This is a genomic window from Deinococcus sp., from assembly GCF_030523985.1.
In the GTDB taxonomy this organism is placed as follows: Bacteria; Deinococcota; Deinococci; order Deinococcales; family Deinococcaceae; genus Deinococcus.
This window is the reverse complement of the sequence record NZ_JAUNHK010000003.1, coordinates 1-44,051: the sequence shown is the minus strand read 5'-3', so window position 1 is coordinate 44,051 and position 44,051 is coordinate 1. Positions and strand designations below refer to the sequence as shown.

Genomic DNA, 44,051 nt, shown 5'->3' with positions numbered 1-44,051 from the left:
ACTCTCGGCCCAACTCGAAACGGAGCGGGGGCCAGTGCTGCTGTAGCGACTGGCCCCCACAGAACGTTGTTGGTAAGCAGAACTCAGACGCGAATCGTCACGCGGGCGTGGTCTTCTTCGAGGTGAACGGTGTCGATAAAGCGCACCACGCGGGTGGCGTAGCCCATGACCAGCGTGTGCGTCCGTGCCCCTCCCGCGAAGCGCCGCACGCCGCTGAGCAGTTCGCCGTAGGTGATGCCCGTCGCGCTGAAGACGATTTGACCGCCGGGCGCGAGGTCGTCGGTCTTGTAGATGCGGTGCTCGTCCACGCCCATCTGAGCGAAGCGCTCACGCATGGCGTCGTCCTCGGCAACGAAGCGGCCCTGAATTTCGGCCCCCAGGCATTTGCACGCCGCCGCCGACAGCACGCCTTCGGGGGCGCCGCCCGACCCCATCAGCGCGTGAACGCCCGTGCCGCGCAGACCGACCGCCAGGCCCGCAATCACGTCGCCGTCGCCAATCAGCTTGACCCGTGCGCCCGTGGCCCGCACCTGCCGAATCAGGTCGGCGTGGCGCTCGCGGTCGAGAATGGTAATCATCAGGTCTTCGATGTCGCGCTCCAGACTCTGGGCAATCACGTTCAGGTTGGCCTCGACCGGCCAGTTCAGATTGACTTTTCCGGCGGCAGGCGGCGGCACGATCAGCTTTTCCATGTAGCAGTCGGGCGCGTGCATCAGGCCACCTTTGTCGCTCAGCGCAATCACGGCGATGCCGTTGGGCAGGCCCTTGGCGGTCACGGTGGTGCCCTCCACAGGGTCGACGGCGATGTCCACCTCGTGCCGTCCGCTGCCGACCTTTTCCCCGATGTAGAGCATGGGGGCTTCGTCCATTTCGCCTTCGCCGATCACGACGGTGCCGCTGATGTCGAGCGAGTTGAGCAGTTCGCGCATGGCCTCGGTGCCCGCGCCGTCGACCGCGTTCTTGTCGCCCAGGCCCATGAAGCGGCTGGCGGCTAGGGCCGCGCCCTCGGTCACGCGGGCCGTTTCCAGCACCAGGGCGTGCTCGAACGAGGGTTGAGACGCGGAATCGGATTTACGCTTGGTCATGCCCTGAACGTAACACGCGGGCAGAAAAAATAGGCGCTGGGAGCGCTTCCAACCCGGCAACCAGGCGAGGGACGCGGGCCAGGAAAGAACGGGGTGCCGCCGCCCAGGTCAAGTCGCCATATTCGCCTCCAAAATGAGTATCCTTAGAAGTCGGATGCTAGCCACTTCATGGAGCGTGCCACGCTTCTCGCCCCCCACCACGTTCACCGCTTTACCTGCGCTGCCGTCACCTGCTTCCCTCGCCCGGAAAGCGGTGCCGGATGCCCTTGCCGTTCCGCTCTGGCTGCCCCCCTCGCCTGAGCGGACTCTGGGTGGGCGGCCATGAGTCAGGCCAGACGCCCCCCCTCGCCCCTGCTGCGTGGCCTGCGCCTGGGGCGTATCGGTGCGGCGCTCAATTATCTGTCCGAACAGGCGGGCTACCGCCCCGGCCTGCGCCGCCAGCTCCGCCAGCCGCCCTACAACACGCCCGGTCTGCCCTCACACTCGGCCATGGCGCTCATCCGCACGCGCCATCACGCCTCGGTCGCGGTGGCTACGTCACCGGCCGCGCCCGAAGCCCGCGCTCCCATCGCGGTCACGCACCAGACGATTTCGACGGCCCGCCTGAGCGCTGTGGACCTGTTCCGCGGCCTCGCCATCATGGAAGTGGTCACGCACCACACCACCACCATGACCATGCGTCACCTCGAAAAGGGCAGCGCCGCCTTCATCGGCACGGCGGCGGTCAACCAGATTCTGCACTTCGCGGTTCCGGCCTTCATCTTCCTGTCCTCGACCATCCTGACCCGCAGCCTGCTCAAGGACTTTCAGCCGGGGCGCTACTACTGGCGGCGGCTTTTGCGTGGCGGCTGGCCCTACGTGCTGTGGAGCATCCTTTACGTCATCTGGTACGTGGTCAGTGGGCGGCGGCCCCCCTCGGTGCTGACCAACCCCGAGCGCTGGGGCTTTTACCTGTTCTACGGCAAGGCCAGCTACCACCTGTACTTCATGCTGGTCGCCTTGCAGGTGTACATGATTTTGCCGCTGCTGCTGCCCATCGCCCGCAAGCGGCCTCCCATCTGGGTCGCGCTGATCGCTGGGGCTGCCCTGCAAATGGGCGCATACTTCCTCAACCGCGAGGTGCTGCGGGTGCCTTATCCGGCGAGTACGGTGCTGTGGTACGTGCTGCCCATCATCCTGGGCCTGGCCGTGGGGGCACGCCTGAGCGAGTTCTCCGAGTGGTTCCAGAAAAACAAGTTCATCCTGCTGGGCCTGCTGGTGCTGGTGTTCCCGCCCTACCTGATGGTCAGCCTCAACTATGTGCTGGGTCACGGGGTCGCGCCCATCGTTCACAACAGCCTGAGCTGGCTCTACAGTTCGCTGGTGGCGCTCTCGCTGCTGGGGCTGGCCTACCAGTGGCAGAAATCCGCTCACCCGCTGCGCATTCTGATTGCCATGCTGGGCACCGTCAGCCTTCAGGTGTACCTGATTCACCCGTTCATGCTCCAGGCGCTGGAAAAATGGTACGCCCCGGCCCCCAACGAACCCGCCTCGCTGACTTTCCTCATCTCGTTGATTTACGGCGTGGTGGTGTTGGTTCTGCCCGCCGTGCTGGGCCGCTTGCTCAGCGGGCAGCGCATCAGCCTGTTCCTGTTCGGTCGCTGAGATTCTTTAAGAAGATGGCCCCCGTTCTGGTCGAAGGGGGGCCGCTTTTTATTCTGCCGTTTCGGTATGTTCCGGCTCGCTGGGGGCCGGGGGGCGGCTCTTGCGGCGACGTTTGCGCGGGGGAGGGGGCGGAGGTGCGTTCCAGGCACTCAGTTGCTCGGCACTCGCGCCCAGGCTCAGCAGGGTAGCGCTGTCCTGAGAGGTCAGGCCCGCCGTGGGCAGCAGGTCGGGCCGCCGCGCCAGGGTGCGGGCCAGGGCCTGTTCGCGCCGCCAGTTCGCAATCGCCGCGTGGTTGCCGCCGCGCAGCACCTCCGGCACGGTCTGGCCCTGCCACTCCAGTGGGCGGGTGTACTCGGGGTAGTCGAGCAGGCCGCTGGAAAAGGAGTCGTCCCGGTGCGAAGCCTCGTCGCCCAGCACGCCGGGCCGCAACCGGGCGACGGCTTCCAGCACGCAGGCGGCAGCGGCTTCTCCGCCCATCATCACGAAGTCCCCGATGCTGAGTTCGCGGGTGACCAGTCCTTCAACCCGTGCGTCGAACCCCTCGTAGCGCCCGCACAGAAAGGCGAGGTGCCGCTTCCCCGCGAGTTCTTCGGCCACCTTCTGCGTAAACCGCTCTCCCGCCGGGCTGAACAGAATCACCTCGTCCGCCGGGGGCAAGGTCGCCAGGGCGCGGGCCGCCACGTCTACCCGAATCACCATGCCCGCGCCGCCGCCATAGGGCGTGTCGTCCACCTTGAGGTGCTTGTTCTCGGCAAAGTCGCGCAGGTTGACCAGCCGCACGTCAATCAGGCCGCGCCCCCGCGCCTTGCCCACGATGGCTTCCTGGGCAAAGGGGGCCAGCAGTTCGGGAAACAGGGTCAGGAAGGAAAAGGTCAGCACCCTTAACGTTCCTTCTCGCCCTCTTCCGGGTCGGCCATTTCAGCCTCGTCCGGGCCGATGAGTCCGGTGGGCGTGTCCGGCCCCATGCGAACCTCGCTCGGCTTGCCGCCCGCGCTGGGCAACTCCACGTAGGGCGCTTGCAGCGGCACGAACGACTGCCCGCCGCCGTAGTCCACCACCAGCAAATCCTGATGCCCGGCGTCCAGCACGTCCACCACTTCGCCCAGTCGCTCGCCTGCGGCGTTCAGCACGCTCAGGCCGCGCAGGTCGTGGTAGTAGAAACTGCCTTCTTCGAGGGGTGGCAGTTCGCTGTCGGCGGCGTAGACCTGAAGGCCGCGCAGTTCGTCGGCGGCCTCGCGGGTCGAGATGCCGGTCAGGTGCAGGACTGGACTGGGCAAAGACGGCTCGATGCGCCGCAGCCGCAGCCAGCCGCGCTTTTCGACGTACACGCGGGGCAGCGTCAGCACCTGCTGCGGGTCGCCCAGCACGTAGAGTTTGATGCCGCCCTGAACGCCGTGCGGCCCCAACAGGTGCCCCAGCCGGGTGGTGCCTGCCGGGGCGCTCATGCCTTGCGGGGGGCGTCGAGGTCGACGTTGACGCGCTCGCGGGGGTCACTGGTCGCCCGAACCAGGGTGCGGATGGCCTGAATCACGCGTCCCTGACGACCGATCAGGCGGCCTTCCTCGCCGGGAGCCACGCGCACCAGCACGGTGGGGCCGCGCCGCGTCACACGCACCAGCGAGGGCTGGTCGACCACGCACTGCGCCAGAAACAGGGCCAGGTCGGCAGGGTCACTTTTGGGGCCAGAGCTAGAAGACATGGCGGGCATTGTACCGGGCCTGCACGCCGAAATTCCTGCGAAGTGCCCGTCTGGGAAACGGGGGCCGCCCTCCCCGCCGTCCGACTTCTGGGCAACTGCTCTAGAATTCGGGGCAATGCTCAAGATTTTGCCGTGTGCCCAGGTGCGGGCCGGAGACCAGCCGTGAACCGGCCCGAGTCGCCGCCGAGCGACCACCTGACCTTCGACTGGGCTGCCCTGCGCGAGTCCACCGCCCTGCCCGGCACGGGGGGCGTGCTGCGCCAGTCTCCCGAAGACTTCCGGGTCGAAGAAGTTCCCGCCTACCTGCCGAGCGGCGAGGGCGATTTCGTGTACCTGTCGCTGGAAAAGACGGGCCACACCACCGCCCATGTGGTGCGCGAGTTGTGCGCCCAACTGGGTGTGCGTGACCGGGACGTGGGGGTGGCGGGCCTCAAGGACAGGCACGCGGTGACGACCCAGTGGCTCAGTCTGCCCGCCAAGTACGAGGCGCGATTGGGCGACTTTGCCCTGCCCGGCGTGCGCGTGCTGCAAGTCGCCCGCCACACCAACAAGCTGGGGCTGGGGCATCTGCACGGCAACCGCTTTACCGTGCGGGTACGCGGCGCGGCGGGAATGGCGGCGCAGGCGAGCGAGACGCTGGCGCATCTGGCGGCGGCGGGCGTCCCCAACTACTTCGGCCCGCAGCGCTTCGGACTGGGCGGCGTGAATGCCGAGGAAGGGCTGCGGGTGCTGCGCGGCGAGTCGAGCCTGCGCGACCCCCGCGTGCGGCGCTTTCTGACCAGCAGCGTGCAGAGCGCCGTGTTCAACGCCTTTGTCAGTCTGCGGCTGGAACGTGGCGTCTTTGACCGCCTGCTTGCGGGTGACATGGCGAAAAAACACGACACGGGCGGCGTGTTTCTGGTCGAAGATGCCGAAGTCGAAACCCCGCGTGCCCAGCGCGGCGAGGTCAGCGCCACCGGAACGCTGTTCGGGCGCAAAATCAAGCCGCTGACCGCCGAGGCCGGGGCGCTCGAAGCCGAAGCCCTGGCCCTCTTCGGTCTCACGCCGCAGGTCTTCGCGTCGCGCAAGGGGGATAGGCGGCTGGTGCGCGTCTTTCCCACCGGGATCGAGGTGCAGGCCCACGACGACGGTTATACGCTGGCCTTCACCCTGCCCAAAGGCAGTTTCGCCACCAGTGTGCTGCGCGAGGTGATGAAGACCGGGGTGGATGTCGCCACCGTGACGCCCGACAGCGAGGACGCGGAGGACGACGAATGAAGTTCCGGGCGTCCTCGCTGCTCCTCGCGCTCTTGCTGGGTGTGGCTGGCGCGGCCCCGAGTGGGCAGTTCAGCCTGCGGCTTTCCTACGGCGGGGCGCTGGTGCAGGGGCAGGTGCGGGCTGGGGGCGACGACGCCATCGTGGGCGTGTGGAGCAGCGTGGGCCGCGCCCGACTGCTGCGCTGCCAGCCCCGCTGTCAGGCCGTTTCTGCTCTGCCTGTCGCGCCTCTGCTGAGTCTGGGCAGCACCTCGGCGTACCGGGTGGTGCTGGGCGGCGAGTTCCGCGCTGGGCAGAAGGTAGGACTGACGATGCGGTTTCGCAGTGGGACGATCCTGAACACCTACGCGACCGTTCAGCGGTGATGGGCCTCTCCTCCCAGGAGCTGGCCCTGCGCCCGGCCTTTCTGACCACGGCCTATGGCCCGGTAGGGCAGCGCATCCGGCTGATTGAGCGTCCTGTCGCCCTGCCCCTCCCCGCTTGGCTGGAAGGCCGCTGGGCCATCGTGACGGCCTGGAATCCGCAGGGACAGGCGACCTCACCCGCGCTGAACCGGGAAGCCCAACTCCGGTTGCTGGAAGCGGTGCGTGCGGCGGGACTCTCTCCCCTCGCTGCCCTGAACGGCGCAGGCGAGTGGGCCGAGGACAGTTTGCTCATCCCCGGCGCGACGCTGGCGCAGGCTCGGGACTGGGGACGGCACTTCGGGCAACTGGCGGTTTTGTACGGGGTGGGGCGGCGGGCCGCGCTGGTCTGGGCGGGCGGACGGGTCGAGCGCCACTGGGCCGGGCTGGAGAAGCTCGCTGACGGCTCTCTAAGCACAGGATGAGCCATGCGGCCTATGGTGCCCGCCGACCCGAAGGCGCATGATGCCTGTAGGGGCTCAGGTTCCCAAATGTGGAGCGGCATACCTCGCCCTGACCGGCAGCGGCACACAATGAAGGTATCTGTATGCCCCTTTTCGCCTCTTTGCCTGCCCTCACATGTGGGGGAGGCGTGCGCGCATGCGCCGATACACAGGAGACAAGTTGACGGACTTCCAGACCAACCCCGCCCCCGAAGGCCAGGCCCCCGCCGCGACGGCCACCGTCACCCTGGCGGACCAGCGCGAGGCCTACGCCCTGCTCGGCCCTGGCGACGCGAACCTGCGCCGCATGCGTGAACTGACCCGGGCCAAGCTGATCGCACGGGGAGAAAAGGTCACCATTACAGGCGAAGCAGCCGACGTGGAGGGCGCACAGCGTATGGTGCGCGACGCGCTGGACGTGGTGCGTTCGGGCGGCGAACTGACCCCCGAGAGCCTGCTGCGCTCGGCCCGCCTGAGCAGCGAGGGCCGCAGCCTCGCTCAAGAGACCCAGGTCACGGGCCTGACCCTGCCACGCGGCCTGAAACCCAAGACGCCCGGTCAGAAGCTCTACCTCGACCTGATCGACAAGTCCGATATCACCTTCGGGGTCGGCCCCGCCGGGACAGGCAAGACCTACATGGCGGTGGCGATGGCGGTGCAGGCGCTCAAGAACAAGAAGGTCAAGCGCATCATCCTGACCCGTCCGGCGGTCGAGGCAGGCGAGAAGCTCGGCTTTCTGCCCGGCGACCTCCAGGCCAAGATTGATCCGTATCTGCGGCCCCTGTACGACTCCTTGCAGGACATGCTCGACCAGGAGAAGTTCGAGTCTTACCTCACCAGCGGAGTCATCGAGATTGCGCCACTGGCCTTCATGCGCGGGCGCACCCTCAACGACGCCTTCATCATCCTTGACGAAGCGCAAAACACCACCGGCGAGCAGATGAAGATGTTCCTGACCCGCATGGGCTTTTCCTCCAAAGTGGTGGTCACGGGCGACGTGACCCAGATCGACCTGCCGCGCCACATCACCAGCGGTCTGGCGATTGCCAAGCGCGTGCTGAGCCAGATCGAGGGCATCGGCTGGCACGAATTCACCGAAGTGGACGTGGTCCGTCACCCTCTGGTCGGGCGCATCATCAAGGCCTACGACATTGCCGAGCAGGCCGAGGAAGACCGCCGCGCCGCCCGTCGGGGCGACCTGGCCAGTATTCCCGAGGACGACCGCGACTGAGCGTCAGGCTTGGCCTATTCGGCTGGGAGTGCTTACCGCGCGGGCCTACACCTTCTATAAAGAAAGCTGACTCATTTATGAGAAATTCTCATGGATATGTCACTTCACTCAGCGCTTAAACTGAGGCGATGCGGTCCGCTGATTTTCGCCCCGAGGAGATGTTCAGGTGAGTAACTTCATCCCAGTCATTTTGGCAGGGGGAAGCGGCGAACGCTTCTGGCCACTGTCACGTCGGCACCGTCCCAAACAGTTTCTGACGCTGGATGAGTCGGGACGTAGCCTGCTACAGGCCACCAGTGATCGCCTCGTGCAACTCAGTGGGGGCGGAGACCGTGTGGTGGTCGTTACTGGCAACGATTACCGCTCTCAGGTGCTGGAGCAGCTGCCCGAGATGCCGATTGAAAACCTGCTGGTCGAACCTACAGCGCGCGATACGGCTGCCGCCATTCTGTACGCCGCCCTCTGGATTGCACGGGACGATCCTCAGGCCGTCATGGGTGTGTTTCCGGCGGATCACCGGGTCACGGACGCCGTGGCTTTCGAGCGCGTTATTCGGCGGGCCATTGAGGTGGCGCAGACCTCGGGGCGTCTGGTGACGGTGGGCATCACTCCAACGTTTCCGTCTACCGGCTACGGCTACATTCAGCAGGGCGAGGTGTTGCAGCCGGGTGAGTTGCCTGCGTTCTCTGTGACGCGGTTTACCGAGAAGCCTGATGCAGCGACTGCCCAGGCATTTTTGGATACCGGGCGTTATACCTGGAACAGCGGCATGTTTATCTGGAGCGTACAGAGCATCCTGGCGGCTTTCGAGTGCTATCAGCCAAGACTCTACGCGCAACTCCAGCAGGCTGTGTCGGTTGACGGCGGTGCTGCGCGGCGTGCCCGCATCGGTGAAGTCTTTCCCAAATTGGAGAAAATCAGCATCGACTACGCCATTCTCGAAAAGTCCGACCAGGTGGCGGTTATTCCTGCCGAGTTTGGTTGGGATGACCTGGGCGACTGGAACGCGCTTGAGCGGCTGCTCAAAGGCGAGGACAACAATGTGTCGGTGGGCCGCCATATCGGACTGGACACTGGTGGGGCCATTCTGTACACGACCAACGGCGATGACCTAATTGCGACTATTGGCCTCGACGATGTGGTCGTGGTGCGGGCCGAGGACGTCACCCTGGTGGTGCGCAAGGACCGGACCCAGGACATCAAAAAGGTGGTTCAGCGACTCAAGGCCCATCCCGAATTGGAGCGTTTCGCGTGACCGTCTCCCTGATTATGGGTTTCCCGATCACTTGGGCGCATGCGGAGGACGGTAACGAACCAGTCACCCTACCAATGGGTCTGGCTCTCCTGTCCAGCGAAGCCCACCAACGCCCGTGTCTGATGACCAATTTTCCCCCTCAGCAGAAGCTGTGGGCCAGCGGGCACCTGGCATGACCTCGCCGCCATCCTCTTCTCAGATGCATACGTCCATGGACAGTCGCCGTACTCATACCCTGCGCCTCTCTGAATTGCCGCAGTCGCTGTCGCTGGTGCTGGGTGACTTGCTGAGTGCTGCCCTGGCATTGCAGCTCACCTCGGTCTTTCTGGGGGCCACCGGCAGACCGGCCCTGAACTGGGGTGATGGCCTGATCTGGGTCGGGTTCTGGATTCTGTGGCGGGCATACCAGGGCCTGTATCCCGGCTATGGACGCTCGCCACAGACCGAGTTGCGCCTGCATACCGTTGGCACTTTGACTCTGCTGGGTGCCCAGATTGCGGCGGCTTTCGCGGTTCATCGGCTGATGCCCAGCGTCCCAGGTCTGTTGCTGCAATGGGGCTTGATTCTTGTTCTGGCGCTGATGGTGCGATACGGCCTGCGCGCTCTGCTGATCCGGAGCAGACAGTACGGGCGCTCTATCAGCGTTATCGGGGCCGGGCAGACTGCCGCCCTGACCATTGCCCACTTGAGGAATAACCCGGCCTACGGCCTCAATCCGGTCGCCGCCTATGACGACAACCTTGCGCTGCACGGCACCCTGCTGGAAGGTGTGCCTATCGTCGGCACGTTGGACGACGCCTTGAACGCGCCGCGCACGGCCCAGGCCCTGATCTCTATTCCAGGTGCCCGCGCCGAGGTGCAACAGCGGGTGGTCAACAGTGTCTACGCCGCCTATCCATTCACTTGGGTGGTCCCTGACCTTTTCGGAGTGCCCAACCAAGCCCTGCAACCGCACAACATCGGCAGTATCGCCAGTCTGGAGATTAAGAACAACCTTAGAAGCGTCCAGGCGCGGATGATCAAGCGCACCATAGATCTGCTGGGCGCTGGCCTGGGTGGGCTGATTATCCTGCCGGTGCTGCTGTTGATCGCTGTCGCCATCAAGCTCGACAGTCCAGGACCAGCGGTCTACCGTGCCCGTCGCCTGGGCCGTGACGGGCGTCCCTTCGACTGCCTGAAGTTCCGCAGTATGCACCGTGACGCGGAAGCCAAGCTGAGGGAAGTACTGGACTCCAATCCGGCCCTTCGGGCGGAATTCGAGGCCACCCACAAGTTGAAGGACGATCCCCGCGTGACTCGTGTAGGTACCTTTCTTCGTAAGACCAGTCTGGACGAACTGCCCCAACTGGGGAACGTGCTGAACGGCACCATGAGCTTGGTCGGGCCGCGTCCTATTGTTCAGGTCGAGGTTGAGAAGTACGGCGATATCTACGAGGTATACAAGCAGGTGCGTCCCGGTATGACGGGTTATTGGCAGGCCAACGGGCGCAGCGATACCAGTTACGATGAGCGGGTGGCGATGGACAACTTCTATGTTACAAATTGGACCCCTTGGCTTGATATCGTGATTCTGATTCAAACGGTACGAGTGGTACTCATGGGTAAAGGGGCCTATTGACTACCCTGGCTTCCAAGGTGACGGTTCTCAAGTCAACCGTTTGGTTGATGTCAGGTTATGTGATCCGACAAGCGGCGCAGGTGGTCACCTTTATCTTATTGGCGCGCCTGATTGGGGCCGAGGGATTTGGGATGTATGCGGCGGCCTTAGCTGCCGCCACGATGCTCTCGCCTTTTCTCGACCTTGGTGGTTACAGCTTGGTGGTTCGGGAGATTGAGAATGGGGAAGACGTACCGGTGGCAGTCGGCAGGGCGCTCACGATGAGCTTCTCAGTGGCCGTGCCGGTACTTGCGATCTTCATCGTTTTCAAGCTGCTGCTCCTCGGTGCGGTCCCATGGACGCTAGCACTATGCGTTTTCTTTGCTGAGGCCATCGCAAATCGGGTTATCAGCATCTCTTCGGGTGTGCACGTCGCTAAGGGCCTGGTCAAACGTAACGCTCTCATCGAGTCGTTGACCGGGATTACGCGGCTAATCCTCGTGTGTTTCTTGTCCGTCATGCATGGCGATGTCGTCACGTGGGGCGTCATCTATTTCGTACAAGCAGCCGTAGTGGCTGTCCTGATCCTACTCTGGATTTCGCGAAGCTGGGGCCGGATCATGTTCCGTCTGCCGAAGCCCTACCGTCCCCGTCTGATTGAGGGGGTACATTTCGCCTTCGGTAATGCGGCACTAACGTCCACTATGGAAGTCGACAAGCTGTTGATCACGCGTCTGGTGGGACTCCCGGAAGCGGGAATTTATGCGGCGGCGCAGCGAATCGTCATACTGACCAACGCTTTTCTGTTCTCCTTTCTTACCTCGGTTTATCCGAAGTTCTTCGAGTTCGGCAAGCACGGGCACATTCACAGTAAGAGATTTGCCCTGAAGCTACTGCCTGTCACCCTACTGTACGGGGCGATGGTGTTCGTCGCACTGTATTTTTTCGCGCCCTATCTGCCTCGGATCATCGGGAGTGACTTCGAGAATTCTGTCGTCAGTCTGCAATTTCTGTCGTTTCTGGCGGTCATTAACGCAGTGCATTATCCGCTGGCAGACGCACTTACTGGTGCAGGTTTGCAGAGCAAGCGAACGCTGCTCTACCTCCTTGCCCTCATCGTAAGCGTGATGGTTAATCTTATCTTCATACCTCAGTACGGTTGGTTTGTCGCTGTGTACGCGAATTTACTAAGCCAGATCATGCTTTCTATCTGCCTAGCGCTGTACACGGACAGACGAGCGTTCTCGTCTGAGTATCCGGGAGGTCAATGATGTTCTTTTCTTTAGTGGTTGCCACCCTCAACAGAGTGGATGAACTGGAACGCCTGCTATGCAGTCTCTCAAGCAGTAAGCACAGGGATTTCGAGATCATTCTGGTTGATCAGAACGCAGACCACCGTCTGGATGAGATCGTTCAACGTTGGTCACAGCTCTACCTTCTCAAGCATGTCCGTATAGAGAATCGCGGAGCAAATTATGCCCGCAATCAGGGGTTGCGCCTTTCCTGCGGCGAGATTATATGCTTCGCAGATGACGATTGCTGGTTTGACCCGGAGACGCTTGGAAAAGTTGAATACACTTTAAACTTTCATCAACTGGACGCTGTTTTTGGATGCGTAAGAGATAAAAGCGGTAAGCAATCTGTTGGAAAATTCCCGGAAGGGCCAGTCATGATTACAGCCCGAAATACTTGGGGCACTTCAGTTGAATCTGCTGGGTTTTTCAGGAGAGGGTTTTTCGAAGACTGTGGCCTATTTGATGAGTCAATAGGTCCTGGCCCAAATAAACGGTATGGAGCGCACGAGATCGATGATCTAATCATTAGAGCATATCAAAGGAGGAAAAAATTACTATTTGATCCATCCATCGTTGTTAGGCATGATCAAGTGACTGAGGGTGATTGGTCTAAGAGGTATTTGAGGGCTTATAAATACGGTTTAGGTATGGGTTACGTTATGGGTAAACATCGTGTAGCGACGGTCCACTTCCTCCCCTTTATTGTCAAGCCTCTGCTGATGTCCATGGTTATGCGAGTGATGAGGCAAAAGGAGCGGGCCGACTTCTACGAAGTGGTATGGAGATCTCGCCTACTGGGCCGACAGGAATATGGAAGTTAGAATCTCCAGATTCTTCAGACCCAGTTTCTTTATAGGCCTGATGTCCCTGCTGATTTGGGTTATCTACCAATCTATCTCGCCGATGACCTATCAAAAACTCTTTTGGTCACCAAAGACTGGAGATCTGCTCAGCAGCACGCTCATGCTGCTTGTCATCCTGATCACCGTGCTGTTCTGCTACATCGGCGAGAAAGTCAGCTGGCGCAGCAGGCTATCGAGCCAGAGCTCATCAGGATACGAGATTGTCGATCTGCCGCGGTGGTGGATCACCTCCGCGCTTATCATATGTTTGCTCGCCTACCTAGTTTGGTTCGGAATCGGAGCAGTCCGGGCGAACGGTTTCCTGCAGATCTATGCGTTATATCGAGCAGACGCCTTCTATGTTAAAGAAGTGATTCTCGCTCCTATTCCTGGCATCACATCGTTTACCCAACTGGGTGTCATTGCGTTGCCGCTCGCTCTGCTCAATAAGCGAATGGGGCGGCTTGAACAAACGCTTCTGGTGGCCATCTTCGTGCTGGCCCTGCTACGCAGCTTCCTGTTCAGCGAACGTCTGGCCCTGCTGGAAATTATCATCCCGGTCTTTATTGTCTCGGTAACCAAGCGTGGGTTGCATTTTGCGCAGATTTTACGAAGCTTTTCTCTCTTCGTTGTCTTCGTAATGCTGTTCTTCATCATCAATGAATCCCGGCGCTCCTTCACAGCGCGCGGCATCACAGATTTCGCCGACGTTTTTCTTCTTGGTATATATCGGTTTTTCGGCTATTACTTGACCAGTGTAAATAATTATGGGTTGGCACTGTCGAATTACGACTTTGCCTTTCCTTTTAACTTTACCTTCTCCAGCCTTTGGAGTCTTCCTGGGATGGGGAACCTCTATCAGATTCTCTTTCCCGGTAAGCAGTTCGATGCACCGGAATTGCTGGCGTTCAACCGGCTGAACCCGGAACTCAACGTCTTCACCACCGTAGGCTATTGGGTAATGGAATACAGCAGCTTGGCCACTCTGATCGTCGCTGCGCTCTATGGCTTTACTAGTGGGCTCATCTATAGCAAGGCAAAGGAATCTTCTTATTGGCTGAGCTTCTATTCAATATGGTTCATCGGAATTCTTGAATTCATGCGCATCTACTACTTGGGAAGCCCCCGGGTCTTCATTCCCTTCGTCTTTTTCGCCGTGACACTCCTTGTCGCGCGGAGCTACCTGAGGAGTTCAAGATGAAAACATATGTCAACCTACGTACTCTGTCTGGGTCGCTGACCGGGGTTCAGAGATATACGCAGGAGCTGACCAGCCGCATGTCCGGCCTACATCTTTTGGTGCCGGGCCAGAGTAAGGCGCAGGGGCACCTGTGGGAGCAGCTCGTCCTACCGAGCCAGTGCCGCGACGGGCTACTGTGGAGTCCAGCGAACACCGGTCCCCTAAGTGTCCGGAATCAGGTCGTGACCATCCACGACGTGTCAACGCTTGATCACCCCGAGTGGTTCAGCAGAAGGTTCTCGGGCTGGTATAACTTTCTGCTGCCCCGCTTGGCGCGGCAGAGCACGAAGATCATTACGGTTTCCGAGTTTTCCGGAGACCGGATCGCTGAGCGTTGTGGGGTCAGTCGAGGGAAAATTGAAGTCACGCCGCTAGGGGTGAACGATAGGTTCAGGATACGGGCTCCTGAGCCCGAGCAGAAGGCTGTCCTCTCCCGACTCGGGCTTACAGGTAGCAAGTACTTCCTTTTTGTCTCCTCGCTGGAGCCGCGCAAGAACATCAGCCGGATCGTTGATGCCTGGCGTTCCTGGGAGAATCGGCCGCCTGATCTCGAACTTGTCGTCGTCGGGGGAGAGAGCAAGATCTTCAGTCAGGGGGTCGATTCTAGTCAGGCAGCGGACCTGAAGCTGCTAGGGCGACTGTCCGACGAAGAACTCATTACCGTCTACCAGAACGCACACGCCTTCATTTACGTATCCCTGTACGAGGGTTTCGGACTGCCGATACTTGAGGCGATGGCGGCGGGCATTCCAGTTATCTCGTCGAACGCTGCTTCCCTGCCGGAGGTGGCGGCGGACTCCGCCCTAATGGTCGACCCGCTCGATACTTGTGGCATTCTGGAACACATGAAGAGGCTTTACGACGACCCCGTTTTGCATGACGAACTAGCTCGCAAGGGAGAAGAGCACAGTCGGAGGTACAGCTGGGAGAGGACGGCCCAGCTGACGCAGGACATCCTCACGGGGGTCCCTACATGAATATGCTGAATACCTTCATCAGCGATCTAAATGCTGTGGGCAGTAATCGCGTGCTCGCGGTGCTCTCCAACCGTGGGTTTCATGCCCTGGCGTTCTATCGGGTGGCCCATGAACTCCACCTTAGGAAGATTCCCCTAGTGCCGCTAGTGCTCTCCAGAATCATTCAGATTCTCTACTCAATCGATATTGATTATCGGGCCACTCTCGGACCAGGCATCGTCATAGTTCACGGTGTCGGCACCGTGATTGGCCAAGGGGCCATCCTTGAGGGCAGGACGAAGATCTACCACGGTGTCACGCTGGGGATCGCTGAACGCAAGTCCAGGGATGGCTTTCCGCATGTGCGGGAGGACGTGGTGCTCGGTGCGGGGGCCAAGGTCCTGGGGCCAGTAGTCATTGGAACAGGTGCTCGGGTCGGTGCCAACGCGGTCGTACTTACGGACGTGCCAGACTATTACAACGCCGTCGGGGTCCCCGCTCAACTCTCACCGAGGAAAAGATGAACCCAGCTTATATTCAGGACTGGCTGGCCGGTGGTTTCGCTGGCAGCGAGAAAGTGCTCGCTGAGATGCTGGCCACGCGTTCCGGACCTATCTATACCATGGTGCACCGGCCCGAGGATTTCGTGGGTACGCCTTTGGAGGCAGCCGAAGTCTACACTAGTGCCATACAGCATTGGCCCAAGGGAGTCAGCCACTACCGCACCTACCTGCCGTTTATGCCTTACCAGATTGAGCAGTTCGACCTGACGGCCTATGACACCATCGTGTCGAGCAGCCATGCGGTGGCTAAGGGCGTAATCGTGGGGGCGGGCCAGCTGCACATCAGCTATGTCCATTCGCCCATTCGTTACGCCTGGGATCTATATCAGCAATACCTGCGCGAAGCCAACCTGACCAGTGGGGTCAAGGCGACGCTGGCCAAAGTGGCGCTGCATTACATCCGGTTGTGGGACCACAGCACGGCCAACCGGGTGGACGTGTTTCTAGCCAACAGCGAGTATGTGGCCCGGCGCATCTGGCGTACCTATCGCCGCCCGGCCCGAGTGCTGTACCCGCCGGTAGATGTAGACCGTTTCGACCACACCCGCCCGCGTGAAGAGTTCTACTTCACCATGAGTCGGTTTGTGCCATACAAGAAAATCGACCTGATCGTGGAGACGTTTACCCGGTTGGGGAAGCCGCTGGTGGTTATCGGCACCGGCCCCGACTTCGACAAGGTCAAGGCACTGGCCGGGCCGAACGTGCAACTGCTAGGGCGGCAGCCGGATGAAGTAGTTGCCGATTACATGGCCCGCTGTAAGGCCTTTGTATTCGCTGCCGACGAGGATTTCGGCATTGTTCCGGTCGAGGCGCAGGCGGCGGGTGCCCCGGTCATCGCTTACGGCAAGGGCGGCACCCTGGAAACGGTAGTGGCCAACCAGACCGGTGTGTTTTTCGGGCAGCAAAACGTAGAGAGCCTGAGCCGCGCCGTGGCCCTGTTTGAAAGGAAAGCTGGAGAGTTCGACGCCACGTTCATCCGGCATCATGCTGAAAAATTCCGCCCCGAACGCTTCCGCGCCGAGTTTACGGCCATCCTGGAAGTGGCGGAGGCGGCCAAAGCGCAGGGTGAAGATCCCGAGAGGTCAGTGCTGTTGCTTCAATTTTGAATCAACGGCTATTTACATGATTCTTGGCAAACAGCAGCCCTAACAGCAGCCCCAACCCTAGGACGACACCCAGGCCAGCAAGGGGCTGTTCCCACTGCTGCCAGCGCTTTACCGGAGTAACTCGCAAGTCCTGGATATAAAACGTCGCCGTGCCGGTATGTTTCTCAATGATGGCTAAGCTGTCGTCTGTAGGCGTTCGCTCTTGCAGTGGGGAGGAAACCACGCTGAAGCGCTGTATCTCGGCCGATGGCTTCAGTGGCAGTTGCCCACTGATCAGCGTGCCACGACGGTCTGCGGTTACGATGCGGAGCACTTGTTCATCCAGGCGCAGCGTAAAGGTCTGCCAGTCTGCCGAGCTGAGCAGGCGGTAGGTCAACACTTGTGGGCCGTCAGCTTGTACGAAGGCATCAACCTGTTGACCCGTTGCCTGCTGGTAGGTTGAAGGATAAGGTGGCTGAACGGCACCGTAGATCCGGCCAGTTTGCGTCCCGGTAAAGACTTGTAATGGCGCAAATTCAAGTCGCTTAAGTGATACAGCCATATCACTGAGATCTTGCGGCGCAAACGGCTTGAGACGCGGGTCCAGGTTGCTTTTGTCAGTCAGTATTTTGAGTTCATTACGCCCAGTATGCAAATTCGCGGGCAGTATCACGTCAAAATCCTGGGATTGTCGTGCTGCCTTGAGCGTCGTTAGTGTTTGACCATTGAAAAACACGCTCAGGCGCTGCTGGGTATAGGGCAGGTTAAGGCTTAGACGAACCTCTGCCTGGACTGCCCGTGTGGCCTTTACTTCGACAGTCGTGACCTTGCCCAACGTCCAACGGCCCCAATCCTCCTGGCCACGAAAGCCACTAAGGTTTCCTAGATGCAGGCCCGGCAGATCGGGGCTGACGGTAGGCACTACGCGGCTCATGCGTTTCTCCGGGGGGCGATAAGTACCAGCCCTACGCATACCCACCACAGCTCACTGAAGTGTGGACTGGGTACAGCGATGACCACATCCACCACGTTCATAGCGGTAAAGCCGTACAGCACCGCCAGCGTAAAGGGGTCGCCCACCTGCACGCTGCGCCATAGCGCGTACCCCATCACAGCGAGCAGGCCGGTCAGGCCGATGACACCACTTTCCAGCAGCCAGTGCAGCCAAGCGTTATGAGCGATCAGCCAGACACTTGACCAGCGACTCAGCTGCTGGGGGCACTTGATTTCGTTGCGTTCCAGTGTGGGCGTGAGCTGGCAGCCGTCCTTGAAAAGGTAGGTCAGGTATGGCCCGCCCTGGTACGGGCCCACGCCGCCCAGAGGTGACGTTTGCCAGCCGCGAATCGCATCTTGCCAGACATACTCACGTCCACTGGTCTGGTCGTTGAGCAGGCGGTCAAGTGGCTTGAAGGGGACATTGAGACTGGTCGTGGCGAAGGCGGAGAGCACGACGGCGGCGGCAGGCAGCATCACCCACCAGCGGCGGCGCTGCCCCCCGAAGGCGAGGGCGGCCAGCGAACCGACGCCGAGCGCCAGCAGTGGCCCCCGGCTCCCAGCAGCGGCGAAGGTCACCAGAGACAGCAGTCCGGCAGGCCAGCGCCACCAAGCTGCTGCACCGCGCCAGAACATCACCAGCCACACCGCTACCACCGCCACCAATCCCAGAGAAACGACGTAGTAGTAAGGGTGTCCAAGTCGCTCCTGCACGCCGGTCAGCCCCTGGGTGGTCATGGTGTAGGCCCAGGCCGAAACGAAGATGACCAGCTGACCCCACAGCAGGGGGCGCAGGTAGCGGCTTTCGCGCAGATAGGTGCCGGCAGCAATCATGGCCAGGATCAGCAGGGTGCGGGCGGCGGCGAGGGCCACCGACAACAGGGGCGCGGGCGTAAATAGGGCCGCAATCAGTTGGGTGGCAGCGAAGAAAAAGAGGATCCGGCGGGCAGTGAGCGGCAGGCTCCGCAGCTTGCCCAGACACGCCAGCGCCACCAAGTACAGCGGAGGAAAGACAGGAGTCAGGGCCAGCAAGCCGCTGAGCCAACCGGGAAATGCCCGCGACGAGGCGGGCCGCGTCGAAGGGGCACTCACGGGCTGAAGTATATGTTGCCGCGTTGACCCAAGCTTCAGGTTACCCTGCTAGATTCTGAGTGGAGACAAGATGCCTATTAAATTCGGAACGGATGGCTGGCGCGACATCATTGCTGAGGACTTCACCTTCGAGAACGTGCGGACGGTAGCCAGGGCGCATGCCCAGGTGCTGCGAGCCAGCGGTGCCCGCTCGGTAGCGGTGGGGTTCGACACCCGCTTTCAGGGGCAGGCCTTCGCCCGAGTGGTTGCCGAGGTGATGGCCGCGCAGGGCTTGGACGTTTGGCTGGCGAAGGAGTACCTGCCGACGCCCGCGCTGTCCTTTGCCGTGGTGCATCATGAAGCAGGTGGAGGGGTCATGATCACTGCGTCGCACAACCCGCCGCCGTACAGTGGCTACAAGATCAAGGGTTCGTATGGCGGTAGTGCGACGCCCGCCGTGGTAACCCAGATCGAGACTGCCCTTGCCTCTCCTGAGGAGTACCGCGGGCCGCACGGAGAGATACGGGACCTTGATATCCGGCAGGCGTACTACGAGCAGCTTGACCGGCAACTTGACCTGCCCACCTTGCGCGGTTACACCGGCCGGGTTATTCACGACCCGATGGGTGGCGCGGCTTGCGGCTGGCTGACTGGCTACGCTCAGCACGCGGGGCTCCAGCTCATCCTGGAAGAACTTCATGGCCATCCCGATCCCCTGTTTCACGGCGTCAACCCGGAGCCGATAGTGCAAAACTTAGGCGAACTGGTGAGCTGCCTGACCAATGAAACGGGACAGGTATTGGGTGTTGTCACCGATGGAGACGCCGACCGGGTGGGCGCAGTTACGGCAGGTGGGCATTTTTTCAACAGCCACCAGGTTTTTGCGGTGTTGCTGCGTCATCTGCATGGGCGCGGCATCCGGGGTCGGGTCGTCAAGACTGTGTCGGGCAGCCGCGTGATTGAGCTGCTGACTCAAAAGCTGGGCCTGGAGTTGCTGGAGACGCCAGTGGGTTTCAAATACATCACCGACGCCTTCTTGGAAGGTCAGCAGGACGCAACCAAGGCGGTGCTGATGGGAGGCGAGGAATCTGGCGGTCTGTCCTCACGCGGGCATATCCCTGAGCGTGACGGGCTGCTCAACAGTCTGCTAATGATAGAGGCCATGGCTGCCAGTGGCAAAAGCCTGGATGAGCTGTTTGCTGATATCGAACGTGAAGTGGGTTTTCGACATGTCTATGACCGCGCCGATTTGCACCTAAGTCCTGCGTTTGATAAGGCGGCCCTGATGACAGCCGCGCAGACGTATGGTGAACTGGCCGGTTACGTGGTGACCGGGGTTAAGGCCTTCGACGGAGTCAAGCTGGCCCTTGAAGGCGACGCCTCAGTGATGTTCCGGGCATCAGGAACTGAGCCGGTCGTGCGCGTCTACGTGGAGGCGCAGTCCTCCGAAGCAGTGGCGACCATCCTTGGTGAGGCCGTGAGGCGTGTACGCAGCTTTGACCGCTTATGAAGGTAGGGAATCTCAGGACTTCGGCGTGAATAATACCCGCAAGAGTGCAGTTGTGATACGAGTTTGAAGTAAAGATTTCCGATCAAGCCTTGGGGAGCCAATCCAATGGAAGCTGGTCGCCCGGGACACGAGAGCCACCAGGATCATGAGCCAGGCACGGCGGGTATCGACTACCTACCGGAGTTCGGCCAAGCGGTGTTGTGGCCTGCTGGCGGGCGAATCCAGATTGATGCGACGAGGTTCGCTCTGGGGGAGGGGGTTTCCTGGACTTACGTCGTTCTGGACGTCGAAACTCGTGTGGTGCTGAACATTCATGTGGTGCGGTCGCTCTCGGCTCGCAGCGCGGTCACCGCGCTGCGAGGAGGTATTGATGAACTGAAGAAGCTGGGCATGCAAGAAGCAGTCGTGGTGATGTCCGACGGCGGCTCGGACTTCACGTCTCATGAGTTTGGAGCTGCCTGTGACGAGGTGGGAACCTGGATCAGAGCAAAAGTGTCGCAGAAGGGTGGAATGGGCATTCTGGTGCGGGTGAACCGCACGCTGAAGTACGAGTTCATTTTCCGCGGGGAACCCAAGTCAAAGGCGGAACCAGCGCACTCTGCGCTGGGTTCCGCACCTGGTATAAAGCAGGGGACGGAGAGAATCTCGTGTTTTCTGGAGTACTACCGAGCACTCTCAGGGCAGACGGCTGCTGAGCACCTCGAAGTCGCCACTCAACGCATAGCGGCCCAAGCCAGCAGGCACCAGAACCGATTCATAGGGATTAAGCGTCCAAGCCACTCCATCGACATGTAACGTGGCCTCACCGCGAAGCACGGTCAGGGCATGGAAGGTGTGGGCCGCAGTGTCCCGTTCCAGCGGAGTGCGGCCCGGGGTCAGACGTTCCAAGACGAAGTAGTCGCAACGTAGCAGCTCCTGTACGCCATCTACAGGAGAGAGGTGCTGCAGCTCGGCGGTAACAGCCTGGGACACTTCGGCGCTCTGTGACAGGTGCAGTACCCGACCAGCCGAAGCCGGGCGGTCCCAGTCATAGATGCGGTAGGTAATGTCGCTGCTCTGCTGCACCTCATAGAGAAGAATGCCTGGCCCCAAAGCGTGGATGGTGCCAGCCGGAATCATCAGCGAATCGCCGGGGCTGACTTCCCGATACACGGCGCGGTTCATCACCTGCCCGGACAGGATGTCATAGCGTAGATCCTCGGGTGAGGTGTGCGGCGCGACACCGGCAATCAAACGAGCACCCGGCGCGGCATCCAAGATGTACCAAGCCTCAGTTTTGCCCAGCTTACCTACACCTTCCAGATGGGCGGCCTGATCATCGTTTGGGTGGACTTGCAGGCTCAGCCAATCGGCGCAGTCAAGGAGCTTGATGAGCAGGGGAAATCGGTCGCCCTGCGCTGCACGGCCCAGCAACTCGGTTGGAAACTCAGCGGCGAGCTGCGCAACCGTACGGCCTTCAAAGCTTCCGCCTCTAACCACGTTCTCTTCACCAATCGCCCACAGTTCACCAATGGGTTTCGTTGTTTCAGCCAAGCGTTGACCTCCCCAGACGCGTTCGACTGGCATGGCATGTAGGTGCAAGGGTGCCCAGTTCATGCCCTGAGTCTAAATGGTATGACTTGGCTAGTGGACTAAATCAATGGTCTGTGATTAGGGGGCCGTCAGGTGCCTGGATGAAAGGTCAAGCACCGAGTTAGCGCCTTGGGCCGATCAGGATCGCGACGGGGTTCTGACTACGCAACCGCACGGTCTCCACGGTGGACTTGATCCGCATGTACGTCTGCGAACCCGCCGCGTTCTTGCTGCACTGCGAGACCTTCCTCGCCATCACCACTGTCCGCAGGCTCCGTTCCGCTGCATTGTTCGTCGGTGGAATGTCCGGGTCCTTCAGGAACCGCCACAACCGATCCAGTACGCACTGCTTCAGGAGGCCCAGTCGAACCTCACATGCTGCCAAGTCAATGGCCTAGCGTTTGAATTCGGCGGTGTAGGTCTTCCTGGTCCTTACGGGTTTGCCTCCTATGGTGAGGCTCAACTCCACCGACTCAAAACTGGCTCAATCCCATTTCCGTCATGCCCCAAGCATACCTGCTTCAGTGCTAGGGGGGGGCTAATCAGACACCATCAGTTCAACGCCTTCGGAATACACCACTTTTCTGCTGGGATGCCACCCAGCAGGCCAAGTGTCCTTTGGTGAACTCTCATTTGCGTCAGGGAGTGAGCAGCAACACTATGAGGCATGAAGCACATTCTGTTCCCTACGGTCTCCGCCGCTGATGCCTTTATCGCCGACCTGCAAGCCCGTGGTGTGGTGCAGCCCGAAGTGGGCACCATGAACATGAGCCGCCGCGTGCAGAACGCTGCTGCCGACGCGAGCAGCACGGTTTCGACCGGCGCGGTAGCGACCCCCGCCACCACCTCGCAGACCACGCAGTACGTGGACGGCGGCGGCACCGCTGAAGACGCCGGTGCTGGTGCTGTCAAGGGCACGGTGGCTGGCGCCCTGACCGGCGCTGCTGCGGGCGTGATTGGCACCGCCGCGACGGTGGCGACCGGCGGTCTGGCCCTCCCCGTCATCCTGGGCATGGCGGCCCTCGGCTCGGGCGTCGGCGCTGCAGTGGGCGCTGTCGGCGGCGCGGCTGGTGTGGACGAAACCGGTGGCACCGTGACCACCACGACCACCAGCCAGTACCCCTCCAGCTACGAAGCGGACGACGCCTACTACAACCGCGTCAGTGAGCGCGTGAATGCGGGTGGCCGCGTCGTGGCCGTGGACAACAACGTGCCTAGCGACGTGCTCGCGCAAGCCGTCACCAAGCACGGCGGCGAAATCCTCAACTCCTGAACCTGACCTGAGTGGTCGTGCTGGCTTCCCTGAGTGGAGGCCAGCAATTTTTTTTCAGGCTGCATGTCCCCGGTCGGTGGGTGTCGACAAGGGAGTAACATGCAGTGATGTCTATTGCCATTGTCACGGACTCCACAAGTGACTTACCCCATGCCCGGCTGCGGGAGCTGGGTATCGTCAATGTGCCGCTCTATGTTCTCTTTGAAGGCCAGCTCTATCAGGACGGGGTGCAGCTCTCGGCCCCGAACCTCGTCGCCAGGATTCAGGCGGGACTGAAGATGCCGACCACGTCACAGCCGAGTCCGGCCGAGTTTGCCGCCGCCTACCAAAAGGCGCTGGAAACGGCGGACGAAGTCTTGAGTCTGCATATCAGCGGGCAGCTTTCCGGCACGGTAGGCAGTGCTCGCCTCGCCGCCCAGGAATTCGGTGACCGGGTCACGGTGGTGGACAGCCAGACGGTAACGCTGGGGCTGGGCCTTCAGGTACTCCGTGCCGCCGAACTGGTGCAGGCCGGTCAGACGGTGTCCGAAATCGTCGCGACGCTGCAACGGGTTCATCAGAGCGCCGACCTTCGCTTTACGGTGGACACCCTCGACTTTCTGCGGCTCAATGGGCGCATCGGTGGGGCGTCGGCCCTGCTGGGTGGGCTGCTCAACATCAAGCCCATGCTGGTCGTGCGCGGTGGCCGGGTGGACGCAGGCGGGCGCGTGCGGGGGCGGCAAAAAGCCCTCGCCGACCTCGTGCAGCACGTGCAGCAGTACGCCGAGCAGCACGGGGGCGCCCGCATCGCTTTTCTGGCGACGGTGGGCGGAGAGACGGACCGGGCCGCCGTGCGCGAGAAACTGGCGGGCGTGCCGCTTCAGGACATGGGGGACCACAGCATCGGCGCCGTCGTGACCGTTCATGCGGGGCCGGGTGCCGTCGGTGTGGCCCTCGAGCCTCTGACGGCCTGAACCGTGCGCGGCACGATACGCATGGCGCTGGCCCTGCTGGTTCTGGGGGCAGGGGTCAACGCCTGCCGTGACCATGAGCAGCAGGAGCGGCTGGGGCGGCCACGTTCCTCGGAACAGGTGTCCAAACCCAGCGCGGTGAACACACCCTCCACCCCTGCCGCAACTCCTCAGGTGGCGGTGTCTACACCCGTGTCGGCGGCTCCGGCGGCACCCGTAACCGGGGCGGCAGGCTGCGCGGCGGCTCCGGTGGTCGCCAGGGCGCCCGCGCCGCCTTTGCCCCTCAGTGGGCGGCTGGGGCTGTGGGTGGCGGTGGTGGACCCCCAGACCTTGCGGCCCATCCGGGCGGTGGCGGCCAATCCGGACAGCGTGTTTCCTCTGGCGAGCACTTACAAGCAGGCCGTGCTGTGGGCGCTGCTGCGCGAGTTCGACGCCGGACGCGTTTCGGCCACCGAGCGTTTCGATGTGACCCCCGCCAACCAGAGCCTCGGTGACTATCCCTTCGACGGCAGCAACGTGCGTGAACTGTCGCAGCGCATGATTCAGTTCAGCGACAACACCGCCACCGACATCTTGCACCGCCGAACCGGGCTTCAGAAGGTGCAGGACGTGGCCGACGGGCTGGGCCTGTGCCGCACCCGCCTCATCCTGCCGACCAAGGCGTGGTGGGTGATGGAAACGGGGCTGTCCCCGACCTTCAACAAGTCGCCCGGCTGGGTGACGGCGACGGGCGAGGAGCGCACCCGACTGGCCCAGGCCATAGACGCCGACGCCCAGAAGCTGCGCTACGACGTATTGCAGCGCAAACTCGACGACTATTTCGACCACCGCTACAACTCTGCCGACGACCTCAAGGTGCACAACCTGAGTACGCCCTACGAGTTCGCCACCCTGCTGACCCACGAATTCCTGCGCCCCGGCCTGACGCCCCGCGCCCAGAAATGGCAACGCGAGGTGATGGCGAGCGGATTCGGGCGCTCGGCGCTTAGGGCGCAGTACGCCAAAAACATCGACTATTTCGGCGGCAAGGGCGGCAACGGTTGGCGCATTCTGACCTACAGCGGCTATTTCCAGACCAAGGCCGGACAGCGGGTGGTGTACGTCTTCATGCAGCACGGGGCCGACGAAACCTACACCATGCCCAACACCCGCCGGGCCTTCGCCTGGATCAACGCCGGAATAGACGCCGTGCTGGGGCCGCAGCAGCCCGTCGCCCCCACGCCCGCGCAGCCGACCGCAACCCCGGCAGACCGTGCCAAGGCCGAGGCTGCCCAAGGAGCCAGTCAGGGACGCTAAAGCTATGCGCCGAGCAAGGCGCTGACGGTCTGCAACCGCCTCAACGCCAGTGCCTCACCGTGAAGGGGCACTGGCGTTCAAATAGGTTTCTGAGAGGTTTCGCCCTCAGCCCTTATGGCTCCCGCCCAGCGCGTCCACGCGGCTCAACTCGGCAGCGATGGCGCGGTCGAGCTGTTCGCGGGCTTCGGCGTAGCTGCCCTGGAAGGTGGCTCCGGCAGCGGGAACGTGGCCGCCACCGCCCAGTGCTAGGGCCACGTTTTGGGCGCTGACCGGGCCGCGTGAACGCAGCGAGAACTTGACCCGGTCGCCGTAGTCCTTCGCCATGACCGCCAGTTGTGCGCCCTCGGCGTTGCGGAGCATGCTGACATAGCTTTCCACGTCGTCCCAGTTGGCCCCGGCCCGCGCCAGCATTTCGTTGTCCACGCGGGTCTGCACCACACGGCCCCCGTGCTGGAATTCCAGTTTGCCCAGCACCTCACGCAGCAGCAGGTAGTACGACGGCGGATTCTGGCGGATCTGTTCGTTCAGCCAGCCCAGCCGCGCCCCGTGACGGCGCAGGCGGGCAGCACACTCGAAGGCCTCGGCGCTGACCGAGTCGAAGGCGAAGTTGCCCGTATCGGTGCTCAGGCCCAGCATCAGCGGGGTGGCGAGGTGTTCGTCCCAGGGAATATCGAGGGCGTCGATCACGTCGGCAACCATCATGGTGGCCGCAGGCTTGCTGGGGTCGACCACACCCGCGTCGGCGCGGCGCTGGTTGGTGCCGTGGTGGTCTACGTTGACCACTGGTCCGCCAAACGTCCGCAGGTCGGCCCCCGCCACGCGCACCGGGTCGTTGTTGTCCACGTCCAGCACAGCGGCCAGCGCCCCAGCGGGCCACTCGGTCAGCGGCGCCGACAGTTCGCCCGGCTCGGGCAGGAAGCTTAGGTAGCGCGGCACGGTCATGGGCGCGATCACGGTTTTGCCCAGCCGCCTGAGTGCGCGGCTCAGGCCCAGAACGCTGCCGAGCGCGTCGCCGTCAGGATTTTCGTGTGCCAGCACGACGATGGGGCCGGAATGGGCGTGAAGGCAACGGGCAACGGCCCGGATATCGTCCCAGTATTCAGGACTGGCGGCATTTTCAGCGGTCATCTCCGGGATTATAGGTGGTCTCATTTTTGGGCCAGAGCCGCTGCGCGTCCTGAAGAGCGACTTTATCTGCACAAATGGGGCATTGAGGCGCCGATTCACCCCACAATGGGGGCATGACATTTTCCGGCAGACATGTGGCGTTCGATTGGGGCGGCGTCTTTACCATCGGCACTTTCGACGGACGCAGCACCCAGAACATGGCTGACCGCAGCGGCGTGGCGGTGGACAAGGTGCGCGAGAGCTATTTTCGCCACGTGCGCCAGCTTGAAGTCGGCGCGTGGAGCCTGCCCCAGTTCTGGGAGACGGTGCAGCAGGAAACCGGAATGACGCTGCCTTACAGCGAATTCGAGCCGCTCTATCTGGGCAGCATTGTCGACAACGAACCGATGTACGCGACCCTGGCGACCTTGCCCCGCAGCGTGCGCGTGGGCCTGCTGAGTAACAATTACCCCGTCGTCAGTGACCATCTGGGGCGTGACCCCCGCTTCGCCCGCTTCGACGCGCTGGTCTTTTCCAACGAAATCGGCCACAAGAAGCCCGCACCCGAGGCGTTTGCCGCGCTGGAGCAGAAAATGGGTATGCCCGCCGCGCAGGTGGCCTTTGTGGACGACGTGCAGGAAAACATAGACGCGGCGGGTGCCTTTGGCTTTCACGGCATCTTGTACCACCACGACGCGCACGAGCAGTTCGAGCGGCAGTTGCAGGACTGGCTTCAGGGATAACCGACCCGCTCAGGTCAGCTGGTACCGCTTGGTCGGCCTGCCGACGCTGCCGTAGCTCAGGTCGAGTTCGGCTTGCCCCAGTTCGGTGAGTTGCTCCAGATAGCGCCACGCCGTCGCCCGGTTGATGCCGAGTCGACGCCCCACGTCCTCGGCGCTCAGGGGTTCGGGGCTGGCCCGCAGCACCTCGGCCACTTTTTCCAGCGTGTGGGCCTCGACCCGTTTGGGCAGATGTTGCGTCCGCGCATGACCCAGCAGGCGGTCGAGGGCGCTCTGGGTAAATTCGCGTTCGCCGCCGCGCATGGCGTCCCGGCGGGCCTGCACCGTGTCCAGCGCGGCATAGAGGCGTTCACGGGTAAAAGGCTTAATCAGAAAGTCCGCCGCGCCGCCGCTGAGGGCCGCCTGCACGCTCGCCGCGTCCCGCGCCGCCGTGAGCAGAATCACGTCCTGCACCCAGCCCGCCGCCCGCGCCTCGGCCAGCAGGTCCAGGCCGCTTCCGTCGGGCAGATACACGTCCAGCAGCAGCAGGTCGGGGCGGTGCTGACGCAGCAGCGTGCGCCCGGCCTGAACAGTCTGCGCCGTGCCCAGCACGCAGTATTCGGGCCGCCCTTCGATGTAGCCGAGGTTGACCTGCGCCACCAGTGGGTCGTCCTCGACCATGACGAGGCTGTAGGGGGCGCTCATGGCTCCATTATCGGGGCAGAAGTGGGGTAAGCCGCGCCAAACTCCAGCGGCAGATTGACCCCGAACACCGTCCACTCGCCTTGCCGCTCGTGCCAGACCTCGCCGCCCATGGCTTGCACCAGCGCCGCCACGCCTGCCAGACCGTGCCCACGCCCGCTGCCCTTGGTGGTCTGGCCCGCCGCGAAAGGGTTCAGGTTCGCCGGGACACCGGGGCCGTTGTCGCGCACCTCGGCGCTGAGGCCGTCGGGGTCGAGACCGATGTCCACCCGCACCTCGCCTGCCCCGTCCAGCACGTCCAGCGCGTTCTCGATGTAGTTGCCCAGCGCCGTCACCAACGCGTCGGACTGCACGGGAGTCAGGGGCGGCACCTCGCTTTCGGGACTGATGCTCAGGGCCACTCGCAGCTCGTGGGCGCGGGCCACTTTCCCCGCCAGCAGCGCCGCCACGCGGGGTTCGGCAATCCCCGAAAGGGCCTGATTCAGTCCCGCTTCGGCGTCCAGTTCGTCCTGAATGACCCGCAGCGCCTCACCGCTCTGGCCCAGTTGCAGGAACCCGGCGATGATGTGCAGGCGGTTGCCGTACTCGTGCGCCCGCGCCCGCACCGCGTCCACGAAGCGGCGCGTGTCGGTCAGTTGCTCGGCGAGGCGGGTGGCTTCCTCGCGGTCGGTGAAGGCCACCAGTCGCCCGCCCCCGGCCAGCGGCGTGACGTTGACCAGCACCACCCGCCCGCCCAGCGGCAGCGGCCAGCGGCGCACTTCCTCCTGCGGCTGCCAGCGGGCCAGCTCGGGCCAGACGCTCTCCAGCGCGGCGGGCAACTGGGCCAGGTTCAGCGCGGACAGGGCGGGCGCGTTCGCCACCGTCACGGCCCCGCCCTCATCCAGCAGCATCACCGCGTCGGGCACGGTACTCAGCAGTTGACCCTGCCGCACGGTCAGCGCGGCGATGTCTGCGGGTTCCAGGTCGAGCAGGGTACGCCGCAGCCGCCGCCACAGCAGCCAAGAACTCAGCAGCGCGAGCGCCAGCACGCCCAGGGTCAGCGGCACATGCTGGCGCAGGATGGCCCGCAGCAGGCTGGTGCGGCTCGGCACGCCGAAGGCCACCACCGCCCGCCCCGCCTCGTGCTGTCCGGCAAACAGCGTCTCGCCGCGCCAGTAGTAGGGTTGGCCCTCCACGGTCTTGATGCCTTCTCCATCGGCAAAAATGGGTTGGCCCCGCTCACCGATAAACGCCTGGGCCAATTCTGGCGTCAGGGCGTCGAAAGACAGTTCGCCGCGCTCGTTCCAGCCCGCCAGCAGCGCCGCGCCCGCCTGCTCACGCCAAAGGGTCAGCCAGTCGTCCCGCGTGGCCTCGTCTGCCTGCACGTCCTGCAAGGCCAGCGGCAGGTCAGAGCCGTGCAGCACGCCCTCGGCCTGCGACTGGCGAATGTCGAAAAACTGTCCCCCCAAGTAGCGCTCGGTAAACAGCACCGTGCCGCCTCCCAGCGCCAGCATGACCAGCAGCAGGGTGCCCAGTTGCCACAGCATCAGCTCCGAGCGCAGGCTGCGGCCCCGCCGGGCAGCGGGAGGGGAAGCGGGCCGGGTCATGCGGCCATTATCGGGCGGCGTGCAGAGAGGACAGGAATTGTGTGCCTTGTGTGCCTGAAGTGCATTCTGTGCGGCAAAAACGGGAAAGTGCGGGCAGGGCCTCCGCTAGCCTGAGCGCCATGAAGAAGAACCTTCTGACCGCCTCGCTCACCGCCCTTCTCGCCAGTGTCCTGACCGCCCAGGCGGGTGGCGTAGACAGCGGTAAGGTCGACACGACCCTCGCCAGCCAGCCCCGCGCCTTCGTGAACCAGCCCGCCGTCAAGGTGCGTCTGCAAAAGACGATGGGCCTCGTCAACACCCGGTTCCTGCTCAAGAACTTCGGCACCGTGTCCACCTTGCAAAAGACGGGCGGTGTGGTCGCCGTGACCGGCTGCCGCCCCCACGACTGCGGGGACAACGGCTCGCTGGTGGCGTATGACATCAAACACGACGCCTTCAAGGTCTGGCTGACCGTTGGGGGCAAGACCCGGGTCTATGCCGACAAAGCCTTTGCGGGCGCCCTGAATGCCGACGTGAAAGCGTACGCGAACGACGCCAAGTAAATGACTGGGAACGCCGCCACTGGGAATCCCTGGTGGCGGTGTACTTTTTCGAGTGGTGTACTTCCATGTGTCAGGGGTACACCACCGTTTTGGGAGGTGGAGTGGATGCAGACTGTCCTCACTGAAAGAAGGGCGCTGGCAACGGCGAAAGGTACCTCCCCAAGGTGGGCGAGGGCGACTCATCCCTTCAAAGGAGCTACACCATGACCCCCACCCCCAAGACCCCCGCCGAAATCCTGGAAAAGACCTGGCAGACCGAAGAGCGCTGGCAAGGCGTCAAGCGCAACTACTCCGCCGAGGACGTCGTCAAGCTGCGCGGCAGCCTGCCCATCGAGCACACCCTCGCCAAGCACGGCGCCAACAAGCTGTGGCGCCTGATGAAGGAAGAGCCCTTCGTCAACGCCCTGGGCGCCCTGACCGGCAACCAGGCCATGCAGCAGGTCAAGGCGGGCCTCAAGGCCATCTACCTGAGCGGCTGGCAGGTCGCCGGTGACGCCAACAACGCGGGCCAGATGTACCCCGACCAGAGCCTCTACCCCGCGAGCAGCGTGCCCGATGTCGTCAAGCGGATCAACAACACCCTGCGCCGGGCCGACCAGATTCAGCACAGCGAAGGCAAGCATGACGTGGACTACTTCGTGCCCATCGTCGCCGACGCTGAAGCCGGATTCGGTGGCCCCCTGAACGCCTTCGAGCTGATGAAGGCCATGATCGAAGCGGGCGCGGCAGGCGTTCACTTCGAAGACCAGCTCGCCAGCGAGAAGAAGTGTGGTCACCTGGGCGGTAAGGTGCTCGTGCCCACCAGCCAGTTCATCCGCACCCTGAACGCGGCCCGCCTCGCCGCCGACGTGTCCGGCGTGCCCACCGTGCTGATCGCCCGCACCGACGCCGACGCCGCCAACCTGCTCACCAGCGACGTTGACGACAACGACAAGCCCTTCTGCACCGGCGAGCGCACCCCCGAAGGCTTCTACTACGTCAAGCCCGGCATCGACCAGGCGATTTCCCGCGCTCTGGCCTACGCTCCCTACGCCGATGTCATCTGGTGCGAAACCAGCGTGCCCAACCTGGAAGACGCCAAGAAATTTGCCGACGCCGTGCACGCCCAGTTCCCCGGCAAGCTGCTGGCCTACAACTGCTCGCCCTCCTTCAACTGGAAGAAGAACCTGGACGACGAAACGATTGCCAAGTTCCAGGTCGAGCTGGGCAAGATGGGCTACAAGTTCCAATTCATCACCCTGGCGGGCTTCCACGCGCTGAACATGAGCATGTTCGACCTCGCCTACGGCTACGCCCGCAAGCAGATGAGCGCCTTCGTGGAGCTTCAGGAGCGCGAGTTCGCCGCCCAGGAACGCGGCTTCACCGCCGTGCGCCACCAGCGCGAAGTCGGCACCGGCTACTTCGACCTCGTCTCGCAGGCGGCAGGCGGCGGTCAGAGCAGCACCACCGCTCTGGCAGGCAGCACCGAAGCCGAGCAGTTCGAGCACTAAACCTTCAGTACGGGTCATAGAGCAGGGGAGAGCCTTCCGGGGTTCTTCCCTGCTTCTTTTGGTGGACGCGCGGCAGTACAGGGCGCTCTAGCCTGAGCCATGTTCACGCTTCTGCTTTCGGCTGTTCTGGCGACGGGCAACACGGCTCTGGTTGCCCCCTCGCTGCCCGTCACTGTGGATTTCGGTGCCAGGGGCAAAGTCGCCGTGCCCAGGCCCGCCCCGCAGGCGGATTTCGAAGCCCAGCTTCGGCAAGTGCTGATGTCGCCGCGCCGGGATGCGGCCGCCGTGCAGTTCTGCTGGGACATTCCCAAATACGCTTTCTGCCGGGTGATTCTGGCCCGCCCCGGTCAGCCCATGCTGACCCTGAAAAACAGTGACGTGCGAAAACTTCTCTGGACGCCGGACGGCAAATACCTCGTCGGGACGGGGGCCAACACCGTGCGGCTCTGGAATCTGGTCGGCGGCGTGCGGGTGCATGTGCCGGGGCTGGAACCCGACCAGCTCGACGAACGCATCGTGACGCGGGACATCACCCAGCTGTGGCTGGAACAGGGCAAGCTCTGCGTGGCGATGGTTTCGGACGTGTTCAGGACTTCGGGCGGCCCTGCGCTGCGGCAACTGACCAGCACCACGCGTTACCAGTTGCCTGCGCTCAGACCGCTGCAAGTGGTGGGCTTGCCTGCTGGCGGCACCGGGGAAGCGCCCTGTTCCATGCCGCACGCCGAATCCCAGACACCGCTCTCCTGAAACGCGAACCTCCTGAAACGCAAAAGGAGCGCACCCTGACCTGGATGCGCCCCGACAAGCAAGACTTCTTTACCCTTCGCCCTGCTCCTCCAGCCGGAAACCGTGTGGCAAGAAGTCGCGCACCAGTCCGCTGATGACCTCGCCCTGGGCGTTGGTGCAGACCACGCGGGCGTCGGGGGCGAACTCGAACAGCACCTGACGGCACGAGCCGCAGGGGGTGGCGGGGGGGCTGGCCTCGGTGTACACCACGAGGTCGGTGAAGGTGCGCCCGCCCGCCGTCGCCATCGCCTGCACCGCCGACTGCTCGGCGCAGCGGGTCAGGCCGAAGCTGGAATTCTCGACATTCGCACCGAAGTACACCTGTCCGTCGGGGGTTCGCAGGGCCGCGCCCACCCGGAAGCGGCTGTAAGGCGCGTAAGCCTGCTTGAAAGCCGCTTGTGCACCTGCCAGGAGTTGCGGGTCGGGGGTCAGATTCAGGGGATTACTCATGGAAAGACTCCTGTGGGTCAGCCAGCGGGTCGGGTTCGGCAGAACGCTCGACGCGAACGCGGGTCACCCGGCGCTGGTCAGCTTCCTCGACGGTGAAGGCCCAGCCGTTCTGGTAAAAGCTCTGCCCGACCTCGGGAATGTCCCCGAAGTGGCTGGTCATGAACCCGGCCAGCGTGTCGTATTCGGCCTCGCCGTCTTCGAGGTTGCTGCCCAGCCGCTCCTCGACTTCATGCACGGTCAGGCTGGCGTCCATCAGGTAGATGCCTTCGGCAATCACGATGATGGGCTGCTCCTCTTCTTCGTCGGTTTCGTCGTAGATTTCGCCCACGATTTCCTCGATGGCGTCTTCGAGCGTGACCAGTCCCATCGTGCCGCCAAATTCGTCCACCACGATGCTCATGTGCGACTTCTTGGCACGCATCTTGGCGAGCAGGTCCTTGATTTTCATCGCTTCGGGCACGAAAAACACCGGGCGCATCACGTCGGCGATGGTGAGGTGGTCAAGTTCTTCAAGGTGGCGCAGCACGTCGCCGGTGTGCGCGATGCCCACGATGTTGTCGGCGGTGTCCTGGTACACGGGCACGCGAGAGTAGCCGTGTTCGGCATTGAGTTCGAGCAATCGGCGCAGCGGCAGGGCGCTGTCCACCGTCACCATGTCCACGCGGGGGCGCATGACCTCACGCACGGTGGTGTCGGACAGGTCGAAGACGTTGTAGACGAGTTCCTTCTCGCTGTCTTCCAGCACGCCTTCCTGACTCGACGCGCTGACGATCATGCGGATTTCTTCTTCGGAGTAGGCGGTGTGGTGCCCGGCGACCCCGCGCAGGCCGAAGGCGCGAACCACGCCATTGCCCAGCGCGTTCAGGCCCTTGATGGCCCACTTGAACACCAGGGTGAAGGCGAGCAGCGGGCGGGTCACGAGCAGCGAAACCTGTTCGGCACGTTGCAGCGCCCAGCTTTTGGGGGCCAGCTCACCGAACACGATATGCAGAATGGTGCTGATGGCGAAGGCCACGCCGAAGGCAATCGCCTTGCGCTGGCTCTCGCTCAGGGCCGTGTCGTGCAGCAGCGGCTCCAGCAGATGCTCGATTGCAGGCTCGGCCACGAAGCCGATTGCCAGACTCGCCATCGTGATGCCGAGCTGCGTGGCGGCGATATACAGGTCCAGGTTTTGCAGGGCCTTTTGCGTCGCCTGCGCGGTGGAATTGCCTTCTTCGGCCAACTGGTCGATGCGGGTGCGGCGCACGCTGACCAGGGCGAATTCGGCGGCCACGAAAAAGCCGTTCATCAACACCAGGGCAAACAGCGCCACGAGTCCAAGAATGTCGTTCATGCAGTGACGCGCTCCATGTTCGCGTCCCGGTCATCCGCACGGCACATGCTGCCCATTTCGCTGCGCGGCGCAGAGAAACGTCGGTTTCCGGTAGGGAAAGTCAGCCACAGTAAAAAGCCCGCCAGCAGGCGGCTTTTGCTGGGCGCATAGAAAGAGCCAGAACTGGGAGGCTCCATAGCAGAGGGCAGTGTAGCACGCCTGCCGCCCGTCCTCCTTCCCCGAGATAGGGCGGGTCAGCCGCACAAGCCGCCAGATGAAGAGCGACAGAAATCACGATTTTAAACATTCTGTCAGACTTCATTTTCTAGTCTTGACACTCAGAAAATAAGCGGGGTGCCTGGGCGACTGCGGTGGTGGCCCAGTGGCACTGCCGACAGGGAGGAAGGCCCTTTGACGCTCATTCTATTCGTGCTGGTCGCTGCGGTGGTGGCAGGGTACTACCGCTCTGCCCTCACGCCGTTTTTGCTGGGGCTGGCGGCCCTGGCCCTGCTCAATCTGCTGGGCACGGTTGACCACCTGCTGACCGAAGCGCGTGGTCTGCCCCTCGGTTGGGTGGGCGGGGCGGCAGTGCTGGTCGTCGCCTGGGGACTGTTCTGCCTTTCAAGGAGCGCTCTGTTTTTTGTCGCGTTGCTGCTGGCCCTGAATGTCAGTGGCCTGGCGATGGCGGTGCAGCAGTCGGCCTGGGCGCTGACCGGACTGGAAAAAAGGCCGCTGGTACAGCGAATTTTCTGCCCTGACCGCCTGACGGCGAACCTGCGGCTGTATGAGGTGGCAGACGACTCGTCCGGCCTGAAGGTACTGGTCAAGACCGGAACCAGTCAGTTGACCGGGGGGGCGGTGATGTGCAGCGCCACTTCGCGCTACCTGCCGCTGGCCGAGCGTTTTGACCGCTGGGACGCCGACCGCAACAACGTCAGAACCTACATGACGGTGGGCGAGTACCGGGCCGTCCTGTTCGTGCCGTCGCTGAGGCATTCGCGCCTAATGTTTCCGGTCAAAATCGAAAACGGCGTGATGCAGTTGCCTGTGGGCCACCATGCCCGCTGGGGGGTGACCGTTCGGCCCCTGCCCCACTGAACCTATGCGCTGGTGCCGACCACTTCGGCCACGTTTCGCACGCCGTCGCGTTCCAGCAGGCGCAGCAGCCCGGTGTTGATGTCGCGCACCAGCCCCGGCCCCTTATAAATCAGGGCGGAATAGACCTCGACCAGATCGGCCCCCGCCTGCAATTTGGCGTAGGCGTCCTCGGCGCTGAAAATGCCGCCCACGCCGACGATCGGCACCCGGCCCCGCGTGAGGCGGTAGGCGTCCCGCACCAGTTCGGTGGAGCGCTCGGTCAGCGGACGTCCGCTGAGGCCCCCCGCCTGCTCGCGGTTGGGGTGGGTCAGGCCGTCACGGGAAAGGGTGGTGTTGGAAATGATGAGGCCGCCCGCGCCCACGTCCAGCACCGCGCCCACGCTCGCCTCGAAGTCAGCGGGGTGCAGGTCGGGGGCCAGCTTGACCAGCACAGGCGGGCGGCGCAGGCTCCGTACCCGGCCCGCGTCCACCTCCTCCAGCACGGCCCGCACGAGGTCGGCCAGGTCATCCGCCGCTTGCAGCGCCCGCAGGCCCGGCGTGTTGGGGCTGCTCACGTTGACCACGAAGGCGTCGGCCACGTCCTGCAAGGCCCGCACGCATTTGCGGTAGTCCTCGGCGGCGTCCTCGTTGGGGGTGGTCTTGTTCTTGCCGATGTTGACCCACACGGGCGCGGTTCGCCCACGCAGCGCAGCGAGGCGGTCATGCAGCGCCGCCGCGCCGCCGTTGTTGAAGCCCATGCGGTTGATCAGCGCTTCGTCCTCCGGCAGCCGGAACAGCCGGGGCCGCTCGTTGCCGCTTTGCGCGAGCGGTGTGACCGTGCCGACCTCGATAAAGCCGAAGCCGAAGGCGCTGAAGGCGGGCACGGCCTGCCCGTTCTTGTCCAGCCCCGCCGCGAGGCCCACGGGCGTCTCGAAGGTCTGCCCCCACAGGGTGCGCCGCAGCGCCGTGCCGCCCGGCACCGTCAGCGTTCGCGCCAGCCGGGGCAGCAGCGGCAGCGCCGAGGCGAGTTCCAGTCCGCGCAGGGTGAGGTGGTGGGCGTCCTCGGCGTCCATGCCGAACAGCAGCGGGCGAACAGTCTGGTACATCGCGCCCCAGCATAACGGGGCGGCCTGGCTTATGCTCAGGCGCATGACCCGCGCCCTGTACCACGAAAACGGCCTGCAACTCGACTTTTCCGCTCCTGTCGTGGCGGCGCAGGGCCAGGAAGTCGCGCTGGAGGCCACCGCCTTTTATCCCGAAAGTGGCGGTCAGAGCAGCGACGTGGGCACGCTGAGCTGGGACGGCGGGCAGACGCAGGTGGAACACGTCCGCAAGGACAAGGCGACGGGCACGATTTGGCACCGTCTGACGGGGAATGTGCCCGAGGTCGGCGTGGTGGTCACGGGCGAAGTGGCCGCCGCCCCCCGCTGGCGACACACCCAGCGGCACAGCGCCGAGCATCTGCTGGCCCAGGCGTTCAAACGGGTCAATCCTGTCTTTGAAGTTGCCTCGGTGGGCATGACCAGTCCCGAATGTCACATCGACTTTGTGGGTGACCCCGCCGAAGTCCACATCCGCGCCGCCGAACAGCTCCTGCGCGAAACCCTGGGCCGTGACGAGTTGACGCTGGAGACGCCGATTGTCCCCGAAGACGAACTGGCAAATTATCCGCTGCGCCGCGAGAGCAAGGTGGGCGGGCAGGTGCGGCTGGTCATCTTCCGTGACTCGGCGGGCGAATATTTCGATGTCAGTGCTTGTGGCGGCACCCACGTTCCCCGCGCCGCGATGTGTGCGCCTGTGGTCGTGTTGCGTTCCGAGCGGGTGCGCGGCGGTCAGACCCGCGTGGTGTTCATGGCGGGCGAGGAGGCGAGCGAGTATCTGGCAGGCGTGTACCGCGACGCCCGCGCCGTGGCCCAGGCCTTCAGCGCCCCGGTGGAGCAGTTGCCCGAACGGGTAGACGCGCTGCGGACCGACCTGAGCGCCGCCCGCGCCGACGCCGAAGCGGTGCGGCGCGAACTGGCGCGGCATCTGCTGGCAACGGCTCCGGCGCAGGGTAAGCCGCCGCTCAAAACCCTGACCCTCAGCGACCCTGCCCTGCTGATGCCCGTGCTGACCCAGGTGGCGGCAGGCGAAGTGGTGGCCGCCGTAGAAACGGGCGGGAGCTGCGGGGTCGCCAGCGGCACGGCAGAGGTCAAGGCGGGCGACTTGCTGCGCTCGGCCCTGGCCCAGACCGGGGGCAAGGGCGGCGGAAAACCCGACCTGGCGCAGGGGACGACCGCCCAGCCCGCCGAGTTTCTGGCGGCGGTGCGCGGCGTGCTGGCCTCTACCCCTTGACCGCCAGCGCCCGCAAGCGCCGATAGTCGCTGACCCACGCTTCGCCGTTCCAGAGGCGCGGGCGGGCATATTCCTCGGCCATTTGGATGACTTCCTGGCGTTCGACGTCGCCCAGCGGGGCCAACCACGCGCCGCCAAAACCCGCCAGCCACGCCCGGAAGCCGTCCTCGCCCGTCAGCAGCGAGGGCCGCTCGAACCAGTGCAGGCGCTCGACCCGCAGCCCCGCCGCCTCCAGGCCCGTGCAGAGTTCGCCTGCCGTCGGGAAAACCCAGGGCGAGGGCAGGTCGGGCAGCCCCAGCGTCTGCACCGCGTGAGCGACGGCGTCCAGGGTGGTCTGCACGTTTTCCGCTCCCCCCATTTCCAGCACGAAGCGGCCCCCCGGCCTGAGCGCAGCGGCGACCCGACCAAAGACGGGCGGCAGCGGGTTCATCCAGTGCAGCGCGGCATTGCTGAACACGGCATCGAATTCGGCCTCATAGGGGAGGGTGTGGGCGTTCTGCACCTCGAACCGCACCTCCGGGTAACACTGCTGCGCGGCGGCAATCATGGCGGGGCTGGAATCCACACCCGCCACCCCGGCTCCACTGGCGGCAATTCGGGCGGTCAGTTCGCCGCTGCCGCAGCCCAAGTCCAGAATCTTTTCTCCGGGTTGCGGGCGCAGCCACTCGGCGGCGAGGTCTTCGCTGGACTGGAAGACGAAGGCGTGGCGCTGGCGGTACTGATCGGCGTTCCAGGGGTCGGACATACCGAAGTGTAGAGGGCCGGGGTGCTGGGGGGAAGGTTCGCCTCTGACGCTGCGCTGATAAGGCAGACCCTAAACTGAGTGGCGCATGAAAAACAACCTTCTTCTGATTGGTGCCGCCCTGAGCCTGAGTGCCTGCTCCATGACCTCCGGCCCCGCCACCCAGGACGTGACCGTGATTGGCGTCAACGACCTGCACGGCAACCTGCTGCCCACCTCCTTCCGCGTGCCCGACCCCGCCGACCGCAGCAAGACCCTCACCGTCCAGGCGGGCGGCATTGAGGCCATCGGCGGCGTGCTGGACGAGGCCCGCAAAGCCAACCCCAACACCATTTTCGTGGGCGTGGGCGACATGACCGGGGCCAGCCCGCTGGTCAGCGCCCTGCTGCGCGACGAGCCGACCATCAAGGCGCTCAGCGACCTGGGGATGGCGGTCAACGTGGTCGGCAACCACGAATTCGACTACGGCGTGCAGGAACTCGCCCGCTTCCAGAAGGGCGGCTGTGATTCCAATGCGCCCGAAAAAGCCTGCGTGTTCGATAAGACCTTCGCGGGCGCGGGCTTTACCTACCTCGCCGCCAACGTCAAGAACAGCGTGGGTCAGAACGTGCTGCCCGCCTACAAAATCGTGCAGAGCGGCGGGGCACGCATCGCCTTCGTGGGCGCGGTGCTGCAGGCGACCCCCACCGTCGTTGCGCCTTCCGGTGTGGCGGGCCTGAAGTTCGAGGAAGAAGCGGCTTCCATCAATGCCGTGATTCCCGCCATCAAGGCGCAGAAACCCGACGCCATCATCGCGCTCGTTCACCAGGGCGGCACGGCCAAGGACGCCTTCGACGTGGTGGACTGCAAGACGCTCAGCGGCGACATCGTCAAGATTGCCCAGACCCTCGACCCGGCAGTGGGGGCCATCATGACCGGGCACACCCACCGGGGCTACAACTGCGCCGTGGCTGGGCCGGACGGCGTGAGCCGCCCCGTGCTTCAGGGCGACGCCTACGGCCACCTGCTGCAACGCCTCGACCTGCAAGTGGACACCCGCGCCCACAAGCTGCTGGCAGTCAAGGCGAGCAACATCGTCGTGGACGCCAAGAACGGCCCCAAGAACGCCGCCATGACCGCGCTGGTCAAACGCGCACAGGAGCTGACCGACCCCCTCGCCAAGCGTCAGGTCGCCACGCTGGGTGTCGAGCAGATCAGCCGCACCGCCAACCCCGCTGGTGAAAGTCCGCTGGGCCGCGTGATTGCCGACGCGCAACTCGCCGCCGCGAGCAGCCCCGACAAGGGCGGAGCCGTCATCGCCTTCATGAACCCCGGCGGCATCCGCGCCGACCTGCCGGTGAACGTGCCCAACGCGAGCAAGGGCGTGACCTACGGCGACGTGTTCACCGTGCAACCCTTCGGCAACGTGATGATGGTGGTTTCGCTGACGGGCGCACAGATCAAGGAAGCGCTGGAACAGCAGTTCGACAACCCCGCCCCTGGTCAGAACCGCATCCTGCAAGTCAGCCGGGGCCTGACCTACACCTGGGACGCCGCCAAGCCCAAGGGCGAAAAGGTCAGCGACCTCAAGCTGGGCGGCGTAGCCCTCGACCCCGCCGCCACTTACCGCGTCACCATGAACAACTTCCTGGCCGATGGCGGTGACGGCTTCACCGTGTTTGCCAAGGGCACGAATCGCCTCGGTGGTGCCGTTGACCTCGACGCTTTCCAGGACTACCTGAAGGCGGGCACCGTGACCCCGGACGACGCGGCGCGGATTACCCGGCTGAACTGAGTACAGGGTGAAGGGCAGAGGGTTGAGGGGATTTCTCCCTGCACCCTCTGCCCTTTACGTTTGCCCTGCTTATACGGATTCCGATTGAATCTGTTAGGTTCAGATTCAATCGGAGCGGATGTGAGTAGGAAAAGATACGGGTTTCGCGTTATGGATGCACAGGCGGTGCCTTTTCGACTGTGCAGGAATTAAGCGGAATCCGTATTAGCGCAGTTGAAGGAGTTGGCAGGAGAAATGCCTGTAGTCTTCCGACCCTCTCCACTTGTGGGAGACGAGGGGTGAGGGGGGCGTCCAGACCAATTTTCCTTGCGTCAAATGCTCCAGATTTCGCCCCCTCTCTACCACTCCACCTGAACCCTTCCCGCCTCCGTCAGCGCCGCGTTGACCTGGCTAAACGGCCGTGAGCCGAAGAACTTCTCGGCAGACAGGGGGCTGGGGTGCGCCGACTCGATCACCACATGCTGCTGCCCTGTAATCAGCCTTTTTTTCCTGCGGGCATAGCCACCCCACAAGACAAACACCACCCGCTCCTCCTGGGCGTTGACGGCCCGGATGACCGCGTCAGTGAACTGTTCCCAACCTCGTCCGGCGTGGCTGCCTGGCTGACTACGCCGGACGGTCATCACGCTGTTGAGGAGCAGCACACCCTGCCGCGCCCAGCGGGTCAGGTCGCCACTGGCGGCAGGCGGCACGCCCAGGTCGGCCTCTAATTCCTTAAAAATGTTCTGGAGACTGGGCGGAACAGGCTTGCCGTCCGGCACGCTGAAACTCAGCCCGTGGGCTTGCCCCGGCCCGTGATAGGGGTCTTGACCCAGAATCAGCACCTTCACCTCGCTCAGCGGCGTCAGGCGCAGGGCACCAAACACGTCGGGCGCAGGCGGATAGATGGTCTGTTCCCGGCGCTCGGCTTTCAGGAAGGCGGTCAGGTCATGAAAGTACGGCGCGGAAAATTCGGGCAGCAGGACTTCTTTCCAGTCGTCCGGTAGTCCTGACGGAACAATCGCCCGCGTCTGCCCGAACAGGTCGGGTTGATCGGCCATCGGCTGAGGCTTGGTCGGGGTGCGTTTGGGCGGCTTGGGCGGCAAACCCCGCGCTGCCCGTTCGGCCCGCATCACCGCTTTTTTGCGGCTGCCGTGAATGCGGTAGATGCGGCGGCACTCGGCCTCAAACTCGGGGGTTTCGCGCACCGCGTAGATGCGGTCACGGGCCAGCCTCCCCGCTTTGCCTTCTTCCACGATGGGCGGCGGGTAGCTCAGGCGACTTGCCCCGCTCCATTCCCAGGGCGCGTGGATAAAGTCACCCGGCACGCCCGAGAGTTCCGGCACCCAGCGGCGAATGAATTCCCCTGTCGGGTCTTGCTCCCTCGCCTGTCGGGTGGGGCTGTAGATGCGGACGCGGTTGATGCCCACCGTACTGCTCTGCATCTGCATCTGCGACCAGTGGATGCCGGGTTCGTTGTCCAGCCATTGCCGCGCCAGATGCAACCCCGTTTCGCGCCAGTGCAGCCACAGGTGCTGCGAGGCGAAACTCACCAGCATGGCCCGCATTCGGAAGTTGAGCTAACCCGTCGCCAGCAGCATTCGCATACAGGCGTCCACCAGGGGGTAGCCCGTCTGGCCCGTTTTCCAACGCTCAAAGAATTCAGGGTTCCAGTGCGGCTCGCGCAGGCCGTCCATCGCCCGGTTGAGGTTCCTGAATTCCATCTCCGGCTCGGATTCCAGGCGCTGAATGAAGTGGCAGTGCCAGTGCAGCCGCGATTCGTAGGAGCGCAGCGAACGCACCCAGCGCGGGTGGGCCTGTGCGTCAGCAGACACGGCCGCAATCTGGCGGCGGGTGGCTTGCAGCACTTCCCGCAGCGAAACGGTGCCGTAAGCCAGCGGTGCCGACAGGCGCGAGCAACTTTCCTCGGCGGTGAGCGGGCTGCTCATCTCGCGCATGTAGTTCACGCCGCGCAGGGTCAGAAAAGAATCCAGCGTGTCCAGGGCGACGCTACGCCCACCCGCTGGGATGTCCTTATCGTTGCGGGATACGCCCAGTTCGGCGTGTTTGAGGAAGCCTAGAGAGGGCAAGGGCACACCACGAACCGACGTTGGAATAGGAAGAATCGGGGCGCTAAGACGTTCTTCCCAAGTGTCAGCCCAGCCGTCACGGTTGACCATCCGGCGCACGACCCCGTTTTGCGGCAGTTCGGTAAAGGGAATGCCCCGTGCCCGTACCCAGCGATGAACCCGCAGGTCGCGCTGAAAACTGACCCAGTTGCCCGTCTCTTCGTGCGCCCAGAGGCCAGAAATATCGACCTCCTCACTGAGCCGTGCCAATACCTCGGTGACTTCGCCGTGCCGGATGACCAGCGGCGCACCCAAGTGGGCCAGGTCTTGCCCCAGTTCGCGCAGGCAGTCGTTCAGGTAAGTCAGGTGATGCCCGGCAAATTCCTCGTGATGCAGTTGCTCTGGCTCGTAGACGTACAGAGGGAGCACCGGCCCCCGCAAGGCCGCTTCGTGGAGTGGGGCATGATCCGCCACCCGCAAATCCTTCTTGAACCAGACGACCTGAACAGACACGGCTTATTCTGTCATAACCTAAGCGGCGGAACCAATTATGTGGCTCACTGAGACCGTTAAAGGTCTGCTGGGCGCCTACCCAGATTTTGATTCTCGCCGGTCGTACTTTCTCCGGCGATGGAACTCAAACGTTAGGACGCAGCAGATGCTCTAAGCAGTGGCGGTAGCTCACGTCCTGGCGGGCGTCGATCACCAAGTCTTCTACGCTGAACTCTTGCAGCACGCTCAGCATGGCGTCGCGCATCCGGGTGTAGATGGTGGCGCGGGCATGGCAGCGGTCTTCTTCGACACACGGCTCGTTCCAGTTGAGGCTGATGCAAGACAGCGGGGCCACCGGGCCGTCCACCGCCCGCACCACTTCGCACAGGGAAATCAGTTTGGGCTTGCGGGCCAGCGCGTAGCCGCCGCCGATGCCTTTTTTACTTTTGACCACGCCCTTGCTGCTCAGGGCCGCCAGAATCCTCACCAGGTAGGGGCGATGAACCCCGGTGGCGTCGCTGATTTCCTCGCTGGAAACCCACCGCTCCGGGTCTTGGCCCCCCAGAAAAGCCAGGGCCTGAAAAGCGTAAACGTCGGTGGCGGAAAGCCGCATGTTGCAGAGTTTACCCCGCCCGCCCCGAAAGAACGATTTGCGGCGGCCCTTTACATGGTTTCGGGGTAGCGCTCCCGCAAGTAGGTGAGCGCCACCGGGTCCACCGCGCCGCCCCCGACCCAGCGCTCTTCCAGGTTTTCGGTGCCGTACAGCGCCCAGGCCGCCGCCTCGGTGTCGGCGTCCCAGGCACCGGCGGGCAGAGAGGCGGCGTAGTCCTGCCGGATGAGCAGGGCGCGGAGCCACTTCAGCTCGTCCCCGGTCAGGGGCCGGGTCTGCTCCGGGCGACCGAACAGCAACTCGTGAAGCTCCAGCAGCCGCGCCAGTTCGCCGCAGGGGTCGGGGTGGTCGTCGGCCCGCAGGTCGACCCAGTCGTCGGTCAGGCCCGCGTACCCGCGCCCCGGTCCGGCACATACCAGGGCTGCCGACTGCCGACCGCGCCGGTCACCGCCCGCCTCGTCTCCGGCCCGCAGCGCGGCGAGCAGGCGGCGGGGGAGAGGCTGCTCGCTGCCCGCTTCCCACGCCGCCCGCATGGCCTCCACCACCTCCGGTCCGGCGAGCACGTTGCCCTGAATCGCCACATCCGGCCCCGCCCAGCCGCCCGCCCAGGAGTGGCAGCCGGGGCCGGTAAAGGTCGCACTCCTACCGTCCGCGCCGACCAGCCCGAACTGCCGCTGCTTGATGTCGGCGTCCTCTTCACGAAAGCGGGCGACGATGGCCTGCGGGTCCAGGCCCTGCGCCAACAGGTTCAGGCCGTCAGGTCCGAAGTTGGGGTTGACGTAGCTCTGGGTCGCCACCGCGCCGACGCCGCCGCGCACGAAGGGCACCAGTGCCCCCACCGCCAAGAATTTGCTCGCCACGGCCACGCCGAGGTCGCCGGTCCGGGGGTCACGCCCCACGATGGAAAAGGTCATGTCCGGCAGTCTATCGGTCCGGCACCCGATTCTGGCCGGCCCCTTACACTGGCAGCCGATGACCCCCACTTTTGCCCAGGCCGTGACCGAGCGCACCCTTTCCCTGAACAC

General features: G+C 63.5%; 42 protein-coding genes and 1 pseudogene. 25 read left to right on the top strand and 18 right to left on the bottom strand.

Annotation, left to right across the window (positions count from 1 at the left end):
• Positions 1-83: 83 nt before the first annotated feature.
• Positions 84-1,085, bottom strand: coding sequence for a class II fructose-bisphosphatase (gene glpX / locus Q4C89_RS01180; RefSeq protein ID WP_303100780.1), 1,002 nt, complete (start codon positions 1,083-1,085; stop codon positions 84-86).
• Between the two features lie 321 nt (positions 1,086-1,406).
• Between glpX and Q4C89_RS01175 the strand changes: the two genes are divergently transcribed.
• Positions 1,407-2,729, top strand: coding sequence for an acyltransferase (locus Q4C89_RS01175; RefSeq protein WP_303100779.1), 1,323 nt, complete (start codon positions 1,407-1,409; stop codon positions 2,727-2,729).
• Positions 2,730-2,777: 48 nt separating this feature from the next.
• Here the strand turns inward: Q4C89_RS01175 and trmD are convergent, their stop codons facing one another.
• The 3 genes from trmD to Q4C89_RS01160 are packed head-to-tail and all read right to left on the bottom strand — an operon-like array spanning position 2,778 to position 4,437.
• Positions 2,778-3,608, bottom strand: a complete 831-nt coding sequence (trmD, locus tag Q4C89_RS01170) for a tRNA (guanosine(37)-N1)-methyltransferase TrmD (RefSeq protein ID WP_303100778.1) — start codon at positions 3,606-3,608, stop codon at positions 2,778-2,780.
• 2 nt (positions 3,609-3,610) lie between these two features.
• Positions 3,611-4,174, bottom strand: a complete 564-nt coding sequence (gene rimM, locus Q4C89_RS01165) for a ribosome maturation factor RimM (RefSeq protein ID WP_303100777.1) — start codon at positions 4,172-4,174, stop codon at positions 3,611-3,613.
• Entirely contained in the window at positions 4,171-4,437 is a 267-nt protein-coding gene (locus Q4C89_RS01160; protein WP_303100776.1) for a KH domain-containing protein, read from the bottom strand. The genes rimM and Q4C89_RS01160 overlap by 4 nt, the downstream gene beginning before the upstream one ends.
• 186 nt (positions 4,438-4,623) lie before the next feature.
• Between Q4C89_RS01160 and truD the strand changes: the two genes are divergently transcribed.
• From truD to Q4C89_RS01100, 12 genes are all read left to right on the top strand, one after another.
• Positions 4,624-5,685 (top strand): tRNA pseudouridine(13) synthase TruD, encoded by a 1,062-nt coding sequence (gene truD / locus Q4C89_RS01155; RefSeq protein ID WP_303100801.1) that lies wholly within the window; start codon positions 4,624-4,626, stop codon positions 5,683-5,685.
• Positions 5,682-6,047: a hypothetical protein gene (locus Q4C89_RS01150; protein WP_303100775.1), complete on the top strand. Its 366-nt coding sequence runs from the start codon at positions 5,682-5,684 to the stop codon at positions 6,045-6,047. Before truD ends, Q4C89_RS01150 begins: the two co-directional genes overlap by 4 nt.
• Positions 6,047-6,508, top strand: a complete 462-nt coding sequence (locus Q4C89_RS01145; protein ID WP_303100774.1) for a DUF3293 domain-containing protein — start codon at positions 6,047-6,049, stop codon at positions 6,506-6,508. Before Q4C89_RS01150 ends, Q4C89_RS01145 begins: the two co-directional genes overlap by 1 nt.
• Before the next feature lie 199 nt (positions 6,509-6,707).
• Positions 6,708-7,757, top strand: a complete 1,050-nt coding sequence (locus Q4C89_RS01140; RefSeq protein WP_303100773.1) for a PhoH family protein — start codon at positions 6,708-6,710, stop codon at positions 7,755-7,757.
• A 166-nt stretch (positions 7,758-7,923) separates the two neighbouring features.
• Positions 7,924-9,012 (top strand): mannose-1-phosphate guanylyltransferase, encoded by a 1,089-nt coding sequence (locus tag Q4C89_RS01135; protein WP_303100772.1) that lies wholly within the window; start codon positions 7,924-7,926, stop codon positions 9,010-9,012.
• Between the two features lie 199 nt (positions 9,013-9,211).
• On the top strand, positions 9,212-10,630 hold the full coding sequence (gene wbaP, locus Q4C89_RS01130) for an undecaprenyl-phosphate galactose phosphotransferase WbaP (protein ID WP_303100771.1): 1,419 nt from the start codon (positions 9,212-9,214) through the stop codon (positions 10,628-10,630).
• Between the two features lie 17 nt (positions 10,631-10,647).
• On the top strand, positions 10,648-11,880 hold the full coding sequence (locus tag Q4C89_RS01125) for an oligosaccharide flippase family protein (RefSeq protein WP_303100770.1): 1,233 nt from the start codon (positions 10,648-10,650) through the stop codon (positions 11,878-11,880).
• Positions 11,877-12,725, top strand: a complete 849-nt coding sequence (locus Q4C89_RS01120) for a glycosyltransferase family 2 protein (protein WP_303100769.1) — start codon at positions 11,877-11,879, stop codon at positions 12,723-12,725. The genes Q4C89_RS01125 and Q4C89_RS01120 overlap by 4 nt, the downstream gene beginning before the upstream one ends.
• Positions 12,715-13,947: an O-antigen polymerase gene (locus Q4C89_RS01115; protein ID WP_303100768.1), complete on the top strand. Its 1,233-nt coding sequence runs from the start codon at positions 12,715-12,717 to the stop codon at positions 13,945-13,947. The genes Q4C89_RS01120 and Q4C89_RS01115 overlap by 11 nt, the downstream gene beginning before the upstream one ends.
• Before the next feature lie 221 nt (positions 13,948-14,168).
• Entirely contained in the window at positions 14,169-14,963 is a 795-nt protein-coding gene (locus Q4C89_RS01110; protein ID WP_303100767.1) for a glycosyltransferase family 1 protein, read from the top strand.
• Entirely contained in the window at positions 14,960-15,466 is a 507-nt protein-coding gene (locus Q4C89_RS01105; protein ID WP_303100766.1) for a serine O-acetyltransferase, read from the top strand. Before Q4C89_RS01110 ends, Q4C89_RS01105 begins: the two co-directional genes overlap by 4 nt.
• Positions 15,463-16,611 (top strand): glycosyltransferase, encoded by a 1,149-nt coding sequence (locus Q4C89_RS01100; protein ID WP_303100765.1) that lies wholly within the window; start codon positions 15,463-15,465, stop codon positions 16,609-16,611. The genes Q4C89_RS01105 and Q4C89_RS01100 overlap by 4 nt, the downstream gene beginning before the upstream one ends.
• A gap of 1 nt (position 16,612) precedes the next feature.
• On the opposite strand, the gene Q4C89_RS01095 is transcribed toward Q4C89_RS01100, so the two are convergent.
• The gene (locus tag Q4C89_RS01095) at positions 16,613-17,524 is read right to left on the bottom strand and encodes a hypothetical protein (RefSeq protein ID WP_303100764.1); all 912 of its coding nucleotides are present in this window, start codon (positions 17,522-17,524) and stop codon (positions 16,613-16,615) included.
• Positions 17,521-18,675, bottom strand: coding sequence for an O-antigen ligase (locus tag Q4C89_RS01090; protein WP_303100763.1), 1,155 nt, complete (start codon positions 18,673-18,675; stop codon positions 17,521-17,523). The genes Q4C89_RS01095 and Q4C89_RS01090 overlap by 4 nt, the downstream gene beginning before the upstream one ends.
• A gap of 70 nt (positions 18,676-18,745) precedes the next feature.
• Between Q4C89_RS01090 and Q4C89_RS01085 the strand changes: the two genes are divergently transcribed.
• Both Q4C89_RS01085 and Q4C89_RS01080 read left to right on the top strand, forming a co-directional pair.
• Positions 18,746-20,164 carry a phosphoglucomutase/phosphomannomutase family protein gene (locus Q4C89_RS01085; protein WP_303100762.1) on the top strand — a complete coding sequence of 473 codons (1,419 nt, stop codon included), beginning with the start codon at positions 18,746-18,748 and terminating at the stop codon, positions 20,162-20,164.
• A gap of 105 nt (positions 20,165-20,269) precedes the next feature.
• Positions 20,270-20,959, top strand: coding sequence for a transposase family protein (locus Q4C89_RS01080; protein ID WP_303100761.1), 690 nt, complete (start codon positions 20,270-20,272; stop codon positions 20,957-20,959).
• On the opposite strand, the gene Q4C89_RS01075 is transcribed toward Q4C89_RS01080, so the two are convergent.
• Both Q4C89_RS01075 and Q4C89_RS01070 read right to left on the bottom strand, forming a co-directional pair.
• Complete coding sequence (locus Q4C89_RS01075; RefSeq protein ID WP_303100760.1) at positions 20,840-21,760, bottom strand: type I phosphomannose isomerase catalytic subunit; 921 nt, start codon at positions 21,758-21,760, stop codon at positions 20,840-20,842. The genes Q4C89_RS01080 and Q4C89_RS01075 overlap by 120 nt on opposite strands.
• 97 nt (positions 21,761-21,857) lie before the next feature.
• Positions 21,858-22,067, bottom strand: a complete 210-nt coding sequence (locus Q4C89_RS01070) for a transposase (RefSeq protein ID WP_303100759.1) — start codon at positions 22,065-22,067, stop codon at positions 21,858-21,860.
• 336 nt (positions 22,068-22,403) lie between these two features.
• Between Q4C89_RS01070 and Q4C89_RS01065 the strand changes: the two genes are divergently transcribed.
• From Q4C89_RS01065 to Q4C89_RS01055, 3 genes are all read left to right on the top strand, one after another.
• Positions 22,404-23,009: a hypothetical protein gene (locus Q4C89_RS01065; protein WP_303100758.1), complete on the top strand. Its 606-nt coding sequence runs from the start codon at positions 22,404-22,406 to the stop codon at positions 23,007-23,009.
• Between the two features lie 107 nt (positions 23,010-23,116).
• On the top strand, positions 23,117-23,962 hold the full coding sequence (locus tag Q4C89_RS01060; protein WP_303100757.1) for a DegV family protein: 846 nt from the start codon (positions 23,117-23,119) through the stop codon (positions 23,960-23,962).
• A gap of 3 nt (positions 23,963-23,965) precedes the next feature.
• Entirely contained in the window at positions 23,966-25,255 is a 1,290-nt protein-coding gene (locus Q4C89_RS01055) for a serine hydrolase (RefSeq protein ID WP_303100756.1), read from the top strand.
• 105 nt (positions 25,256-25,360) lie between these two features.
• Here Q4C89_RS01055 and Q4C89_RS01050 read toward each other — a convergent pair whose 3' ends face one another.
• Positions 25,361-26,383, bottom strand: a complete 1,023-nt coding sequence (locus Q4C89_RS01050; protein WP_303100755.1) for a bifunctional oligoribonuclease/PAP phosphatase NrnA — start codon at positions 26,381-26,383, stop codon at positions 25,361-25,363.
• A 113-nt stretch (positions 26,384-26,496) separates the two neighbouring features.
• On the opposite strand from Q4C89_RS01050, the gene Q4C89_RS01045 reads away from it, so the two are divergent.
• Positions 26,497-27,105 carry an HAD family phosphatase gene (locus Q4C89_RS01045; RefSeq protein WP_303100754.1) on the top strand — a complete coding sequence of 203 codons (609 nt, stop codon included), beginning with the start codon at positions 26,497-26,499 and terminating at the stop codon, positions 27,103-27,105.
• Between the two features lie 9 nt (positions 27,106-27,114).
• Here Q4C89_RS01045 and Q4C89_RS01040 read toward each other — a convergent pair whose 3' ends face one another.
• Together Q4C89_RS01040 and Q4C89_RS01035 are read right to left on the bottom strand one after the other, a co-directional pair.
• Positions 27,115-27,786, bottom strand: a complete 672-nt coding sequence (locus Q4C89_RS01040; protein ID WP_303100753.1) for a response regulator — start codon at positions 27,784-27,786, stop codon at positions 27,115-27,117.
• On the bottom strand, positions 27,783-29,369 hold the full coding sequence (locus Q4C89_RS01035; RefSeq protein ID WP_303100752.1) for a sensor histidine kinase: 1,587 nt from the start codon (positions 29,367-29,369) through the stop codon (positions 27,783-27,785). Before Q4C89_RS01035 ends, Q4C89_RS01040 begins: the two co-directional genes overlap by 4 nt.
• A 119-nt stretch (positions 29,370-29,488) precedes the next feature.
• On the opposite strand from Q4C89_RS01035, the gene Q4C89_RS01030 reads away from it, so the two are divergent.
• The 3 genes from Q4C89_RS01030 (at position 29,489) to Q4C89_RS01020 (ending at position 32,148) form a co-directional block, all read left to right on the top strand.
• Positions 29,489-29,911, top strand: a complete 423-nt coding sequence (locus Q4C89_RS01030; protein WP_303100751.1) for a hypothetical protein — start codon at positions 29,489-29,491, stop codon at positions 29,909-29,911.
• A 203-nt stretch (positions 29,912-30,114) separates the two neighbouring features.
• Entirely contained in the window at positions 30,115-31,401 is a 1,287-nt protein-coding gene (gene aceA / locus Q4C89_RS01025) for an isocitrate lyase (protein ID WP_303100750.1), read from the top strand.
• Between the two features lie 99 nt (positions 31,402-31,500).
• Positions 31,501-32,148: a hypothetical protein gene (locus Q4C89_RS01020; RefSeq protein ID WP_303100749.1), complete on the top strand. Its 648-nt coding sequence runs from the start codon at positions 31,501-31,503 to the stop codon at positions 32,146-32,148.
• A 69-nt stretch (positions 32,149-32,217) separates the two neighbouring features.
• Here Q4C89_RS01020 and cdd read toward each other — a convergent pair whose 3' ends face one another.
• Together cdd and Q4C89_RS01010 are read right to left on the bottom strand one after the other, a co-directional pair.
• Entirely contained in the window at positions 32,218-32,637 is a 420-nt protein-coding gene (gene cdd / locus Q4C89_RS01015; RefSeq protein ID WP_303100748.1) for a cytidine deaminase, read from the bottom strand.
• Entirely contained in the window at positions 32,630-33,970 is a 1,341-nt protein-coding gene (locus Q4C89_RS01010) for a hemolysin family protein (protein WP_303100747.1), read from the bottom strand. The genes cdd and Q4C89_RS01010 overlap by 8 nt, the downstream gene beginning before the upstream one ends.
• Positions 33,971-34,360: 390 nt before the next feature.
• On the opposite strand from Q4C89_RS01010, the gene Q4C89_RS01005 reads away from it, so the two are divergent.
• Positions 34,361-35,047: a hypothetical protein gene (locus Q4C89_RS01005; protein WP_303100746.1), complete on the top strand. Its 687-nt coding sequence runs from the start codon at positions 34,361-34,363 to the stop codon at positions 35,045-35,047.
• A 2-nt stretch (positions 35,048-35,049) separates the two neighbouring features.
• On the opposite strand, the gene Q4C89_RS01000 is transcribed toward Q4C89_RS01005, so the two are convergent.
• Positions 35,050-36,132: a quinone-dependent dihydroorotate dehydrogenase gene (locus tag Q4C89_RS01000; RefSeq protein ID WP_303100745.1), complete on the bottom strand. Its 1,083-nt coding sequence runs from the start codon at positions 36,130-36,132 to the stop codon at positions 35,050-35,052.
• A gap of 43 nt (positions 36,133-36,175) precedes the next feature.
• Between Q4C89_RS01000 and Q4C89_RS00995 the strand changes: the two genes are divergently transcribed.
• On the top strand, positions 36,176-37,360 hold the full coding sequence (locus tag Q4C89_RS00995) for an alanine--tRNA ligase-related protein (RefSeq protein WP_303100744.1): 1,185 nt from the start codon (positions 36,176-36,178) through the stop codon (positions 37,358-37,360).
• Here Q4C89_RS00995 and Q4C89_RS00990 read toward each other — a convergent pair.
• A complete protein-coding gene (locus Q4C89_RS00990) occupies positions 37,350-38,105 on the bottom strand; it encodes a class I SAM-dependent methyltransferase (protein WP_303100743.1) in 756 nt (251 codons plus the stop codon). The genes Q4C89_RS00995 and Q4C89_RS00990 overlap by 11 nt on opposite strands.
• A gap of 85 nt (positions 38,106-38,190) precedes the next feature.
• On the opposite strand from Q4C89_RS00990, the gene Q4C89_RS00985 reads away from it, so the two are divergent.
• The gene (locus Q4C89_RS00985; RefSeq protein WP_303100742.1) at positions 38,191-39,876 is read left to right on the top strand and encodes a bifunctional UDP-sugar hydrolase/5'-nucleotidase; all 1,686 of its coding nucleotides are present in this window, start codon (positions 38,191-38,193) and stop codon (positions 39,874-39,876) included.
• Between the two features lie 338 nt (positions 39,877-40,214).
• Here the strand turns inward: Q4C89_RS00985 and Q4C89_RS15120 are convergent.
• The 3 genes and pseudogenes from Q4C89_RS15120 to Q4C89_RS00965 all read right to left on the bottom strand — a co-directional run bounded on the left by Q4C89_RS15120 (position 40,215) and on the right by Q4C89_RS00965 (position 43,940).
• A pseudogene (locus Q4C89_RS15120) lies at positions 40,215-42,437 on the bottom strand (uracil-DNA glycosylase).
• Positions 42,438-42,561: 124 nt separating this feature from the next.
• Positions 42,562-43,029, bottom strand: a complete 468-nt coding sequence (locus Q4C89_RS00970) for an RrF2 family transcriptional regulator (protein ID WP_303100741.1) — start codon at positions 43,027-43,029, stop codon at positions 42,562-42,564.
• A 50-nt stretch (positions 43,030-43,079) separates the two neighbouring features.
• The gene (locus Q4C89_RS00965; RefSeq protein ID WP_303100740.1) at positions 43,080-43,940 is read right to left on the bottom strand and encodes a DUF1028 domain-containing protein; all 861 of its coding nucleotides are present in this window, start codon (positions 43,938-43,940) and stop codon (positions 43,080-43,082) included.
• Positions 43,941-44,051: the final 111 nt, after the last annotated feature.

Excerpts from the sequence above, each read along its gene's own strand:
- glpX (WP_303100780.1), bottom strand. The coding sequence starts at position 1,085 with ATGACCAAGCGTAAATCCGATTCCGCGTCTCAACCCTCGTTCGAGCAC.
- Q4C89_RS01175 (WP_303100779.1), top strand. The coding sequence starts at position 1,407 with ATGAGTCAGGCCAGACGCCCCCCCTCGCCCCTGCTGCGTGGCCTGCGC.
- rimM (WP_303100777.1), bottom strand. The coding sequence starts at position 4,174 with ATGAGCGCCCCGGCAGGCACCACCCGGCTGGGGCACCTGTTGGGGCCG.
- Q4C89_RS01160 (WP_303100776.1), bottom strand. The coding sequence starts at position 4,437 with ATGCCCGCCATGTCTTCTAGCTCTGGCCCCAAAAGTGACCCTGCCGAC.
- Q4C89_RS01150 (WP_303100775.1), top strand. The coding sequence starts at position 5,682 with ATGAAGTTCCGGGCGTCCTCGCTGCTCCTCGCGCTCTTGCTGGGTGTG.
- Q4C89_RS01145 (WP_303100774.1), top strand. The coding sequence starts at position 6,047 with ATGGGCCTCTCCTCCCAGGAGCTGGCCCTGCGCCCGGCCTTTCTGACC.
- wbaP (WP_303100771.1), top strand. The coding sequence starts at position 9,212 with ATGCATACGTCCATGGACAGTCGCCGTACTCATACCCTGCGCCTCTCT.
- Q4C89_RS01120 (WP_303100769.1), top strand. The coding sequence starts at position 11,877 with ATGATGTTCTTTTCTTTAGTGGTTGCCACCCTCAACAGAGTGGATGAA.
- Q4C89_RS01115 (WP_303100768.1), top strand. The coding sequence starts at position 12,715 with ATGGAAGTTAGAATCTCCAGATTCTTCAGACCCAGTTTCTTTATAGGC.
- Q4C89_RS01105 (WP_303100766.1), top strand. The coding sequence starts at position 14,960 with ATGAATATGCTGAATACCTTCATCAGCGATCTAAATGCTGTGGGCAGT.
- Q4C89_RS01100 (WP_303100765.1), top strand. The coding sequence starts at position 15,463 with ATGAACCCAGCTTATATTCAGGACTGGCTGGCCGGTGGTTTCGCTGGC.
- Q4C89_RS01095 (WP_303100764.1), bottom strand. The coding sequence starts at position 17,524 with ATGAGCCGCGTAGTGCCTACCGTCAGCCCCGATCTGCCGGGCCTGCAT.
- Q4C89_RS01085 (WP_303100762.1), top strand. The coding sequence starts at position 18,746 with ATGCCTATTAAATTCGGAACGGATGGCTGGCGCGACATCATTGCTGAG.
- Q4C89_RS01080 (WP_303100761.1), top strand. The coding sequence starts at position 20,270 with ATGGAAGCTGGTCGCCCGGGACACGAGAGCCACCAGGATCATGAGCCA.
- Q4C89_RS01075 (WP_303100760.1), bottom strand. The coding sequence starts at position 21,760 with ATGAACTGGGCACCCTTGCACCTACATGCCATGCCAGTCGAACGCGTC.
- Q4C89_RS01065 (WP_303100758.1), top strand. The coding sequence starts at position 22,404 with ATGAAGCACATTCTGTTCCCTACGGTCTCCGCCGCTGATGCCTTTATC.
- Q4C89_RS01060 (WP_303100757.1), top strand. The coding sequence starts at position 23,117 with ATGTCTATTGCCATTGTCACGGACTCCACAAGTGACTTACCCCATGCC.
- Q4C89_RS01050 (WP_303100755.1), bottom strand. The coding sequence starts at position 26,383 with ATGACCGCTGAAAATGCCGCCAGTCCTGAATACTGGGACGATATCCGG.
- Q4C89_RS01045 (WP_303100754.1), top strand. The coding sequence starts at position 26,497 with ATGACATTTTCCGGCAGACATGTGGCGTTCGATTGGGGCGGCGTCTTT.
- Q4C89_RS01040 (WP_303100753.1), bottom strand. The coding sequence starts at position 27,786 with ATGAGCGCCCCCTACAGCCTCGTCATGGTCGAGGACGACCCACTGGTG.
- Q4C89_RS01035 (WP_303100752.1), bottom strand. The coding sequence starts at position 29,369 with ATGACCCGGCCCGCTTCCCCTCCCGCTGCCCGGCGGGGCCGCAGCCTG.
- Q4C89_RS01030 (WP_303100751.1), top strand. The coding sequence starts at position 29,489 with ATGAAGAAGAACCTTCTGACCGCCTCGCTCACCGCCCTTCTCGCCAGT.
- aceA (WP_303100750.1), top strand. The coding sequence starts at position 30,115 with ATGACCCCCACCCCCAAGACCCCCGCCGAAATCCTGGAAAAGACCTGG.
- Q4C89_RS01020 (WP_303100749.1), top strand. The coding sequence starts at position 31,501 with ATGTTCACGCTTCTGCTTTCGGCTGTTCTGGCGACGGGCAACACGGCT.
- cdd (WP_303100748.1), bottom strand. The coding sequence starts at position 32,637 with ATGAGTAATCCCCTGAATCTGACCCCCGACCCGCAACTCCTGGCAGGT.
- Q4C89_RS01010 (WP_303100747.1), bottom strand. The coding sequence starts at position 33,970 with ATGAACGACATTCTTGGACTCGTGGCGCTGTTTGCCCTGGTGTTGATG.
- Q4C89_RS01000 (WP_303100745.1), bottom strand. The coding sequence starts at position 36,132 with ATGTACCAGACTGTTCGCCCGCTGCTGTTCGGCATGGACGCCGAGGAC.
- Q4C89_RS00995 (WP_303100744.1), top strand. The coding sequence starts at position 36,176 with ATGACCCGCGCCCTGTACCACGAAAACGGCCTGCAACTCGACTTTTCC.
- Q4C89_RS00990 (WP_303100743.1), bottom strand. The coding sequence starts at position 38,105 with ATGTCCGACCCCTGGAACGCCGATCAGTACCGCCAGCGCCACGCCTTC.
- Q4C89_RS00985 (WP_303100742.1), top strand. The coding sequence starts at position 38,191 with ATGAAAAACAACCTTCTTCTGATTGGTGCCGCCCTGAGCCTGAGTGCC.
- Q4C89_RS00970 (WP_303100741.1), bottom strand. The coding sequence starts at position 43,029 with ATGCGGCTTTCCGCCACCGACGTTTACGCTTTTCAGGCCCTGGCTTTT.
- Q4C89_RS00965 (WP_303100740.1), bottom strand. The coding sequence starts at position 43,940 with ATGACCTTTTCCATCGTGGGGCGTGACCCCCGGACCGGCGACCTCGGC.